The organism is Halalkalibacter sp. HAAS-P014, from assembly GCF_056619965.1.
In genome coordinates, this window is record NZ_JBWQTV010000030.1 from 1 (window position 1) to 52,613 (window position 52,613).

Here is a 52,613-nt window from a genome sequence, read left to right on the forward strand (position 1 = left end):
CGCGTTCATTCTATTACCCGGTATTAGCACCGATTTCTCGATGTTATCCCAGTCTACAGGGCAGGTTGCCCACGTGTTACTCACCCGTCCGCCGCTAACCTCATAAGAGCAAGCTCTTAATCGGTTCGCTCGACTTGCATGTATTAGGCACGCCGCCAGCGTTCGTCCTGAGCCAGGATCAAACTCTCCATGAAAATGGTAAGCTGATTAGCTCAATTTGCATCACACTAGCAATGCAATAATAATTCGGATGAAATTTTCCCTATTGGGTAAATTTCTTTGACGAGATTTTAATATCTCTTTAATTCGCTTGGCTTTTGTTCAGTTTTCAAAGAACTCAGTGTGTCGTTGTTAGCGACTTTAATATCATATCAAGCAGATATAAAAAAGTCAACAACTTTTTTTGCGTTTTTTCATCAAAAAGTTTTTCTTTTCGACAACGAGATTAAATTTACCACCCTTTTTTATAATAGTCAATAGTTTCGATAAAAATATTATAATTTCCCTCGTCTCGAAAAACATTAGTCGAAACCAAACAAAAACGAGTGTGACATCATATCACACTCGTTGAATATTCGTACACTTACTCTGATAAGAAAATAAAATAAGCAAGGAATACAAAGAACAAAACATACATAATCGGATGAACATCTTTTCCTTTTCCTTTAGCTAACATCGTTACTGGGTAGAAAATAAAACCCATCGCAATACCTGTAGCAATACTATACGTTAACGGCATTGCAACAACCGTCAAGAAAGCCGGCACCGCAATCTCCAATCTCTTCCAATCAATTAATCTTAATGAAGACGCCATTAAAATCCCTACAACAATTAATGCCGGCGCAGTAACTTCCGCCGTTACTACCGCAAGTAATGGAGAGAAGAATAACGCAAGCAAGAACAATCCTGCTGTTACAACAGAAGTGAACCCGGTACGCCCACCTGCCGCTACACCTGAAGCCGATTCAACATAAGCCGTTGTTGTTGACGTTCCAAGGATTGCACCAATCGAAGAAGTACTAGAGTCCGCCAACAAAGCTTTACCAGCGCGAGGTAGTTTATTATCTTTTACAAATCCAGCTTGATTCGCAACAGCATAAAGCGTTCCAGCTGTGTCAAAAAAGTCAACAAATAAGAAAGTCAACACAACAATCAATAACTGTACTGTAAATACAGAAGACCAGTCTAGCGCAAACGCTTGGCCAAACGTAGGAGCCAAACTTGGAATTGCACCAACAATTTGCTCCGGCCTTCCAATAACACCCGTTACCATCCCTGCTACAGCTGTAATCACCATTCCATAGAAGATTCCACCTTTAAAGCCACGCACCATTAAGATAACCGTTACTACAACACCAAACACAGCAAGAAGCGTTGTCGGGGCATGCAAATCACCTAAAGCAACAGCTGTCGCCTCATAAGCTACAACAATACCAGCACCTTTCAACCCAATAAACGCAATGAATAAACCAATACCGGCCGCTGCCGCATACTTCAGTTCAGATGGAATTGCGTTAATAATAACTTCACGGATTTTCAAGACGGTAATTAAGATAAAAATGATTCCAGATAGAAAAACTCCAAATAGAGCAACTTGCCAATCAATCCCCATTCCTAAAACAACAGAGTAAGCAAAGAATGCATTTAACCCCATCCCAGGAGCAAGAGCAATAGGATAATTGGCTACAACTCCCATAATTAATGTTCCCATCGCCGCAGCTAATGCCGTCGCTGTAAAGACAGCCCCAATATCCATCCCGGCATCAGCTAAGATCATTGGGTTAACGAATAAGATATAAGCCATCGCGAGAAAAGTTGTCAACCCCGCTACCGACTCTTTTCTATAAGTTGTTCCGTGTTCTTTAAAACCAAAATAACGATCCATGATGTTTCCCCCATTTTTTTGACTTACTTGTAATATAAACGAAAAAAAGCTTCCAATTCATCTCGTTTGGAAGCTTAACTAACAAAAAAATTCATGCTGGCCCTATTTCAACAAAGGAACAGATTGATTTTTTCGTAGTCAAGCTTTTGACGGAAGCTTGGTAGAGACTTGCAGGCCATATTCCCACAATTATACGAAAAGAGTACTTTAATATACTTCTTCTTCACAAAAAGAAGTGTACCAATCAATCTGTTTGCTGTCAATAAAAAACCGAACAATTTTTATCGATATAATAAAAATGTTCGGTTTTTTCTATTTATTCCCACTCAATCGTAGCTGGAGGCTTAGATGTTACATCATAGACAACACGGTTTACATGCTTCACTTCATTCACAATTCTCGTCGAGATAATTTCAAGGACATCCCACGGGATACGCGCCCAATCAGAAGTCATTCCGTCAATCGACGTCACCGCACGGATACCGACAGTATAATCATACGTTCTAGCATCCCCCATAACTCCTACACTACGCATGTTTGGTAGCGCAGTGAAGTATTGCCAAATTTCGCGATCAAGGCCTGCCTTTTTAATCTCTTCACGAAGAATCGCATCTGATTCACGAACAATCTCAAGTTTTTCATCTGTAATTTCACCAAGCACCCGAATACCTAGACCTGGACCTGGGAAAGGTTGGCGCCATACAATTTCGTCCGGAATTCCAAGTTCTGTACCAAGTTTACGTACCTCATCTTTAAATAGGGTGTTGAGCGGCTCAATTAATTCAAAACGCATATCTTCCGGAAGACCACCTACATTGTGGTGAGACTTAATTGTTTGAGCTGTGTCTGTTCCACTTTCAATAATATCCGTATAAAGTGTTCCTTGAGCAAGGAAATCCATATCTGTTAATTGACCTGCTTCTTCGTCAAATACGTAAATAAACTCATTTCCGATAATTTTACGCTTTTGTTCAGGATCAGAAACTCCTTGCAACTTCCCAAGGAATCGCTCTTGCGCATCAATTTTAATCACTTTCATATTAAAGCCTTCACTAAATGTTTCCATGACACTTTCTGCTTCGCCTTTACGTAGCAAACCATGATCAATAAACATACACGTTAATTGATCGCCAATCGCTTTATGGATTAAAACCGCGACAACTGAAGAGTCAACGCCTCCACTCAACGCACAAAGAACTTGCTTGTTTCCTACTTGCTCACGAATCTTCTCGATTTCAACCTCAACGAAGTTCTCCATTGACCAGTCACCTTTACATCCACAAACCTCAAAAGCAAAGTTTTTCAACATTTCATTTCCAAATTCAGAATGACGAACTTCAGGGTGGAACTGAACACCATAGAAATTACGTTCTTCATTACTCATTGCTGCTACCGGAGTGGACGGATTAAATGCATCCACAACAAAACCTTCTGGCGGAGCAACAATTAGATCACCATGACTCATCCAAGTCGATTGTTCAATCGGTAATCCTTTGAAAATTTTTGATTGGTTTTCAACCTTTATCGTCGCCTTCCCGTATTCACGGTGATCCGCTGCGTCTACTTTCCCACCGAAGTGTTGGGTCATTAACTGCATCCCGTAACAAATTCCTAAAACCGGAATACCTAGATCAAAGATCGCTGGGTCACACTTCGGAGCCCCTTCAACATAGGCACTATTCGGCCCACCAGAGAAAATAATCCCTTTTGGATTCATCGCTTTTATTTCTTCAGCTGTTAGCTTATTGGAATGCAACTCACTGTACACACCTAAATCACGAATACGTCTTGCAATTAATTGATTATATTGTCCACCAAAGTCAAGTACAACGATCATTTCTTGGTTCAATTCAGTCATGCTTTCCCACCCTTTTTTGATTTCTTCGTATGCCTTCTAAATAAAAAACTAGAATTATACCTACTTGTCCTATGTTACAAGAAGGCAGAATTCTAGCAATTCATTCTGCCTTCATAGTCAGATTGTTTACGGTAATCCGGTAGAAACTCTTAGGCCATATTCCTAAGGATATACGAAGGTCATATCTTTATACACTTTTTAAATACTGATTCATTTTATCAGTGTGCTAATAGCGGGTCAAGAATCGATTTTCCGAACAAACTCAATCCAATTCGGCTTTTGTTTCGTCCAACTAGCAGTAGTTGGATGACCACCATACATAATCTGTTCGTACTCAACCGTCAACCTCATCATTTCTGTTGACTCGAACTCACTATCCATTCTCTTCGCATATTCCCTAAGTGTTTCACCGTCTTTACGTTCTCGCCCCATATATTTCAACAGCCAAAGTAAGCGATCGTAAGCTTGCAAAAAGGCAGCTTCATCATTTCTTTGGCTAAACCTGTGTAATGTATAGTATTTGACAATCCGTTTGTTTTTAACAACGAATACAAGCAAGAATAAAGCAATCGCACTAACTAGAAGCCATGAACCACTAGGGATATTCCACTCCCTTAAAATACCTTCTGATGCATCAGATTGTTCATCTTCTTCCTCAAGATTTGCAAAAACATCTTCAGACTCAGGTTCATTGCCACCTTCTAATCCAGCATCTTCTTCTCTCTCTTCATTTTCCCATTCAGGTTCAGCAAAGTCATAGGTGTTATCAAAACCACGAGTTGGTTCAAAAGGAACCCAGCCTACTTCTGGGAAATAGACCTCGACCCATGAATGAGCATTTCCATTTGTCACTTTATAAACATCACGCGAATCATCTAACGTATCAACAACTTCCCCTTGTGTAAATCCCTTCACCCATCTTGCAGGAATATCGAGTGACCTTAATAGGACAACCATTGATGTGGAGAAATTATCACAATAACCTCGCTTTGTTTCAAATAAAAACTGATCTACATAATCCTGCCCTTCATCCGGTATGGGAACATCTTGTGTCTCATAGCGAAAATCAGCACGACTAAAATAGGACTCAATTGCCTTTGCTTTGTCAAAGCGATTGTATTTATCAGCTGCAATATCCATAGCCAAATCATGAACACGCGAAGGAAGGTTTTCTGGAAGCTGAGTATAATAGTCATGAATGTCCTGGGGATCCTCATCCCTTGACAACCTCAGTCCTTCAACATCATAACTAAGATGTACATACTCATAATCATAGCGTTTAAGATTACTAGATTGACCATTTTGATAAGTGCTTGCTTTCCCCGTGTATCCATCTACAAATAACTCTACATTCATTATTCGATTATCAAGTAAGAGCTCGCCCGGGTAAAAAACATGATCATAAGTTAAAGACTCCTCAGCAAAAACAACTTCAGCACTTAATGTTTGTGAATCAGCTACACCTAACCCTTGTTCGTTATACATAAAATCTTTTCTTGATGCCGGAGTGGTTGTTTCCCATCCTTTACCAGTATAAAAGTCTTTTGTTTCACCACGCCAATAGTGCTCCTCAACTGCAGCTGCATAAAAGACCGGTGTGTCATCATCTACAAATCCACCACCTAATTGCTCATCACTGTCTCCATAACCTATACGCTGGGTCGCTTCACCCGAACCATTATCATCCATCCCTACTGCTGACCTAACAAACGGGACTGGGTCTTGCCACTGAGGCTCCGGCTTGGGCGATAATATCCCTAATATTCCACCGACTCCTATCAATAACACCAATAACACCGCAAGCCTTACAGGTAAAAATTTCGGCACCGAATAAGTAACCTGTTGTTCCATCATCCGATACATCGTCACTAGACCTAGTAAGAAAAAACCTATGATAAAGATTCGGATAATCGCAAATGTCGCATCATAAATAGTAAATGTATCAATGACGGCAATATAAATAATAGTGAATACTAGGAAAAACAGAATTCTTCTAGCTTGGATAGTCCAATAAAATAATAAATAGCTCATGATCGAAAGCAACACAAAAAAAAGAAAACTACGAAACATGTCGGTCAGTGCATACCAACCACCTTCTATCATTAACTCAATATTATTCTTAATATCTACTATCAGATAAAGAAACCAATCGAAAGTCAAAAAGGGCCCATCAAAAAAAACTAAGTAAAGTCCATAACAGATAATCATTGATTTTATTAACATGGAAAGGATAACCGGTACTTGCAAAAAAGTAATAAAGAAAAAAACAGCAGTTATAAAAACAAACACATAAATATATCCGGTATCAGTAATATACGGGAGAGGTAGAAGCCATTCTATTAAAAGCAAAAAGCTTAAGCCGTAAAGAAGAAAATCCCTTCCTGCTTTAACTTGCTTTTTTTCTAATCGCATAACTTACCCTCCCCTTTCATGTTCTAAAAAAACAATAATTCCCATGCTCTCTAATTTTTTCAAAAGACTTCGATCTTCTTCTTTCACAGTAGTCAAACATACTGTAACGTATATTCCTTGTCCTAAAAGCGTTTTACAAATATCAATTAATTGTTGTGTAACTGCCATGCATACATAGTAAACATTCATCCCTTTCCAATTCTGATACATTTGATGCACAATTGGTGTTGGTTGGGAACTTGGCATTACACACGCAAATACTTTCAACCCCTCTGAAATAGATCGTTCTGTCACATGAATGGCCAGCCAATCTGGATCCCTTACAGCTACAGTTACCCCATCCTCTCTCCTTGCAAGTTCAACCATTAAAGATGCCGCTAACTCAACTGTATATTCAAAGATCGGTTCAGAAGTACTTCTCATTGAAGGATCAAGTGCAATAACAACCCTTTCACCATGGTACGATTCAAATTCCTTTGTCATCAACTTCGAGGAACGCGCAGACTGCTTCCAATCAATTGAAGTTAAGCGATCGCCAGGGACATATTGACGTACACCGACGAGAGAACGCTCTTCCTCCAGAGATCTACGAAACCTATTCCCTCCAAGTTGTTTGGAGTTTCCACCAGCAGGTAGCGACCGGAGCTTACGGAAATGAGGATATACGAGGACCTTCGTACGACAATTCATCGTTTTAGATCGCTCAGATAAACCAAACAAATCGCCAAAAACAAGCGTTAGCTTCTCAAAAGAATGCGATCCTCTTCTCACATCAGTGACAGGGTAAGAAAAAACCAATCGCTTTTGAAAAGAAAAGAAAAAGAGGGCCCCTGATTTAGTATAGGTCCCTAACTGATCCGGAATCAGATCTTGCACACGAACATAGAAAAATGGTTGTAGCGCTCTTTTATGAATAACAACGGTTACCGTTAATTGTTCACCAGCCCTCAAAACGTTCTTGCTCAACTTACGCTCAACCTTGTGCACTTTAAAAGGATAAATCGCAACAAGAATAGTAGATAGGATAATAGTTAATACGCTATAAAAAAGAAACCAGCTGACAAAGCCACCTTGAAACATCGCATATGAGAAAGCAGCTGCTACAAATACCAGTAGGAGCAAATACTTAAAGTACGAACGAACATTACTTATTTCTTTTTTCACGAGCGTGTCACCCTATTATTTACTGGGATCTGAACGTAGCCAATAATTGAGTCAATGATTGATTCAGTCGTTTCATTAGACATTTTACTTTCAGCAGTTAATCTTAATCGGTGCGAAAGGACATACGGTGCCATGTATTTTACATCGTCGGGTAGAACATACTCTCTTCCTTGCATGAATGCATATGCTTGCGAAGATCTCATTAATGCGATCGTTCCACGAGGACTCACTCCTAGGTCAACAGCAGAATGCTTTCTTGTCTCATGAACAAGGTCGATCAAATACATTTTTACACCCTCACTAACAAGCACCTTCATAATCTCCTTTTGGATTTCTACTACCTCTGTCGTTGTCATTGTTGCTTCTATCTCAAGAAGAGGATCGTTATACTGAAGCCTACTTAGAACTTCAAGTTCTTCTAGTGCGGTCGGATACCCCAAATTTAGTTTTATAATAAAACGATCAAGTTGGGCTTCTGGTAATGGAAACGTTCCAGCATATTCAACCGGGTTTTGTGTAGCCATCACAAAAAACGGCCTTTCTAATTGAAGTGTCTCTCCGTCCACTGTTACACTTGCTTCTTCCAACGCTTCTAATAAGGCCGATTGTGTCTTCGGTGAAGTTCTGTTAATTTCATCAGCAAGAACGATATTGGCCATTATTGGTCCAGGCCTAAATTCGAACTGCTGCGAATGTTGATTGTAAATCGACACACCTGTCACATCCGAGGGCAAAAGGTCAGGTGTAAATTGAATACGTTTAAACTCAGCGCCAAGCGACCGGGCTATTGCTTTTACCATCATTGTTTTTCCAACACCAGGTACATCCTCTAACAAGACATGCCCTCCCGCAAAAAGCGCCACAAGACTTAATTCAATTTCTTGCCTTTTTCCGACAACGACCTTTTCTATATTGGTTATTACATTTTTAATACTCTCTAGCATCACTACCATAATTGCCTCCAATCTAAAACCATCCTAAATTCATGATACCATCTCACCTTTTAAAAAACGTTACAATTACATTACCAATTTTATGTTAAGGAATAAATGTTACATTGCTTGCATATATAAATAAAACCACAAAAATTGCAGTATATTTTCTAACACAAAAGGTAACAATAGCCCATACTTTATGTTAGGATACTTAAACCTAAGGAGGGATATAATGGGAGTAGGTTTGTTATTAATGATCATTGGTCTTTTCATTGGCTTTCTCACTTACGGTTATGTCGGTTTATTAATCGGATTTGCCTGTGCGATTGTTATCTCAATTATCGTAAATCAAATCATTTACAAACGAAAAATCACACAGTCAAAAGAGACCAATTTAACAAACGAATTGTCATAACACCACGCAATTGATTTTACTAAAACAACTTTTCAAAATTCCTCTTTCGTCCACTACTTTTTCTTATATGGCTCAATATTCCCCCCTTACTGTAGCATACTAACAGGAAAGGAGGGGTATTTCATGTATCGATTATATTCACACAATGATTTAGATGGTGTTGGTTGTGGTATCCTTGCTCGCTTAGCATTTGGTACCAATGTAGATATTCGCTACAACTCCGTTCAAGGGCTTGATTTTCAAATTGAACGTTTCTTGGAAAAGGACAGATTAGATGATGCATTGTTAATCACTGATCTGTCTGTACATAGCGAAAATGAAAAACGCATAGAGGACTTTGTCAGTAAGGGGGGCGATGCGACCTTACTTGATCACCACAAAACAGCTCTCCATTTAAATGACTATCGCTGGGGCTTTGTCACTGTTGAATATGAAGATGGTAGATTAGCTGCAGCGACTTCATTATTCTATGATTATTTAACTGACCAGGGCTTATTAGAACGTTCCTCTGCTATAGATGACTTTGTTGAGCTAGTACGCCTTTGGGATACTTGGGAATGGGAAAAAGACAACGTTCTCAAAGCAAAGCGACTAAATGATCTCTTTTTTATGATTTCCATCGATGAATTTGAGGAAAGAATGGTAAATCGCCTGCAAAGTCATGAAGTATTTACATTCGATGAATTTGAAGAAAAAATTCTTGATATGGAAGAAACGAAAATCGAACGTTACATTCGGAGGAAAAGGAGAGAACTCGTTCAAACTTTCATTCATGATTACTGTGTAGGGATTGTTCATGCTGAATCATATCATTCCGAGTTAGGAAATGAACTCGGAAAAGAGAGTCCACATCTTGATTACATCGCTATACTAAATTTAGGTGGAAAAAAGATCAGTTTTCGCACCATTCATGACCATATCGACGTGTCAGAGGTGGCCAATTATTTCGGTGGTGGAGGTCACGCGAAGGCTTCAGGTTGTTCGCTCACTAAAGAGGCTTATCAATTATATGTTGCCGAGCCATTTCCAATTGAAGCTTTGCGTATTGACGCCTTCAGAAACCAGCACAACGTTAAAGAAAGCACATCGGGTTCGCTTTATGCTGATAGCGAAGAAAATCGCTTTTTTATCTATCCAGTAAACGAAACAAAATGGATCGTTGAGAAGAATCAAACAGATACATCTACCTTTGCATCATTTCAAGAAGCAGAACGTCACATTAAACGAAACCACTTGGCATGGCTCGTACGCGATGAATTATTCGTGAGATTTTTAACAGAACAAGTTTTACACAAAAAGAAGTCATAATATGAAAGAGGCCACTGAAAAAGGTACGACTTTCACCTTTTCCAGTGGCCTCTAAGCCATGTATGGAGCCGCCGTATTCTTTTAAGCTTTTTGAACGAATTTTTCAAAAAGCGCACGGCGTGTGGAACCATGGCCTTCCTGACTCTAGCCGAGTGCCCTTGCCTTTAGGTCTATTATCTCTTCCTTACATCTTCAAAAGGTACGACTTTCACCTTTTTCAGTGGCCTCTATTATTTATTACGTAGAAGATTTAGATCAAATTCTGGGACTAACCTTTCATTCGCTGCTCTTCCAAGTAACGCCTCTATCGCCGCATAACCATCTTCCCCTAAATTTGCCGTAAATTCATTCACATACAGATTTATATGTGATTCAGCCACTTCAGGGGCTAATTCTTGAGCATGATTCATAATATATTGTTTTGAAGCTTCTCGATTTGCCCATGCATATTCAACAGAAGCTCTCGTCCATTTAGCAATCGCTTCAACATCAAGGGACTTGTGAGCGATAATCGCACCTAATGGGATAGGCAAGCCTGTATCTGACTCCCACCAGTTACCTAAGTCCGTCATCATATTCAAACCATATTCGTGATACGTAAAGCGAGCTTCATGAATCACAAGCCCCGCATCAATTTCTCCAGCTCGAACAGCTGGCATTATTTTATCAAATGGCATTACAACTATTTCACCAACACCACCTGGAACATTTTCGGCAGCCCATAATCGAAACAATAAATAAGCAGTCGAACGCTCACTTGGAACTGCTACTCTTTTACCCGAAATAGCTGCTGGGTGAGCTGTCAGTTCCTTTGTTAATACAAGTGGTCCACATCCTCTACCAAGTGCTCCACCACATGGAAGCAACGCATATTCGGACAATACCCAGGGCAGTGCAGCATACGAGATCTTTTGAATTTCAGGCCCTTTTCCTTCAGCTGCCCAATTGTTTGTAATATCAATATCGGCATAGGTCACATCAAGCTTCGGTGCACCAGGGATCAACCCATGCACCCACGCATGAAAGACAAAAGTATCATTTGGACAAGGAGAAAATGCAATTTTCACTTGAACACCTCCGGTAATATCGCACTCACTTTTTCTAATGTTACGAGCGCATCTTTTATACGCCAAGACTCGCGATCGCGCGGCCCTACTTTATTGGAAATCGATCTTATTTCAATGACATCCACTTCATTTTGCTTAGCAGCTTCAGCTACACCGAAGCCTTCCATCCCCTCAGCAACAGCGTGAGGAATTCGTTTCGCCATATCATCAGCTGTTTCTTGGGTACCAGTCACAGTTGATAAGGTTAAAATCGCCCCTTGGTGAACGGCTAATCCTACCTTTGATGCTTCATGAGAAATACGCTGAACTAGGTCTTCTTTGGCTCTAATCGTAGAAGAACCTAAATTCAACTCCTCTATCCCAAGGAATCCTTCATTGGACTCAGCACCAAGGTCAGCTGCGATGATCTCAGTAGAAATAACAAGTGAACCAATTTCTACTTTCCCTTCAAAACCACCTGCTATACCGGCATTGATAACAGTCTGATAATTCCCAAGTGCTAACGCTTTTGCTGCACTGGCTGCTGCTGCAGCTTGTCCTACCCCTGCAACAATTACCTCAAACTGCCTCGCTCCATCAAGACCACGTAAAATAGCCTCTTGCTCAGCAGGAACAGACGTAACAATAAGTACACATTCTTCCTTTTTATTTAAAGGACTTTGCAATTTATTACTCATATATATGCTCCCTTGCTCTAATCAAAGTTACTTTAGTTGATTGAATACTATTGTAATTTATAGCTGGCCACTTTGACCAGTTTAGCATATTGATGAAAGGTTATGATGACTTTGTCCAACTCGTATAAGCTACAAAAAAAGATGATTAGCAATAAGAACCACTACTAATCATCTTTCATCTTGGAACTTTTTTATATTACTCCAATTAAAATCGCAGCAATAATCAGTACGATACTAAATCCCCATACCCAGAAGAAAGAATAACGTATATGTTTCCCCATCTCAAGCCCAGCCAAACCAAGAGCTAGCCAAAGAGCTGGTGAGAACGGACTAACAAATGTACCAATAATATTTCCTATTACCATTGCATATGCTGCTGATGTTGATTCAACCCCATATCCAGAAACAATTTGTTCAACAACTGGAAGCAAAGCAAAGTAATAAGCATCTGTACTTAACACAAGCTCAAACGGAACCCCAAGGAAACCAATAATAAGGTGTAAATAAGGGACTACAAAAGCCGGTAAAAACATAACTAGATCGGTCGCTAATGACTGTAGCATCCCAGTTCCATCTAATATTCCAAGAAACGAACCCGCTGCAAGGATAATAGCTGCCATTAATAGCGCATTCGGAGCATGTGCCTTAATACGCTCCATTTGATCGTCTACTTTCGGATAATTAATGATTAAAGCAATGCTTAAACTAATCATAAAGACAAATCCAGCCGGAATGATTCCCCATACTAAGAAAGACACAACAATTAAAGATAATAATAAATTAACCCATAATAGCTTCGGACGTGCTAGCGATTCATCCTTTTTAGGAGCAGCATTTTCTGCTGGCATTTCAAGGGTAGCTGCTGCTTCTAATTCAGCACTCTCACTTTCAGTAAGTTTTGCAATTCGCCGTTTTTCACGCATTCCTAATATAACAGCCAAACCAATTAATAAAATCATTGCAATTATCTGTACCGGAATGAGAGGTCTCCATAACTCGGTCGGGTCGACCCCTAATATAGCAGCAGTACGTCCAATTGGCCCTCCCCATGGAACCATGTTAATAATACTAGCACTTAAACCAACTAATAGAAGAAGCAAGTATGGACTCATTTTTAACCGTTTATATAGAGGTAACAGCGCCGGAATGGTAATTAAAAATGTCGATGCTCCAGATCCATCGGCGTGGGCAATTGCAGCAATAATTACCGTACCAACTGTAACAGCAATAACATCCCCTCGCGATATTGCAATCATTTTATTAATAATAGGATCAAATAACCCCGCATCTTGCATGACTCCAAAAAAGAGAATAGCAAAAATAAACATGATAACAACGCTCATAACTCGGTCTATACCTTCACCGAATAAAATACCAATCTCCCCAAGACCAAATCCTGCTAATAAAGCACCGATGACCGGAACTAGTACAAGACCGATTATCGGAGTGATCCTTCCACTCAAAAGTAATATGACAATGATTAGTATCGTAGCGAATCCAATTATACTAAGCATTCATTTCTCCCCTTTCACTTAAATAAACGTTTGTTTAAAAAGAGGGATAAATGAAGCGAAACTGTTCACAATGTAAAACGCTTACATTTGGTAAAGAAACCAAATCCCTCTTTCAATATTTTCTGTATATATTGAAAATTAACATATACTGAAAGAGGGATGAAGCTTAAAAACATTAATAAAATATTGAGTATTAAATTATTTTTGTTCATTTTGTTCACAGCAAAAAGTACCGACGCTCAGGTCTCCCAACATCACCATATTTTTGCTCAGCTTTTACTTTCTTTATGGTTACCATATATTCCAAATAGCGTCTCGCCGTCGATCGACTTGCTCCAATTTCCGTGCTCACTTGGAGGGCTGTTAAGCCTTTTTCACCATTGCTCTTCATAATATCTTTTATCTTCTCTAATGTGATGCGATCAATTCCTTTAGGTAATTTCTCGTCTGCCTTTCTATCTTCTTCAGTTACCTTACTTACATTCAAGGTACTCAGACGATCAATTTCTTCTTGCTCTAATTTGTCTTTTGATAAAAAAGTGTGTCGCTGATAACGGAATCGATCAAGCGTCTGTTTAAAACGTGAAAAATCCACGGGCTTAACGATGTAATCAAATACTCCACCACGAAACGTCTCTTCAATAGTCGAAACCTCTTTAGCAGCTGTCATCATTATAATCTGAATCGTGGGATATCGTTTTCGTATTTCCCAAAATAACCCTAATCCCTCTACATCAGGAATATAAACATCTAATAGAATCAAATGAGGTAATTCCTCATTATTAAGATATTGTTCCGTCTCTTCTCCTGTTTTGACAGTTCCAATTACGACAAACCCTTCGACCTTCTCAACGAATTGCTTCGTAATTTCTGCAACCCTAAAATCATCCTCTACAATTAACACACTACATCTATCTTTCATTCAGCTCCTCCTTTCGATACACTCTTTTGGTATAGTTACAACAAAGCAAGCACCAGTTAATGTCCCTTCTTCTATAAAGATGTCTCCTCCTATTTCTGAAAGAACCTGCTTGGATAAGGCTAATCCAACTCCACGATTAAAACCTTCTTTAGTAGAAAAGCCATGTTCAAAGATATTCAAGCTTATTTCATCGGGTATCCCTTGTCCTGAATCTTCAATTTCAAACACGATGTCCTCACCAAGATCAGTAAAGAAAATAGAGACTACCTTTTCGTTACTCTTACTGTTCTTAGCTGCTTCAATAGCATTTTCTATTAGATTTCCTAATACCGTGACTAATGCATCACGTTTTTTATCTGATAGACGGTGAGTTAACTTACTATCTGGATGTATGAACAGCTTTACTCTTTGTTCATTCGCTTGATTCAATTTCCCTAACAAGATTGCATTAATCAGTGGGTCAGGTACTTTCTCGAATAAAAAGCGAATCCACTTTTGCTGGATATTGCTTTCCCTTCTTATAAATTCAACTGCCTCATCCTTCTTATCTAATTGAATCAATCCTAAAATGGTATACATTTTATTTGAGAATTCATGAGTTTGCGCCCTTAATGCATCAGCATATTGTTTAACTCGAGTTAGTTCCTTTGTTAATTTCTCAATTTCAGTTTTATTTCGAAATGTAGATACAGCACCAATTAGTGTCCCCTCATAGTAAATAGGAACTCTATTAACAAGTACAATGTGTTTACCTAATATCACTTCCCTGTCATATTGACTTTTTCCATTTTCAAGGACTTCATGCAGCTTAGAAGTTGGCAATATGTCTAATATAGGTTTGCCAATAAACTCTTCTGTTTTCTCTGCATTATCAAAAAGCAAGAGCATTGCTGCATTATTCACCATAGTGATACGACCACTATTATTAACAGCAATAATTCCTTCGTGTGTAGATTGTAAAATCGTTTCTTTTTGTAAGAGAAGATGCGAGATCTCCTCTGGTTCTAGCCCGAATAAAATCTTCTTAATATAACTAGCAATGACAATCGCACCTATTATCCCAAGTCCAACAATCGCTAGCAATACATACCAAATCTCTTTACTATAATTGTTTACAATACTTTCAACATCCTCATTTAAAAAACCGACAGAAACAACTCCGATTATCTCTCCTTGTTCAGATGTAACAGGAACTTTCCCCCGGATCGACTGCCCTAGTGAACCAACCGCCTTCGACACATATGATTCACCATCAACCAAAGCGCGATCATTATCTTCTCCAACCATTTTCTTGCCAATTTGATCTGGAATCGGATGAGCGTAACGGATCTCATCTCGATTTCCTACAACGATAAATTCTGCCCCCGTTGCCACTTGAATAGGCGTTACAATAGACTGAATAACCGTTGCAGGATCATCTAACTCAAATGCCTTTTGTAACTCTGGTATGCGAGCAACACTCTCTGCAACAATAAGGGCTCTTTCTCCTAGTTGCTCTTCTAGCGTATCCGATAAAAAGTAATGCAGAAACAAACTCATGATTGTAAAGATACATATAATTAATAGTCCAATTAACAAAATCATTTTGAGCTTAAGATTCATTTTAGACTTTGGTTTATTAAGATACTTTCTACTATCTTCGTTTTGAAACGAAATCATAACTATATCTCCTTTAAATTTTGCCTACTATATTCTAACACATTGAGTATTCGCTCTTATTTCAAGGCTATTCTCGTAAAGATTGTTGCTATTAGAAGTTTTTACTCGAAGTGAAATGAAGTGGAAGTCACTCGACTCCTGTGGGATTTAGAGGTAGGGGCGAGACCCCACAGGCGCAGCCGAGGAGGCTCGGCACCTCCTAGCGGGTGCGAGTTGACTGGAGCGAAATGGAACGAACATGTGAATACACGCAAGCCCAAAAACAACAAAGTATGCGAGTCAGTCTATTTCAGAGTAGTATCGCCCCTTCCTCTCATATAAGGAGAGTGTAGTTTGAGTGATAGTAAAACTTGGGCTTTCTCATTACTACATCAAGTAAGCAAGAAAAAGTAAGGTTGTAGGCACACAAAAAAAGCCATTTAAGGCTTTTTAAAGTCTATATCGTAATATTATATTTTCGAATTTTGTATAGTAAGCTTTGGCGAGATATCCCTAGCAACTCAGCTGCTTGAGCTTGATTTCCTCCTGCCTTTCCTAGCGCATCTTCAATCGCCTGTTGTTCATACGATTGGAGTTGTTCAGGCAATGGAGTATTACTCTCATTAACAGAAGGCGCTACAGACGAACTTTCTGTTTCCTTTTTATATGCTCGAATTTCTTTTGGGAAATCTTCCAACCTCAAAATAGCATCGACACTTAAAACAGCCGCTCTCGCCAGTGCATTTTGTAACTCACGAATGTTACCTGGCCACGGGTAATTTGCTAGGTGCTGTAAGAGCCCTTCCTCCAATTGATAGTCTCTTTTATGCTCTTCAACTAACTGTTGAAGTAATTGATGCGCTAATAATGGGAGATCTTCTTTTCTTTCGCGCAAAGCAGGCAGATTAATGCCAATGATATTTAATCGATAATAGAGGTCTTCTCGAAACTCACCATTTTGAACCATTTGCCATAGGTTTTTATTCGTTGCTGCTATTAATCGTATATCTACTTTTCGCTCTTGTGTACTACCAAGTGGCGTAAATGTTTTATCTTGAGTCACTTGTAAGAGCTTCGCTTGTAGCTCCATCGAGATTTCTCCGATCTCATCAAGGAATAGTGTTCCCTGATCAGCCACTTCAAACTTTCCCTTCTGTGATTGAGCAGCACCTGTAAAAGCCCCTTTTTGATAGCCAAACAATTCACTTTCAAGCAACTGACTCGGAATCGCAGCACAGTTCACTTGAACAAAAGGTTGCCCCTTGCGATTACTTTCTAGGTGAATCGCCTTAGCACATCGACTCTTTCCTGTGCCACTTTCCCCTTGCAAAAGTACAGTAATAGTTTGTTTTGAGACTCGTTCAACCAATTCAAATACTCGTTGCATTTTTTCGCTTTTTCCAACCATACCGTGCAGGTTATTCTTCTCTCTAAAAGCTTCTTTTAAATAACGGTTTTCATTATTTAAATTCAACCATTCAATTGCACGTTTAATCACAACTTTTAACTCATCTGCTTGAATCGGTTTTGATAAATAATCATACGCTCCCATTTTTATTGCTTGTACCGCATCTTCTACCTCTCCATATGCAGTACATAAAATAAAGCATACGGATTGTTCACGTTGATTATCTTCATTCCATTCTTCTAAAAGCTTGATCCCTGTTGTGTCCGGAAGTAATATATCCATTAATGCGATATCGATATACTCGCTAGCAAAAATTTTCTTTGCTGTTTCTCCATCCGGAGCCTCAAATATGTTGTACCCTTCTTTTTCTAAAGTCAGTTTCATTAACCTTCGTAACTTTTCATTATCTTCAACAATTAAAATGGTATAGTTCATTGTTTCACCTTCTCATCGCTAACCAATGGTAAATACACAAGTACAGTCGATCCAACATTGACCTGGCTTTCTACTTCAATTCGTCCTTGATGCTCATTAATAATATCATGAGTGATCGACAAACCTAAACCAGTGCCCTCATGCTTTGTTGAGAAAAACGGATGGAAGATTCGTTTTATTTTAGATTCATGGATGCCGATCCCATTATCCTCTATCGTTATTTCTACGTACTGCATCTTTTTGCTTACACATACTTGTAACAAGTTACCATTCCTTTTCTTCATCGCATCAATACTGTTTAATAAAATGTTTAGAAAGGCTTGTACCAACTGATCTCGATCTCCTAATACATACAATGCAGAATTCGGAACCGATAAGTCTAAGTTAATATTGTATAGTTTCAATTGATGGGACATTAGACGAACAATTTCTTCAATTAGATGTCCAATATTAATCATTTGTTCGTGATCTTTATGATGGCGACTCATCTTTAAGAAACGAGTTACAAGCTCATTTAATCTCCTCGATTCTTCCTGGATATCTGAAAGCGCCTCTTTAATCATCGCAGGGCCTGGCCCATTTAAGTTTCGTTCACTAGCTACTAATTCGAACTCGGCCTCAATCACATCTGACGCTAATCGAATCGTCCCTAATGGATTTTTTACTTCATGCGCAAGTCCTGCTGTCATTTGTCCGATGGCAGCTAAATGCTCGGATCTTTGCAGATGTTGTTCTAACTTTTTCACCTCGGTATAATCCCAAAATGTCGTTAGAACTCCAATAACTTTTTCATTCTCATCCATTAAGGGCGAACTTGCTGCTTTTAGTGTTAATTTTTTCCCCTCATCATCAATATACGAAATCTCTTCTTCTGTTTGTTCAAATTGCGCATGATCTTCTATAAATTTAGACACGTGCTTTCGCAAGCCTTTTGATGGTAGACGGTCATATCTTTTACTAATAAAATCCTTACGCTTGGATAAGAACAACTCTGAACCTGCACGATTAATTGAGGTTATCGTCCCTTCAGCATTTGTTGTAAAAACACCATACGGAAAAGACTCCAATATACTTTGTAAAAACCGTTCTTTCTTTTGAAGTGATTCAGCCATATGCTTCATTGCTAATGCTAGTGTTTGGATCTCATCTTTATCTTTTAATATATTTAATTGCCAACCTTCACCTTTTGCATATTTGGCTGTTTGCTTCGTTAACTCTTTCACTGGTTTAACCGTCCATCGTACACTCATAAAGAGCAAGCCTAATCCAGAAACTAAAAGAAATAACCAACCTATTGTCAACACTTTTATCAGCGAGTATACGGGGGCATAAGCTTGTTCCTTTGGTTGAAATGACATTGTATAGAGTGGCAAATGGTCAATAGGATAATAACCGACAATCGCCTCTTTATCAAAAAGACTACCTTTATAAAGACCCATTCGCCCCTTATCAAAGCCCGAGAAAACATCATACCTTGCTATCGATTGAAGAACATCAGCACGTTCCTGTGTATCAGAAAAAACATCTCCTTGATGTGTGATTAATAACGTTCTTCCTTCCATGCCAATCTTCGTATTTTGAATAAATTTATTTAAATAAGAAGGACTCACTCTAGCAATAAGAGATTCTTGTAACTCATCTCCAGTTTGTTGAACAGGAATAGCAATAAAAGTAGAAAGTGAGTCATGGGCAGCCCCTTTTTTACTCGTGATAAAGGCCGACTCTCTCCAACTCATTTCTTCAAACACTTCAAATTCTAGCTCTTCAATCATCCTATTGGTGCTTCTTCCAAGATTATTAACACGCCCATCATTTGTATAATAGGCTATATCTAAAAAAAAGGGATCCTGCAAATATTCCGTTTCCAAGCGTTCAAGCAAACGTTCAGAGTCATGGTCATCATGATAATTTTCAACGATTCTTTTTAAACTATCTTGTTTTGCCAAAAACAATTGTTGTGTTTGATTAGCTGTTGTTCTAGCCGCCTGTAACGTTTGCTCATCAGCTTGTTTTTGCAAAGCAGATTGCGACATTGCAATTGCTAAGATGAAGATAATTGTAATTGGAATAACAACAAGTAAAAGACCTAATACAGAAAATCGCTGCGTTAATCCTTTAGGAATCAAAATCTTCATGTTTCACTCCTTTTAGGTACTGCTTTATTAAGTTTACCATAACGTTGCACCACCTTCGCCAAAGTAAAGAGTGGAATCAAAAGGGTTGCCTTATACCTATCCCCCACACATAAGATATCCTATGCTATAGGAGTCCAACCAAGTAAAAGACAACCCTTTTGCTATTTATTATTAACTAGTAGCCCAGTGGCCAACCGTTTCTAACGCTGATTCATTAGGGAATTTTTCTTTAAATATCCGGTAATAAAGCAGCTCTTGTTTTGATCGAATGGATATTGTTTCTTCCTTAATCGCATTCTGAAGTTCAACATCACTTATTGCCTGATCAGCATAGTCCGAAAGAACATCTACAGCTCCACTTCCCTCGGAAAACTCTGCTTTCTTTCTCCATAAAATATGATCGGGCAACTCACCCTCGAAAGCTTTACGTAAAATGGCCTTTTCCATCTTTACTTTTGACGATCGTTTTAATTCTGCTGGGATTTTCAAAGCGTAATCAATTAACTCTAAATCAAGAAAGGGGACTCTTCCTTCTAATGAATGAGCCATGCTCATCCGATCTAACCGTTGAAGATTAATATTATGCAATGAATTAATGATGCGTACTAATTCTCTATTTAGCTCTGATGATTCTTTTAGATCTTGTAAGTAAGCATAACCTGAAAACAATTCATCTGCTCCCTCACCTGATAAAACTACCTTTACATGTTGTCGTGCTAGCTTCGAAACAAAATAACAAGGAATGGCACTACGAACTAAGGATGGGTCATAAGATTCAAGATGATAAATAACTTCAGGAAGTGCTTCTATTAATTCACTTTTCGTATATACATATTCATGATGACTCGTATTCAATGCTTTTGCGACATCTCTTGCAGCTTCAATGTCTGGGCTTCCTTCAATTCCAACACAGAATGAATTTAGAGGCGCTTTCCCTTGATAGTGCTTTGCTGTTATTGCGGCTATTAAGCTGCTATCTAGTCCTCCACTTAATAAAACTCCCAGAGGTACATCTGCCATAAGCCGCTTTTGTACAGCCATTTCCAACTTTTGTTTTAAGCCTTTTAGTATTTCCTTATCATAATCTCCATTTACAGAAAATAATTCTTGGGATCCTTCCACTTTTCGATAGCATACGAAACCTGTTTCAGGCGTATAATAATGCCCTGGTGGGAACTCTTTTGCCTCATCCGTAACAAAATAGATCGATTTAAGTTCAGAAGCAAAGATCATGTTTCCCAATGCATCCTCACCATAATAAAGAGGTTTAATTCCCAAGGTATCTCTCGCTGCAACAAAGGTGTTGTTTTTCACATCGGCAATCACAAAAGCAAACATTCCATCAAGCTGCTTAATCCCATCAACCCCTACCGATTCATACATTTTAAGGGCTACTTCACTATCTGATTTCGTTAAAAACTCTGTATCCTTTTTCAATTCTTCTTTTAATGCCTGATAATTGTAGATCTCTCCATTACATACGATGAACTTATTCTTTTGTACATTGGCAATTGGTTGGCGGCCTTCCTCTACCCCAACAATGGACAATCTTCGGTGACCAAAATGAAATTTGTTAATTTGCAGATGATCACCCTCATCTGGACCCCGATGTTCCATACTTTTTAAAATGTCATTCATTGTTTCTTTTTCGATTGGACCTGTTACGGCAATAATGCCACACATATAATAACCCACCTTATAATTGATTAGATTCACATTCATACTAAGCAAATAAAAAACCTGCATGTCACGATTAGTTCATATGGAAAATAAGGTTAATATTCCCAACTGAAATTGTTATAAAGCAGTGGAGCAAGCGAATCATCGCAGCTCCACCCCTTTTTAAAAATAGATCATTCTTCGATTAGACCGTTTTGAACAAGCCATTCTGTTGCTACTTCTGTTTCATTTTTTTGTTCAATATCTACTAAAAAGTTTAATTCTGTTACTGTTTCTGTATCGAGTAACTCAGCAACTGGTGCTAGTAGCTCCTCTAACTCTGGATACATTTCTAGTACTTCTCCTCGAACTGTTACAGCAGCATTGTAAGCTGGAAAGAAACCTAGGTCATCTTCTAAAGGAAGTAAGTCAAAACCTAAAATACGGCTGTCCGTTGAGAAACCCATTGCTACATCAACTTGTTCATCATTTAACGCTTGATACGTAAGACCAGAATCCATACGAACAACATTTGAACTACCAAATTCAAAGCCATACACTTCTTCAACACCTGCTAGACCGTCTGGACGAGACGCAAATTCAGCATTAGAGGCAAATGTTAAGTCACCTGGATTTTCATTAACATAGGAAGCAAGATCCGTAATAGTTGTAATCCCTAAATCAGAAGCGATCTCTTCTTTCATCATTAATGTATACGTATTATTTAAGTTCGCCATGTCTAACCATTCAATTTGATTTTCCTCTCGATCGATCTCTTTTACCGTTGTATAAGCTTCTTCAGATGAAGCAACTGGATCTTGGCCTAAATAGTTTACAAGGCCAGTTCCTGTGTATTCCCAATACAAATCAACTTGAGAGCTTTCTAAAGCTTGACGTAACACTTCACTTCCCATATTTGTTGCTTCTTCGACTTCATAACCTTGGTCTTTAAGGTAAATAGACGTGATTTTTGCTAATACGAATTGCTCCGTGAAATTTTTCCCTCCAATTACTAACTTACCTTTACTATCATCACTTGTTTCTTGATCCCCACCACATGCAGCAAGTACGAACATAACCATTGCTGCTACCATAAAAAGAATCGTTTTTTTCATAAATATTCCCTCCATATATGTTCTATTTTACTTAAGCTGCATCTACTGAATCTTTAGATCGTTGTAAACCCTTTGGGATTACAACCTTTTCAGATTGACGAAGCATAAAATCAACAAGAATAGCTAACAGCGTTACTGGGACAGCACCTGAAAGTAAATAATCATTGCTTCTCATTACAATCCCTGTAAAAATATAATCCCCTAGGCCGCCTCCACCCACTAAGTAAGCTAGTGCAGCCGTACCAATGTTCATGACAACTGCTGTTCTAATACCTGCCATAATAGGATACATAGCATTTGGCAATTCGACTTTTAATAACGTTTGACTTGGTGTTAAGCCCATTCCTTTTGCTGCATCTTTTAATGCTGGTTCTACTGAGTTAATTCCTGCCACTGTATTTCGTAAAATCGGTAACACTGAAAAAGCAAAAAGAGCAAAAACAGCTGAATTAAAACCGATTCCTAAATACGTCATCACGATCGCTAGTATGGCAATACTTGGAATTGTCTGTCCTAAACTCGCCGTATTTAAAATAATCCACTCAAATTTTTTAAAGCGTGGCCTTGTCACCAATATCCCTAAAGGAATGGATACGACAATCGCTAAAAGAGACGAGACAAAAACCATCAGAATATGTTGCCGTAAAAGATGTAGAAATTCACCTGGCCGATCAAAAATAAGTTGGAAATGTCCAGCTTGGAAGGCCCAAATGAAAAACCATATAATCAGGAAAAGAAATGTTAATTTGAACAGCTTTGTAAAAAGTTGCTGCTTCTTCATCTTTTCACTCCTTTCTACTTAAGCTGTTTGAGAATTTACTTGCAAATAAGTTTGAATGTCTGAAATCGAAAGAGCTCCAATCGGTTTGTCATTTCGATCAACAACGATTAGCTCATCACCATTACCATCGAGCAACATTGCTAATACTTCACGTAAGTTTGTATCAATTGCAATACGTGGTTTTGCTACTTTTCCACTTATTGGTTTTAATTTATTTTCGTTTACTAAATCAGCAATCGTATATAGACTTAAGCTTTTAATCGAACGGTCTTCACCAACAAATTGTTCGACAAACTCATTCTTTGGTGTAGACAAAATTTCTGCTGGGCTACCATACTGCATAACCTTTCCATCCTTAAAAATGGCTACACGATCGCCCATTTTAATTGCTTCATCAATATCATGTGATACAAAAAGGATCGTTTTTTGTACTTCCTTTTGAATTTGTAGAAATTCATTTTGAATATGAGTTCTAATAATGGGATCTAGCGCGCCAAATGGTTCGTCCATCAACATAACAGGTGGGTCAGCTGCCATTGCACGTGCGATTCCGACGCGTTGTTGTTGTCCACCTGAGAGCTCATGTGGGTAACGTTTTCTGTACTCGTCTGGAGCTAGTCCAACAAGGTCCATCAAATAGTTGAAACGATCACGTGTTTTTTTTCTGTCCCAACCAATAAGTTTTGGAACAATCCCAACATTTTCTTCAATGTTCATATTTGGAAAAAGACCATTACTTTGAATGACATATCCGATCTTTCTTCTTAATTCAATTTCATTAAGAGAAGAAGTGTTAGTTCCATTTATTGAAATCGTTCCTTCTGTAATCGGCACAAGTCGATTTACCATACGTAATAAAGTTGTCTTACCACAACCAGATGGACCTAAAAATACTGCTATATTCCCCTCTGGAACAGTAAAACTAACATCATCAACAGCCTTTACATTGCCGTCATATATTTTGGTTACATTAGAAAATTCAATCATCCTATTCCCTCCTGCAGTTTAAAATTAAGCCCCTTTTGCCGTTAACTTTCGTTGAATCAAGCCTAGTATTGTATCAGCGATAATCGATAATAACGACACACCAATTGCACCAACGATTACCATGTCACGGTTAGAACGGGAAATTCCTTGATCAATAAGAACACCTAATCCTCCAGCGCCAATAAAAGCTGCAATCGCTCCAATCCCAATACATAACACTACAGCTGTTCGTATCCCCGCCATAATAACCGGTAATGCAATAGGAATTTCGACTTTGCTTAATCGTTGCCACGTTGTCATACCAATCCCTTTGGCAGCATCCCTCATATTCGGGTCTACGTTATTAATCGCAACATAAGTATTACGGATAATCGGAAGTTGCGAGTATAGGACCAAAGCAATTAATGCTGGTAGAAAACCGATGCCCTGATTAAAGATTGCTAGAATCGGGATCATTAACCCGAATAAGGCAATACTTGGGATGGTCATAATAATAGAACAAATTTGTAAGATTACTTCTGCTAATGCTTTATTTGTTGTTAGATAGATACCTGTAGGGACACCAATCAATAGTGCGATCACAATGGCTAAACTAACAAGCTGAAAGTGTTGAACCGTTAATTCAATAATAGTTGACCAATTATTCGTCGTATATTGAAATACACTTTGCAACTTATCCACCTCCTCATTTATTAAAATAGTTACTAGATAGTATAAAAACGTTTCTTACAAACTTTCCAATGCAATTCCTATGCCAGTTTTTATTTTCATCATAAAAAAGCTCGTCAAATAGCGAAAAATGTCGTAAAGTACAACATCTCGAAGGTCATATAAAGGTAATGATTTCCTATTAATAGATAACAATAATTGCCCTCCTCTTATCTGCCCATAAAGCAATTTTGTAAAATTTTTTTTACATCAATTAAAATATTTTTACATATTTCTTAACCTTCATAAACAACACATAAAAAAACACCGGATTCCCGGTGCTTATAGTAAATTCCCTTACCATATTTCTTTTTGACCTTCACTGTGAAAATATTCCATCGATGCCGTGAAAAACAAATACAACCCTGCTATTCCAAACTTCAATATTTCCTTATCTGACAGAAACCGTATAACTCCATTAACGTCATCAACCGGTCTGTAACTTTCTAAGATAAAGGCAAATGTCTGTAGGGTATGTGGATTCTTTACATTACTCACATATCTTCTAGATAATCCTTCATGCATTTCATTCGTGCGTTGATCCCATTTTTCAACTGGCCTATTAGCATATAAAGAAAGTGAATCGGCTATGAAGTCTCTAAGTTTTATGGAATCTTGGTGCACGTTGCCAACAATTAAATCAAGATAGTTCTGTCCTCCATCTTTTCTTGGGGCCATTAAGTGACAATCCATATATGCGAATGGTTGAATACGTTCGATAACCTTTTTTATATTCTGTGACTCTGCTTGAGTAAAATCAAAAAAGTCTCTGTTCAAATTAACGCGATTAGAATTATTTCTTCCTCTTAGCCTAGCAAATGGCTTCGTCCGATCATACCCCCAAGGATTTCCTACAGGGATATAGGCGATGTGAAAATTAGCTAGCAACTTATCCCTAAATTCTTTATCTGGGAAGGTATCATCCCTAATCTGTTCCATAAAACTTAAACTATATTGAGTTGACTGCCATTCTGATCCATGTAAACTCGCTAGTACCATAATGGACGGCTTGCTTTTATCTCCTAGCTCGATTAAGTGCATATCATATGTATCACTAGCATCTTTTCCAATAATAGAAACCTCTTGAAATTGTGCTACCCTCTCTTCAACCTTACGATAAGACTGGTAATGAACAGAACCATGAAACTCATAGGGGATCGTCATTTTTTCCGGTAGCACTCTCTCCTTTCTGTTATGTTTACTACCACTTATTTTCAAAATTTCACTATAGAGTTTTTTCCACATTCAAAACACCTCGCTTTGACATAAATTCGTCCCACCCTCCCAAATGACATAGTCAACCTCTTTATAAATGACATACTATGTAAAATGAATAATAAGGAGGGAAATTCATTGAATATCGTGAGTACATCTAACGATCAATATTCTCAGCACTTAGGAGTGATGCTATACTCCTTGTTTGAGAACACAAAAAGGAGAGAACTCCTTAATATTTTTATTATTGATGGCGGTATATCAGCAGTCAATAAACAAAAGCTTAACAAGGTTACAGGCAAGTTCAACAAAGACATCACATTTCTCACACCAGATAACGCCCTTCTTAAGGAACTGCCAACAGAATCAACCATTGGCTACATCACAAAAGAAACCTATTATAGAATTATTCTACCTAAATTATTAGATAAAAGTATAAAAAAAGTTTTGTATCTTGACTGTGACTTGATAGTGAAGGAAGACATCACCGAACTATGGAATACCGATATCAAAGACCATGTTCTAGCCGGGGTCGATGAGTCCTGCCTTTTTGACTCGATAAAAAGAAAGAGATTAGAAGAAGAGTTAGGCCTACCAAGAAGATCCCCTTATTTTAACGCGGGCGTATTATTACTGAATATAGAGAAATGGAGAGAAACTAGAGCGTCCAGTCGAATCATTGAATATGTAAAAGAACATCCAAAACTAACATTTATGGATCAAGATGCACTGAATGCAGTTCTTCATAAAGAGTGGCTCCAACTTGACTACAAGTGGAATTACACCAGATACCACTGGAAAAAAATATTAGTTGCTAAGCCTGCAATTATACATTTCTGTGGACGGAAAAAGCCATGGAACTCAGAAATTCGTTTCAAAGAAGACTATTTTAAATATCTAAATTTATCCATGTGGAAAGCGGAAGAAGAACGATTACAGCCTAAAGTTTCTGTAATTGTACCTGTCTATAACACTCAAAAATATTTGAAGAGATGTTTAGATTCATTATTGAATCAAACCTTTAAAGATATTGAAATAATCATAATCAACGATGGATCTACTGATGATTCTCAAAAGATCATTAATCAGTATCATGAGAAATACCCTAACAAAGTCGTTCCATTCATTAAGGAAAATGAAGGACTAGGTATTGCACGTAATATGGGCATCAAAAAAGCAAGAGGTGATTATTTAGGTTTCGTTGATTCTGATGATTGGGTCGAACATGAAATGTTTGAGAAATTGTACAAAATGGCTAGTCGTGGGCATGATTTTGTTATTTGTGATTTAGTTGAGATCAAAAAGAAGTATAGTGGCCCTAGAGGGAAAGGACGGAAAAGACGAAAAGTGCGCGAGGTACGTAAGGTAAAAAGGGGTTTTACAGGAAGTTCTTTCAGCCATCGTCAAGCCGTTTTACATTCTACTAATGCTGCATTTGCTTGTAATAAACTAATCAAAAAAAGTTTATTTGATTTCAGTGTATTTACCGATAAGTGGTATGAGGACCTCGGCACCATCCCTTTATTGTTAACAAACGCTAGTTCACCTGCCTACGTCGAGGAACCATTCTACTATTATAAAAGGCGGCCTAACTCAATTACTAGCAGCAACGACAGCAAAACTCTCGGCGTTCTCCACTCATGGAAAAGGTTGCTTACACAAGCAAATCCAAAATACCAACAAGAGATCGTATTTTCTGTAGCAAACAGCATTTCATCGTTTCTAATCTATAAACCTAAATTTGCAGCTCAATTCATTTCATTTGCTAAAGAACACCAAAATATTATTAAGAATAATATTTACTACAAAGAAGCTATTCAACAGGGTATACTCAAGGACTTGTTTAACTAAATAATGTAAATAAAGAATAACTAATTATAGGAAAGGCTTTGCGACAGTTTAGAAAAACTGATAAAAAAGCCTTTCTCTATTATTTGCAAAACATAATAGGTACAAACTCTTTATTCATAGTTACATATAATCATGTGAAGCATTCAAATAATTGCATTGCAGGTATATCCTTACTAAGTTATCTTGTTGTTCATCCTACTTTTTAAACATTCTTTTATATGTGTTGTATAAACAACACATCGCATGAACTATTGGTATCGATCGTTTTTAATAGAAACTATAATAAAAATAATAAATTGAGGGAGCTGGTTTTAATCCTAACAAAATTGGAGGTAGTAACTTGAAACAAACAAAATTGTGGACGAAAGACTTTATTATCATGTCTTCCACGTCTTTTTTCATTTCATTAGTCTATTTCTTACTAATGACAACATTAGCTGTTTATGCCATTCAACAATTTAGTGCTTCAGAAAGTATGGCTGGTCTTGCAGCTAGTATTTTCGTTATTGGAGCCGTTTTTTCTCGTCTTTTTACGGGTAGATATATTGAAACAATTGGACGTAAAAAGGTGCTTTTTGTAGGGCTTTTTTTATTTTTGATAGCAACCTTGCTCTATTTTACCGTAACAAATATGTATCTGTTATTGTTGGTTCGCTTCATTCACGGAGCTGCATTCGGAATATCAACAACCGCTTTAGCAACCATTGTAATGGATATCATCCCCAAGGAACGTCGCGGAGAAGGAACTAGTTACTTTTCACTGAATATTACCTTAGCAACATCGATTGGTCCATTCCTTGGCCTATATATTAACCAACATGCAGACTTCTCAATGATCTTTATCGTATGTACCATTCTTTCTATTATCAGCGTTATTATTTCATTATTTTCAAAAATCCCACGGTCAATGATGACAGATGACCAGCGCAATTCCCTAAAAGGGTTTAAATTATCAAATTTCTTTGAGAAAAAAGCCGTCCCTATTTCATTAATGATTACTATTATGGCGTTTGTTTATTCAGGAATCTTGTCTTTTATTACTACCTATGCAACTGAAATTAATTTAATAGAAGCTGTAAGTTTCTTTTTTCTTGTCTATTCAATCGTTCTCTTAATCTCGAGACCATTCACTGGCAAATTATTAGATAAAAAAGGAGATAACTATGTTATCTATCCAGCCATCATTTCATTTTCAATTGGTCTATTGATTCTTAGTCAATCTTACAATAGCCTCACCCTTCTCTTAGCAAGTGTGTTCATCGCACTCGGATTTGGAACGATGCAATCTTGCTTTCAAGCCATCGCCATAAAAGAGTCGCCACAGCACCGGGTCGGACTCGCGACTTCCACTTTTCTTATTTGTATGGATTTAGGAGTTGGAATCGGCCCTTTTCTATTAGGTGCCATCATTCCGATGTTCGGCTTCCGTGGATTGTATCTAACATTAGCCATTGTGGTTTTCTTATGTATCTTTTTATACTATTCTCTGCATGGGAAAAAAGCTGCAGATCAAAAAATGTATTCAAAAGCGAGTTAGGAACATTACAATTAATATATCGCGACAGCACTCTTCTATAATGAGGCGTCCATCATGCATGGGAGCCTCATTTTTATTACTACCTTAGAAGCTCAATAAAGAAAAAAGCCTCTCAAAAAGTGCACTGAATCCACAAGAAGCAACCCAAAAATCCTGACGTTACTCCACATAAAGTTTAGCGGAAATAAATTTAAAATGACCTAAGATAGTTAATTGCCGCCTCAGCATATACCTCAGCAGATTCTACTAAATTCTCCACTGATACCCTCTCATCATACCCATGGATAGTGTGTTGCAGCCCTGGACCATAAAGGACGGTATCAATGCCATTGCGTCGGAAATGACTGGCATCACTTGAAGCAAGCAAGAGTACGCTGAAGACGGGTTCTTCCATTCCGAAGACACGCTGGATTCCCCGTTCTGTTGCTCGCACAATTGGACGATGCTCTAAGGTCCAGTTTGGGTCATTGTAGGGTACCATTGGCTCTACAACCACACCTGGGGCTACAGCACTGACAAGATTCCTAGCAACATCAAGTACAAACTCAGGTTTCATACCAAATGGAATTCGGGTATCGACTTTAATGATACATTTGTCTGCGATGACGTTCACATTTGTTCCACCCTGGATTACACCAGGATTGTAAGAGGGACGATAAAGTAACTGTGATAGTAAGGGATTTCCTAGACGCTGAGATAGGAACCACTCAGTATTGTACAGAAGTTGACCAAGCTCTGCCGGAGGCGTTGCCTGGAGCTCCAATAGCTTTGCTAGCGCTTCGACCGCAGCAGCTCCTCTTCGCACAGCAGATATTCCAGAAAGTGGATGTTGGCTGCCATGCCCAGCCTCACCTGGTATGGTCACCTGCATCCATCCCTTGGTCTTCTCACCGGCATTCGGATGATAAGGGTGCGTTGGTTCACCAATCAGACAAGCATCACCCTTAATCAACCCTTTATCCAGGAGCGAGGACACCTCAATGCCACCAGTCTCTTCATCCGGAGAGGCAATAACTCCTAGGCTACCTTTCAAATTAAGAGTGGGGGCTAATTCCTGAAGTAGTCCTGCCACAAAAATCTGTGATGCTAAGCCTCCTTTCATATCGGAGGCTCCCCGCCCCAACAGCATACCTGACCTAACTTCTCCTGAGAAAGGTTCAAAGGTCCAACGTGAACGATCACCTGCAGGTACGACATCTGTATGTCCACAAAATAGGAGGCGTGGACCATGTGTCCTGTTTAAGGGAGCATCACAGACCACGGTGACCAGCCCATTTTCCTTGCGGCGATGCTCGGTAACGAAGAACCCTTTTGCTGCTAAGTAGTGGCTAATATAGCGTCCGATTTCCACTGACCACTTCTTAAACTCTGGCGATGGATTTACAGATGGAATTCGAATAAATGAGGCAGCAAGTTCAACTAATTCTTGTTTCCTTGACCTTATCAGTTGCCGGACCATTCTGTTACTCATATAAATACATCCCTCCATGTTCAGCATTCGTCGTTGTATCTCTATACTATTCTATGTGCTGTTCCTAGAACATATCTCTTGGGGGACTTAATTGTAAAATTATTCCACAGAAAATATAAAACAAAGTTGGAAAGAGGGGCGTCAAAATAGGAGGGAAAGAGCCCTTATAGTGGCTGTGACTGGTAGAAAGATCGTGGAAGAGGAACTCTTCATTTTTTTTGTGCATCACAGTGAAAAAGTTGCTGCAGATGGAAGGATGGATCAAGGATGGACGTCATGATTAGTGGAATCATTTTGTTAATGTTATCCATTCTGTAGTTGCCTTTAAATTCCTGTTTCTAAAAACTGGTTACAAAAAGGGATATAGGGAAAAATAATAGAAAAGGAGGGATAAGAATGAGTAATCAAGAACACAGTCATCACGTTCACGAGAACCATCCTCACAAGCACAGTAGTGCTTGTGGTCATACGAAAATACGTCACAATGACCATATTGATTATGTCCATAATGGGCATTTGCATCACGAACATAATGGCCATTGGGATGAATGTAACATTCCCGTTAGTGATAAGAATCCTGATGGATGTAATGAAATTAGCTGCGGCTGTGACCACTCAAATGATTGTGGTCACGAATTAGTACCACATGGTGATCATATGGACTATTTAGTAAATGGACGATTACACCATGTTCACGGAGATCATTGTGATGATCATGGCCCCGTGGAACTTGTACAATAATCAATAGAGTGAAAAAGGTGGTTCTCAAAAGACTTTTTGCCTTTGAGACCACCTTTTCTTATCATATTCTTAAATAGGTTTAAAAATAAATTAAGAATAGATACAAAAAAATGAAAAAAGAAGCCTCTCAAAAGTTCAGTGAACTTTTGAGAAGCCTCCGTTAATTAACCTCAATGTTAGCAAAATGTTAGCATTTCACTCTCACCTTACCAACAAACCCAATAATACCAAGGGTTCGAGGGGCGGATTACATCATGCCGCCCATTCCACCCATACCGCCCATGCCGCCCATGTCAGGCATGCCTGCGCCACCAGCATTTTCTTCTGGTTGGTCAGCGATAACAGCTTCAGTAGTTAGGAACATAGCTGATACACTTGCTGCGTGTTGAAGCGCAGAACGTGTAACTTTTGTTGGGTCAACAATACCAGATGCAACCATGTCTACCCACTCGCCAGTAGCAGCGTTGTATCCTTGGCCTACGTTTTCACCTTTAAGACGCTCAACGATAACAGATCCTTCAAGACCTGCATTGTGTGCGATTTGGCGAACTGGCTCTTCAAGAGCACGTAGTACGATGTTAACACCAGTAGCTTCGTCACCGTCAGCTTGAACTGCTTCAACTGCTTTGATTACATTTACAAGTGCCGTACCACCACCAGCTACAATACCTTCTTCAACTGCAGCACGAGTTGAATTTAATGCATCTTCAATGCGTAGTTTACGCTCTTTTAGTTCGGTTTCAGTTGCAGCACCAACTTTAAGAACTGCTACACCACCTGCAAGTTTAGCAAGACGCTCTTGTAGCTTTTCTTTATCAAACTCAGAAGTTGTTTCTTCAAGTTGAGCTTTAATTTGGTTAACACGTGCAGCGATTTGATCAGCAGCACCTGCACCTTCAACGATTGTCGTGTTCTCTTTTGTTACAACAACTTTTCCAGCGCGTCCTAGTTGATCAATTGTTGCAGACTTAAGGTCAAGACCTAGGTCCTCAGTGATCACTTCTCCACCTGTTAATGTTGCAATATCTTCAAGCATTGCTTTACGACGGTCACCAAATCCAGGAGCTTTAACAGCTACTGCGTTAAATGTACCACGTAATTTGTTCACTACAAGTGTCGCTAGCGCTTCACCTTCAACATCTTCAGCGATGATAAGGATTGGCTTACCTTGTTGCACAACTTGCTCAAGAACAGGAAGAACTTCTTGAATGTTTGCAATCTTCTTGTCAGTGATAAGAACGTATGGGTTATCAAGAACTGCTTCCATCTTATCAGAGTCTGTTACCATGTATGGAGATGCATATCCACGATCGAATTGCATACCTTCAACTACTTCTAGCTCAGTAGAGAAACCTTTTGACTCTTCAATAGTGATAACGCCGTCGTTTCCAACACGGTCCATTGCTTCAGCGATGATAGAACCAACTTCGTCATCAGCAGAAGAAATAGCAGCAACTTGTGCAATTGACTCTTTTCCTTCGATTGGCTTAGAAATGTTCTTAAGCTCTTCAACTGCAGCTACAGTAGCTTTTTCAATTCCTTTACGGATTACCATCGGATTCGCACCAGATGTAACATTTTTAAGACCTTCACGGATCATAGCTTGTGCAAGAACTGTTGCAGTTGTTGTTCCGTCCCCTGCAATATCATTTGTTTTGCTAGCTACTTCAGCAACAAGCTTAGCACCCATGTTTTCGAATGCATCTTCAAGCTCGATTTCTTTTGCAATCGTTACACCATCATTAGTAATTAATGGAGAACCGAATTTTTTCTCAAGAACCACGTTACGTCCTTTTGGTCCAAGCGTTACTTTCACAGCGTTTGCAAGTGCATCAACACCACGCAGCATAGCGCGACGAGCGTCTTCACTAAACTTAATATCTTTTGCCATGATAATACCTCCTAAAAGTTATTTTATATGTAGAGACTAAGCTCTTTCGTTATTAGCCGATAATTGCAAGAATATCGCTTTCACGTAAAATTAAATATTCTTTTCCTTCGTATTTCACTTCAGTACCAGCATACTTTGAAAAGATGATAGCATCTCCTTCGCTTACTTCAAGAGCAACGCGCTCACCGTTGTCAGTCACACGACCAGTACCAACAGCTACCACTTTTCCTTCTTGAGGCTTTTCCTTCGCAGAATCTGGTAATACAATTCCGCTAGCAGTTTTTTCCTCTGACTCAACTAGTTCAATTACAACACGATCACCTAATGGCTTTAACAAGGAAAACACCCTCCTTCAAGACCTTTAATTTAATTTTATTATTAGCACTCAAGTGCGTCGAGTGCTAACACAATTATTATAATAATCATAACTGGGTTTATTTGCAAGCTTTTTGCAAAAAAAAATTGTTAAATTTCCACTCGTTTTCTTTACAAAAGTTTATAACCATCGTGTAAGAAACCCTACATAATCAATACTATAGTTACATAATGTAGTAAAAGGTCAAGCCATAAGAGAAACAAACCTTCTTTATCTTATCCAATATAAACCATCCTAATTCACAGTACTTCAATATTGCATCAAGGCTTTCCTTCAGCTTTTATGTAATACATATGGTAAAATATGAAGATGCATTTTGAGAATTTTTAACAAAGGAGTATTGCACATTGAATAAACGCTATTGGTGGATTCTAATTACATATGTACTAATGCAATTTTCCGCAGTTCCTGGTGTCTTGCTATTACGCGAACTTGGCATACCACGAGAACAAATTCCTGGAGTATGGACTTTATTTAGTTTCAGCATGGGCTTGATCATTATCTTGCTTCTGCTACGTCCCGATATGAGAGAGCGACATCTTAGAAAAGATCGCTCCACAAGAGGGGAAGCCATTCGGTGGTCCATTATAGGGGTATTTTTAGTATTTGCTGCTCAATACGCAGCTGCCTTAATTAATATGTTTGTCTTTGGAGTTGAACCGGGTTCCGAAAATACAGAGGTTATTGTGAATTATGCAAAAGCTTTTCCTGCTATGATTATTGTGGTTTCTATAATAGGCCCAATCCTTGAGGAAATAGTTTTTCGTTTAGTTATTTTCGGTGCACTGTACAAGCGCTTTAACTTCTGGATTGCCGGCTTTGTTAGTTCCTTTATTTTCGCTGCGATCCATATGGATTTTGAGAATTTACTGATCTATACAGCCTTAGGCTTTGTATTTGCCTTTTTATACGTTAAAACGAATCGTATTCTCGTTCCAATTGTGGCACATGTAGCCATTAACCTGTTTGTTTCTATTGTTAATGTATTATTAGCTGATCGCCTTGAAGATTGGATTGAACAGTTAGAGCAGCTTGAACAAACAACATCATTTATCATTGGAGGATTATTATGAAAGCATCTCCCATGTTTATGGCACTCCTCTACTTTTCCATCGGTGTGTTACTAATCTTTTTTGCCATTCAAAATGTTAGCAATGCTGGTTGGAACTTTTGGAGTTATTTAATTGTTTCATTTGCTGCAGTCGATTTCATGATTGCTTACCGCTTTTATCGCTTGCGTAAAGTAATTAAACAACTTCAGCAACAAAATAAGAAGAAGAAAGACTAGTAATACACTGAAACTATATTGATCTAAACGAAAAGGGGATGTGCCAAGAAGGTCTGAACTTGACCTTTTGACACATCCCCTACTTTCACGATCTATCCCTCAAAATTTAAGCCACTTTTTTTAATTTTGCTTCAAAACGTGGTTCTTTGCTTCTCATTTTACTACTAATAGCATTTTTCAAATATGGTAATACCCAACGATCTCCACCGTAGCGTCCTGCATTTGCACCTGCTACTAAAATGAACATCGAAATCATGATCATCCAAGGATTTGTCGAAATTGTTCCTGCAAACAAGAATGACATGTTCATCACGACACCGAAGAATGCTGCTGCTGAAGTTAGTACACCTAAAATGAGTCCTAATCCTACCAATACTTCTCCCCACGCTACAACTACACTAAATAAATCTGCATTCGGAATAGCGAAGGTTTCCAAGAATGTTACGTAGTTCGGATAAACAAGCGCTTCTCCATTCACTACTGGATTTGCTACTGATCCTTGTAAATATCCACCTGCATTAAAATCTCCTGTTACTTTGCCCCAGCCTGCTGTTAACCAAGCCCAACCTAAGTAAACACGTAAGAATAACCATAAACCAGCTATATATTTGTTTTCTCTGAAAAATTGTCCAATCATTATAGAAATCCTCCTTTTAGTATTGCTCAACTCTTCACAAATACTTGTGAATGTTTTCACAACCTTGTTATAACCATAGTATAAAACATCAAAACAGGCTTGACTACCCCACTTGGCTAGTTGTCAAACTTTGTTCACTATTTCACAAACGGTAACTAAAAAAGAGTGTTGCCATTGTTGGCAATCACTCTTTGCTCGCTTCTTCTCGTTCTCTCTCTAACCGTTTAACTTTTCGATACGTTAAGTAAGAGACCCAAATACTAAATTCATACAGCAGTAATAACGGCAGGGTCACCATTAAATGAGATAAAATCTCTGGTGGTGTTATAAAACCAGCGATTACAAGTAAGATAAAATAAGCAAATTTCCTAAATTCGGTTAATAAAGCCGGAGTTAAAATTCCTAACCGTGTAAAAAACATCATGATCACTGGCAGTTGAAACAACAATCCAAACGGAATTGTTACTTGAAATAAAAATTGAAAGTACTCATTTATACCATATTGTTCGGTAATCCCTAATCGTTCAGATAAATTCCCCATAAACTGTACGATAAATGGGAATAGCACAAAATACGCAAAAGATAGCCCCGTTAACAGCAAAATAAAAGCAAACGGAATATAGGCAAGTGTTGCTTTTCTTTCTTTCTCATGGAGTCCGGGACTAACAAAAGCCCAGAGTTGATATAAAATGATCGGAAAAGTAATAATAAGTGCACTCGCAAACGCAAATGTCATAAAGACCCGTATCGGATCTGTCATTTTAAATGCATTCATCGGTAAATCTTGAGCTGTAGGTGTGCTTTGTAAGTAAGTGATTAATGGTGTAGCTAAAAAAAAGCCGGCAATAAGAGCCACAATGAAGAAGACTAAAGTTATCATAATTCTTCGTCTAAGCTCCACTATGTGGTCCATTACCGACATGTCTCGTTGTTCCATTTATAGCCCCTTCCTACTTAGGCTTTATCGTTATCTTTTTTCTTATTTTCATCTTCATCTGCTAAGCCTTTTGTTGCATTCTTAAACTCACGTAATGTATTTCCAGCAGCTTTTCCTAACTCTGGTAACTTCTTTGGACCAAAAATTAATAAAGCAACGATCGCAATTAATGCGATACTACCTGCGCCTAAACCACCCATGGGTAGCACCTCCTTGTCCTAATTACTATTATAGAGCGTGTTAAAAAAGATAGCAATGACTCCTTATGGTTGGAAATTTGTACATGCTATCTAAGGTACTTCTAGTAGGCTAAAACTTGTCCCATTTTAATAACCTTTTATACCGGGTAATGCTTTAAAAAATACACTAATGCTTGTAATTCAACTGAAAGGTCAATATGGTGGACGCGTACCGAATCTGGTACATCAAGTCTTGCTGGAGTAAAATTTAAAATGCCTTTTATCCCTGATTCTACTAACTGATCAGCAATCTTTTGTGCTGCAGCTTGTGGTACAGTTAAAATAGCAACGGTTACCTCAGGGTCCAGGACCTGTTTTAAGTCTTTTAGATGGTGGATGGTTACTCCACCTACTTCCTCACCTATTTTAGTCTCATCCACATCAAAAGCCTTCACAATGTGTGTATTATTATTCTTTGAGAAATTATATTGTAAAAATGCAGTTCCTAAATTTCCAACACCAACTAGAATAACCTTCGTTAACTCATCATGATCAAGTGTTTTTCGAAAAAAGGAAAGCAAATAATTCACATTGTAGCCATATCCTTTTTTTCCAAGCGCACCAAAATATGAAAAATCACGTCTAATTGTTGCTGAGTCGACTTTTACGGCCTCACTTAATTCTGTTGATGATACTCTTTGTTTTCCCGAGGCAGAGAGATTCTCCAAGAACCGATAATAGAGTGGTAATCGCTTTGCTGTTGCCTGTGGAATCTTGGTTTGATCAATTTTCATCTATTGCCTCCCTCCTATTATCCTTTGTATGGCTTTAAGAATAACGTTATTGTACACTATTTCACACAGTTTGTAATCGTTTTACAAAACTGTTCATTAAGTTGTTGAGAAATCTATTCTACGATACACTAAAGGGAATAAGCAAAAGATTTATTTTTCCTATTTTTACTTGAAGCTATATATACTGAAATGTCATCTAGTCTAAATAAAGCAATACAGAATTAACTTTAGTTAGTTAGGAATGAAAATCATGATTATTTTACAATGTATAAATATTTCTAAAGCATTTGGGGTTGACCCCATCTTAACAAATATTAAGCTTGATATCCAAACAGGAGAGCGCGTGGCCTTGGTTGGTCGAAATGGTGCGGGAAAATCAACCCTCTTAAAAATCATTGCTGGTCAAATTTCTCATGACAGTGGGCAAGTTATGATGCCAAAAGGAATGAATCTAGGTTATCTAGCACAAAACACAGGTCTTGAGTCTGAATTATCGATCTGGGAAGAGATGTTAACCGTATTTGCTCCACTTCGGAAAATGGAGCAACAAATCCGAGATATGGAAATGCAGATGTCCGACCCAGATTTACTTCAAAACAATCAAAAATATGAAAAGCTTTTAAAAGAGTACGATCAACTTCAACTTTTGTTCAAAGATAAGGGTGGGTACCAATACGAAGCTGATATTCGTGGTGTGCTCTCTGGAATGAACTTCGCAGATTTTGATTACGATACAAAAATTGCAACGTTAAGTGGCGGCCAAAAAACAAGACTTGCTTTGGCAAAGCTATTGTTAACTAAACCGGACCTCCTTATTCTCGATGAGCCTACTAACCATCTTGATATCGCAACGCTTACGTGGCTTGAGCAATACCTAATCGGTTATAAAGGGGCAATTTTAATCGTTTCCCATGATCGTTACTTTCTCGATAAAATCGTTACTTCGGTTGTAGAGATTTCAAGAGCGAAGTCAACGAAATATCCAGGCAATTATAGTGCCTACCTAGATGAAAAAGCGAAACGTTATGAATTAGAATTAAAACAATATGAAAAGCAGCAAGATGAAGTAGCAAAATTAGAAGATTTTATTCAACGAAATATTGCAAGAGCATCGACAACGAAGCGAGCACAAAGCCGGAGAAAACAACTGGATCGCATGACATTACTTGATCGTCCAGCAGGGTCAGAAAAGTCAGCTTCCTTCTCTTTCATGATCGAACGACAAAGTGGTAAAGAAGTTCTCCGAGCGACTGATCTTCATGTTGCTTATGGAGAGGAGACGATTTTTAAAAACGTAACCTTCGATCTTGACCGTGAAGAAAGTGTTGCGTTAATTGGTCCAAATGGTGCAGGAAAATCAACGTTATTAAAAGCATTGATGAACGACATCCCTCTTACAGACGGGACGATTCGTTTTGGCAGCAATGTAACAGTCGGCTATTACGATCAAGAACAAGCAAATTTAAAATCGAACAAGCTTGTTCTCCATGAGCTTTGGGATGACCACTCACTTTTGCCTGAGAAAGAAATTCGCACGGTGCTTGGAAACTTTCTTTTCAGTGGCGATGATGTGTTAAAGCCAGTCTCTACTTTAAGTGGGGGTGAAAAGGCTCGACTAGCGCTCGCTAAGCTAATGATGAAAAAAGCAAATCTTCTCATTCTTGATGAGCCTACTAACCATTTAGATCTTGAAGCAAAAGAAATATTAGAAAACGCCTTAATTGACTATCCAGGAACATTGTTATTTGTATCCCATGATCGCTACTTTTTAAACAGGATTGCAACGAGAATGGCTGAGCTAGAAGATGGGCAAATCACCAATTATCTTGGTGACTATGATTATTATATTGAAAAGAAAGAAGAAATGGCTGAGCGTGAATTGTTGAACCAGCAAGAAAATGCTACATCAAGTCAATCCACTAGTACTTCAGAAGGAATACAATCAGACAAACGTTCCTATGAGCTCGATAAAGAGGCCAAGAAAGCCGAACGACAACGTCTGCGAAGAATTGAGGAAATAGAAAATAAAATCGATTCTCTCGAAACTGCACTAGCTGAAAAAGATGAAGCACTTTGCGACCCTGCTATTTATTCAGATCATGAAAAAGCTCAAACACTGCAACTAGAAATCGATGAAACACAAGCCACCATTGAAGCACTCATGGAAGAATGGGAACAGTTACAGGAATAAAACAAAAGGGGGTCAGACACCGCTTTACTTCGATAAAGCAGTGTCTGACCCCTTTTGGTAGTAATGTGCCGATACGACACAGAACATCGATGTAGCTGCTGCAACCACTCCTGAATCATTTAATAGCAATAAAGCAAATGATGCAACTACTCCTGTTTGCAAAAATAGTTGCTTATCTAAGCCTTCGAGTTGAAGCCTTTTGCGCCACAAGATAATTGCTCCGAGTAAATAACTCGTTACAAAAAGTTGCGTCCAGTTCGAATGTCGAAAGATCTTAACATTCATTGCTAGCTTTCGCTGTATCGTATCAAAAATATAGCGAATGTCGCCACTTAATAACCGTTCAAACGCCATGCCGATATGAGTTGGTTCTCCAGCTAATTGGAGTACATATAAAAAGATAAACAACACACCGATTGCCCCTATAAAAAGTAGAAGTAGAACTTTCCAAGACCATTTCTCAAAAATAAGACGATACAAGAAGAACGAAAAGGCAAGCCCTGCCGACAACGTCGCCCCGGCATTCGTGCCTAATGTATTTTTCCCCAATACGACAACCACAAGCAAAAACATCAAAAATACACAAACCACCGAAATCCATTTCCGTTGATTCTCTATTAACGGACTCAATACCATAATAGCTGAGATCAAGTATACTCCAGCAAATTCATTCCCAATCCCGTAATATCTAGCCCCAATAATTGGGTCATACCCTAAATAAGAACGTTGCATTAACTGGGATCCCAATAGAACATCCACCGTTATCAGAAAGAAGGTGGATACTCCAATCCAAAAAATTGGCTTCTTGCTTCCCTTTTCTATAAGATATCCACATAATAAGGAACTTGCAATCAGTAAGAGTACAAACCCACTTACTCCAATTGATTTCACAACCCCAGATAGCGCTAGAAACCAAACTGGTGACCAGAGAGCTGACAGCAATATCAGTCTTGTGATGTATCGCCATGTTTGCCTCTTGTTCGAACCAAAAAACCCATAAATAGCAGCTCCAATTAGCGCAACAACAAGGCATGTAATATAGATTGAAAGAACGCTTGCTCGACTTTTGTAAATTAAAACGACCTCATCAACCGCATGGAAAAAAGAGAGTTTATCCACAACGCCAATATCTTCTTGTATGATTACATTGCCGGGAAATCTATCAGCCTGCAAATTAAAGGCTGACAAAAAGGTCGGAACTAGATCAAGGCTGCTCATAATATATTTTTGTCTTGTTGTACTTGATGTGAGGAATCCTCCTGGTTTCTCTCCCCAATAAAAGACAGGAGCTAATTGTTGTTTTTGATCGTATGCTTGTTTGTGCATCATAGGAGAAACAAGCCAGAGCTCTTTCACCTCAACACGAGCTCTTTCAATGAAAGAACTTAACTGTTGTAATTGGTGAGCTTTTTCATTTTCAAAATGAGAATCCTCCATATAATGCATTTGATCATAGAGCCGGTAGAAATCTCCCCATTCTATTACGAGAAATCGTCTTCCACTTTCCCCACCTGTTGATAGTTTGTTAATAAGAAATTCAGAATCCATCTCAAGGCCCTTAGGAGAGGCAGCGCTGCTTTTCACTGCTCGATTTATTTGTCCATTGACATAGCCATTTTGATCTACTGCTAGCAAAGAGCCATAACGAATCCTTTCTTCTAATAGATCACTATGACCATACACTTCTCGTCCAATTCCTGCCTCTTTTAACATTTCTCCAAAATCACCGATATTCCCACGATGAGTCCCTTGCTCATTTTTATTGTTCAATCTGTGAAAATCAGGGTGTACCAAACCACTCACTTGTTCTTTTCCAGTTAACTGTTGCAACCATTCACTTGCTTGAAATCCGTTTATTTGCTCATCAGACTCATAACTATTCCACCCTTGTACACCAACTGCCTTTACCCCGGCTCCCATTGTGACCATATTATTAAGGTATGAATAAGGTCCATCCGGCCGTATATTCATTGCTCCAATTGCAGCATCCTGCCACAGGGTAGTCTCTCCCGTTTTGTGGATAAGCCAATCTGCTTCAGTCATAGACAGTCCAGGTACTAATATTACAAGTATTTCAGTACCATCCCTATCTGTTTCAGCATAGCTATCAACCGGAGATATCAAAATTAAACCAATTACACATACAAAAAGAATGCTTCTCGACATCGCCCTCAAACCTTTTTGGCTAATATTCTGAAATATCCACACTATCCACATAGTTATCAACAATAAAAGTCCCTATTTACTAGTACTCTATGTATTTGTACACATTATCCACTAAGTTATCCACATATAAGTTAATAACATTTTTTTTCGCGTTAGACCTAGGCATTTTATATTTACCCACAATGTTAACAATGTTGTGGATAACAGTTGTTAACAACTAATTTTTACGAATTACGACAAAAATCAATAATAAAATATAGCGATTCTTCCTTATTCGAATACAAAACTCTACAAAATCATTCAAAACTTTAGGTCTAAAACGTACAGTTAGTTAATATACTTAATGACTTATTCACAACACGAAAAGTGACATTAAAAGTACTTCCTTATCCAATTTCGACAAAAAACCACTTATTGATAGCATTTGCTCCAATAAGTGGTTTTAAACATAATTCATCACTGTTGTTCCAAATCTAATCCTGGGTTTCCATTTAAATCATATGACGAAAACTTTTTGTTTTTCAATTTTACACTAGCAGCTGCCCCAATCATCGCCGCATTGTCTGTACATAGTGACAATGGTGGTATTAAAACCTCAACAGATGAGGTGGAGAATTCATCCTCTAATGCTTTTCGCAACCCTTTATTTGCTGCCACTCCTCCAGCTAGAAGCAATTGTGAGACCTCATATTGCCCAACTGCACGTTTTGTCTTCCCGACTAACACTTCAATCACACTTGCTTGAAAACTCGCTGCAACATCTTCCATTTTCACTTCTTCACCACGTTGCTTAAGATTATGCAATTTATTTATAACCGAAGATTTCAATCCACTAAAACTAAAATCAAATGAATCTGCTTCCAACCAGGAACGAGGAAAATCAATCGTTTCGTTTCCTTCTAACGCTAATCGGTCAATATGTGGACCACCTGGATAAGGCAAGCCAAGTGTTCTCGCTACTTTATCATAGGCTTCACCAACTGCATCATCCCTCGTCTCACCTATGATCTGAAAATCACCATCTTCCTTCATATACACGAGTTCTGTGTGACCTCCAGAAACAACTAAAGTTACTAAAGGGAAGGAGATCGGCTGAACAAGTCGATTAGCATAAATATGGCCTGCGATATGATGAACACCAATCAATGGAATATCATGCGCAAAAGCAATCGCTTTTGCTGCGTTAACACCGATTAATAATGCACCAACCAAACCAGGTCCCTCAGTTACAGCAACTGCACTTAAGTCAACAAATGACACACCTGCTTCTTCCATTGCCTGCTCAATGATAATAGTAATTTGCTCAACATGATGACGCGATGCCACCTCTGGTACTACACCACCAAATCGTTTATGACTTTCAATTTGAGATGAAACAACATTGCTCAAAATCGTTGTTCCATTTTCAATAACAGCTGCCGATGTTTCATCACAACTTGTCTCTATTGCTAAAATTAATTCCTTTTCACTCATTTATACTCACCCACATCACTAAAGCATCTTCTAAATTGTCGGTATAATAATTTTTTCTTATGCCACCTTCAACAAATCCCATTTTCCGATACAGTCCTTGTGCAACGACATTGGACACTCGCACCTCTAAAGAAAGCTTCACTACACCCATATTTTTTAAAAAAGTCATTACATATTGCAACAAACGATCTCCGTGACCTTTCCCTCTATGATTTGAATGGATCGCAATGTTGGTCACTTGAGCCTCATCCATCACAATCCATAATCCACAGTATCCGATAATCTCACCATTTAGTTCATAGACAAGGTATTGAGCAAAATGATTTGAGGTAAGCTCATTTAGGAATATAGCTTGATCCCAAGGGGTCGGGAAGGCATCACGTTCGACTGCCATAACTGCTTCTAAATCATCAATTGACATAAAACGTATTGTTTCTTTCTCTTGCTCAATCATTTTTGCTCGCCCTTTTCTTTCTGGGCCTTTTGCCAGTTCGCTTCTGCCTCTGCAAGCTGTATATAATTCGGTACGAAAGAATGAACCGAGTTATCCTCAGACAACGCCTGTCCTAATCGTGCTAATTCTGCCGGTCGAGGTAAATGCATTGATCCCGTGGCAAAACGCGCCAACTCACCGAGCCGTTCACGAATTAAGATATGATGCAATTCAGCATCTTGCCCGATAAATAGCACTGGTTTTTCGAACTCTCCTAAATAATCAAGCCAGTCTGTTAACATAACCAACTGGTCATCCTTCACTTCACTCACGTTAAATTCAACCGCCTCATAATGTCCTGTATATACTTGGCCACGCCTAGCATCCATTAGAGGCGAAACAATCCCTTGAAAGAAACGACCAGATTGCGCCATCACTGCAATGCTCGATACCCCAATCACTGGTATTCCCAAAGACCAAGCTAACGTTTTTGCTGTTGTTACACCAATACGCACCCCTGTATAGGAGCCTGGTCCCTTTGCAACAACCACTTTCGTTAACTCATTTGGTTTTACACCTACTTCTTTCATAAGTTGATCAATTGCAGGCATAAGCCTAATCGAATGATTTTTCTTAATATTTGTTGTTATCTCACCTAACGTTTTATCACCATCTGTAACAGCTACCCCCATTACAAATGAGGATGTATCTATTGCCAATGTTTTACTCATCACGTAACTCCTTCAATAATTCCAAAGAACGAATCCCTGTTGATTGAACCGTAATTTCCCTAGTCAACTCATCTTTATGGAACAAAGAAATTACCAGTCGATCCTCCGGTAGCTGACTTGTTATCATGCTTGGCCATTCAATGACAGAAACCCCATCTCCATAAAAGTATTCCTCAAGACCTAAGTCCTCCATTTCATCTTCCATCCGGTAAACGTCCATATGATATAAAGGCAGTCGACCGTTGTATTCCTTTATAATAGTAAACGTCGGACTGTTGACTACACGCTTCACACCAAGCCCTTTTGCAAATCCTTTTGTAAAACTCGTCTTTCCAGCCCCCAGATCACCTTCAAGAGTAATCACATCTCCAGGTTCTACAATTGTTGCTAACCGTTCTGCTAGTAGCATCGTCTCTTCCGGGGATTCCGTTATGAGGTTCCATTTTTCCACTGCATTCACCCACGCTTTTGAAAATGATTATATCCGTTCTTCTCTAACTTTTGACGTTGATTGCCTTCTAGTAAAAATACACCAGGCTCTCCTTCTTCAACAGATCCAATAATATGAAAACCCAAACCTTTGTGATGAAATTTCACTGCTAAATCAGTAACATCTTCTGTTGGCACCGTTCCAATCAAGACAAAGTCCTCTCCTCCAAAGAGAGCAAAGTCAAGCTGTTTCTGACGAGAATAAGAACTCATCGCAGGATGAAGAGGAAGTTTCTCTGCATCAATAACGACTCTTGCTTTACTCGCTTCGGCTAACTCATTTGCTTCACTAGCAACACCATCACTAATATCATTCAGGGAAATCCGTTTTCCTGAAGCCAGTAAAATCCTTCCCTCTTCAACATGAGGAAATGGCTCCTGATGAGCACTTACCAGGTCTTGTTCCTGTTTTGAAAGGCTCGCATCTAAACCTTTTTCAAACAATAAGTCTAAACCAGCTGCTGACTTGCCTACACAGCCGGTTACAAATAAAACATCACCAGCTTTAGCCTGATCGCGATATAGCGCCATGCCACGTTCGACCATACCAATTGCTGTAACGGTTAAGACAAGAGTATCCTTTGTAGAAACGGTATCGCCACCGATCAAATCCATTTGGTAAGCACTCGCTATTTCACTCATCCCTTTATAAATTTGGGCTAACTCCATTTCAGTCCAAGCAGAAGGGATCGAGATGGAGACGAGATAATACATCGGAATAGCTCCCATCGCAGCAAGGTCGCTTACATTAATCGCTAATCCCTTTTTTCCAACTTGATAAGGAGTTAGGGTGTCACGCCGAAAATGCACTCCCTCGACCATTGTATCGACACAGACAACCTGATCCATCACTTCTGACCCAGAATACACAGCCGCATCATCACCCACTCCTCGAACGAGTGTGGGCTGATATGTTTTTTTAGGAGAAATTCTAGAAATAAACGCAAACTCATCTTCCATTTTAACCGACCCTCTCCAATAGAATCATTTCTTTACAAAAAAACCTTAGGATTTCTTCCCACCTAAGGAACGTCTCTTCTAGTTTATCCGATTTTTCATAAAATGCCCAATGGATTACAGAAGAAAGAATGGAAAAATGCTATTTCCTTCTATATAAATAACCAAAAAGTTAAAGATCGCCTACTTATGAAGATGATTCGACTATAAATTCACATCAAAAAAGCCGAAACAAATTTGTTTCGGCTTTTTTCGGTATTGCGGGGGACGGATTTGAACCGCCGACCTTCGGGTTATGAGCCCGACGAGCTACCAGACTGCTCCACCCCGCGTCGCTATGAAGTAACAGACGTTGCTTTTGCAAAGATGTCGTCTTTTCCTCTTCTCGTAACGCTTTGATGTATATGCGTCAAGACATGTCGATGGTTATTCGACGATGTTTCGCTGCATGCTCCACCCCGCGTCGCTATGAAGTAACACGATGTTCGCTTTTCCTCTACAACATGTAGTCTAGCCAAAGCGAAAACATTTTATACAAAGAAATTAGCCCGGCAACGTCCTACTCTCACAGGGGGAAGCCCCCAACTACCATCGGCGCTGAAGAGCTTAACGACCGTGTTCGGCATGGGAACGGGTGTGACCTCTTCGCTATCGCCACCAGACTATTTTCTCTAACAAAATATATCTTATCATTCTTGCCTTATAAATGCAAGTTTTTTTATTAATAAATTCTTTCTTAATACAAAAGTACACAGGAGTATATTAGGAAAGTTCATCATATACTCCTGTTAAACCTCTTATTTAGCAGCTTTTTCAATCGCTTGTGTAAATGCCTCAATAATGTCTTTTTCATCTTCAATTCCAACGGAGATCCGAACCAGTTGAGTACCTATTCCAAGTTCTTGTCTCAACTTATCTGGAACTGTACGGTGAGATGTGCGCAAAGGATAGGACACTGTTGTTTCGACACCTGCTAATGTTGGAGCAATTTTCACCCAGCCAAGTGAACGAAAAAACTCTTCAACATTAATATGATCAGCCAAATCGACACTAACCATCGCTCCATTACCTTTTTCAGAGACAAATTTAGGGTAAAACACTTGAGTTACTCCCTCATGTGCTTCAAGAGCCTCTGCTAGCATTTTTGCATTGTGGCTTTGTCTTTCCATACGAACACTTAATGTTTTCAATCCACGGCAAGCTAGCCACGCTTCAAAAGGACTTAAGTTACAACCTATCGTAATAACTTTCCCTTTTGCTGTATCAATTAAAGATTGTTCCCCAACAAGAACACCTGCCGATACATCACTATGGCCCCCGATATATTTTGTCGCGCTATGTACAACTAAGTCAGCACCTAGTGTAGCCGGTTGTAATAAAAAGGGTGTCGCGAATGTATTATCAATCATTGTTTTAACACCTTTTTCTTGGGCTAACGCAATCACTGCTTTTAAATCCTCAACACGAAGAAGTGGATTTGTTACTGATTCTGTATAGATTAATACAGTTTTATCTGTGAAAGCTTCTTTTACAACATTATAATCTTGAAATGATACAAAGCTAACCTCAATCCCAAAATTCGGAAGCTCTTGGGCAAATAATTGATAAGTTCCTCCATATAAATCATCTGAAGCAAGAATATGGTCTCCAGGACTTGCCACAGCAAGTACTCCAGCTAAAATAGCTGACATCCCTGAAGAGGTTGCTACGCCGTCATCTGTCTGCTCAAGCAGAGCAATCCCTTTACCCAAGTCATCAGTATTGGGATTGCCATATCTAGAGTATAAATACTCTTTCTCGCCTTTAAAAAAGCTTTCCATGTCATCTAAATCCGTAAAAACGAAAGCAGATGTTTGATAAATGGGTTTTGCTTTACTTGTATTTCTAGCAGGTTCTTTTGTTTGAAAATGTACAGTCTTTGTATTAAAGTTTGTTTCGTTCATTCTTTTCATCCCCTAATAATCATTACAAATCCGAAAATAAACATAAATATTGAACCAATAATCGATAAACTTATGTAGGAACCAAGTTGTTTCCATGCTTTCTTCTGATAAAGTTGAATCGATTCTGTGCTAAAAGTCGAAAAAGTAGTAAAAGCACCAAAAAAGCCTATTCCTACTATTAAAAATAATGGATCTTCGTATGCACCAAGTGGGATCATTCCGTAATAGGATCCATAAAAGACACCTAAACCTAAAGCCCCTAGTAGATTGACTATGAGCATAGCGATCGGAAATGGCGGGGTAGGAAATCGTTTCATGATCGCTAATCCTAGTAAATATCGACAGATGGCTCCTGCCCCTCCACCAATACTAACAAGCAGAAGATTCATCCTTGTACCTCCTCTTGTTTTAGCATGCGCTCTCCTAGTTTCTTTCCAAGGACATAGCCAGCTAAAGCGCCTATTAGGCCTCCAATTACAGATACGGTAATATACATTGCACTACTCCACCATGTATGCTCAAGAAACAAAAACACACTATCACTTGCAAGTGTTGACATTGTTGTAAATCCACCACATAAACCAACGCCAAGGCCTGCTTTTACCCATTCCCGTGGAACTTTATACACGAACCAACCTGTTAAGAAACCAAGTAAAAGACTTCCACCGATGTTCTCAATGAGAGTCCCTAACGGATAACCAGTTGCTAAAGTATATAAATTCAGATAATAGCGAAGACTCGTTCCGACTGCTGCACCGACTGCAATCGCTCCTACATTTTTCAAAATACTCTGATTCAAAGTAATACTCCTTAATTCGTACGAATAGTTTGATTTTATCTCACTAATTGAGGTCTCGCAAGTTCCTCTCGATGATTCAGGTCAGTTTTTCTTAGTTGTTTAAATTGTTTTGCTCGTTTGCCTAGCAATCTACTTAGAACAATTGACATGGCCTTGCATATGTTATAGGGTAGAGGATGTGAAAAAAGTGAATACCTCGTTAGGTGAGGCTCCTGTGCTGGAGATACGCTGCTGCCCAAAAATGTCTAAAGACGCCAATGGGTCAACAGGAACTATCGAAATAAGGTGGTTCTTAATGTAGCTGGCTACGTCCTATGCCGCACAGTGCTAAAGCTCTACGAATAGAGGCTGTTACTTCTCATAAAAGAAGGATTATTTGTGTTATTTCAAGACACCTCGCATTCGTCAGAGGTGTCTTTTTTCTATCATAAGAATCAATCTAGTAAATTTGTATTTGTTAAGGAGGTGTATGTATGGATAAGAGTCCTGAGCCCGAACCCAATAGGCATAACTTAATTAAACGTTTATTTAATCCACATGCACCTCACTGCCTGTGGTAACTCATCTAAGAGGGAGGGGTATAACATGGTCAGACTTAACAACGATACTAGAGAAGAATATGCTAAACACTTACTAGATTTAATGAATAATGGAGAGATCGATCAACTCCGAGAAGATTTTTTACAACTCCACCCAGCTGACCAAGCTGACTTTCATTTAACACTTGAGAAAGAACAACGACAGAGCTTTTACCAAATTATCAGCCCCGAAGAAATGGCTAATATTTTCCAAGCTCTTGAGCTAGAGGTACAAAAAGAGATACTTGTCGAATTAGATGAAAACTATGCTGCAGAAATGATCAATCACCTTTATGCTGATGATGCAGCCGAGTTTCTCTCTGAATTAGATAATGCTGAGGCTGAGGCTATTTTAAAAGCTATGAATTTAGAAGATGCAAACGATGTAAAAGAATTAATGGCCTATCCACCTAAAACAGCAGGGGCAATCATGACAAAAGAGTTTATTTCTTTAACCTCTACCCATACAGCACAACAAGTTATTGAACAATTACGGTCTGAGGCACCTAACGCAGAAACGATCTACTACCTCTATGTTGTCAATGAGCGTAAGCAACTTGTGGGTGTTGTATCATTAAGAGACTTACTAACAGCTCAATCAAATGAAATTGTGGAAAATTTGATGAGTACACGAGTAGTTTCTGTTCTCTCTAATACAGATCAAGAAGAAGTCGCTAAACTTATCAAAAAGTATAACTTTTTAGCGGCACCTGTTATCAACTCAGATGAAATTCTTCTAGGTATTGTTACTGTTGATGATGTAATCGATGTATTAGAATACGAGGCGACAGAAGACTTAGGAGAGTTCTCTGCTGCGCGTGGAGCAACCGATGTAAATGTATCAGCCTTTACCGCTGCAAAATTACGTGCACCTTGGATTGTCTTACTCATGTTCTTTGGTTTACTAACAGCCGGCGTCATTGAACAATTTGAAGAAACTCTCAACCAAATCATATTACTTGCTGCTTTTATCCCATTATTGATGGGTTCAGCTGGAAATGCCGGTACACAATCACTTGCTGTAGTTGTCCGTGGACTTGCACTGGGTACTCTTGAAAGAAAAGGCCTATTTCGTACCCTGTTAAAAGAGTTTAGTACCGGAATGATGATTGGATTAATATGCGCCTTAACTTTATTAATCATCATCCCTATTTTTTATGGAAGTTGGATGGTGGCAATCATTGTTGGAATATCAATCTTTTGCTCATTAAGTGTTGCAACAATTGTTGGCGCTATCGTGCCTCTCATTATTAATAAACTAAAAATTGACCCTGCCTTTGCATCCGGTCCTTTCATTACAACAGTAAATGATATTTTAGGTCTTCTAATCTACTTTTCAATTGCAACTAGTTTACTTCATTATCTATAGGACTGTAGAACCAAAAGAGTTACTCATTGCACACATGCTGTGAGTAACTCTTTTTTTAAATTCCCTAATATCTCAACTCGTTTCCTTCCTTTAAATTCGCTATAATGGGAATAGTTCTTTTAGATAGGAAGATATTATGGAAATCGTTAAACATATAATATTTGAATATGGTTATGTAGGGATATTTTTAGCACTCGTTGGAGGGATTATCGGCCTTCCTGTGCCAGATGAAGTATTACTTGTGACCATTGGCTACTACGCGTACCTTGGGAGAGTCGACCTCTATACTGCATTAATCAGTTCATACTTTGGATCCATTATCGGTATCACTATTAGCTATATTCTTGGGGCGAAACTAGGTCTGCCGTTTCTATTAAAGTATGGTGAGAAATTTTATTTAACAAAATCTAGAATAACAAAAGCCCAGTATTTGTTTGCCAAGCATGGTGCATGGCTATTATTACTAGGATATTTCATTCCGGGGATTCGCCACATTACCGGTTATTTAGCCGGAATCTCTCGTTTGAATTTACGAACCTTTATGCTTTACTCCTATATTGGCGCATTATTTTGGGTGGTTTTATTTGTTTTATCAGGATACGAACTCGGATTAAAATGGTACTTTATTAAACAATCGTTTGAAACATATAAATTTATTATTTACTTTGCTATATCAGCTATTATTGCAGTCATATCTATAATATATTTTTTAAAAGTTATATCTAGAAGATGAACCAATTTTCTGCTTCTAAGGTTTCTTCACCAATCATCAGGAAAGTTTCGAGGGTTCTGTCAAAGGTTACATACTCAAACGCCTGTGTCGTTAAATTGGTGGTACGACAATAACCTCGTCCTTTACGGGACGAGGTTATTTCTAGTTCTTGAAGGTGGTCTTTTCACTGTATTCAACAATGTTCACAAGTTCTATTCAAACTACATAATATAAGTGAATCATTTAAAGGAGGAGCAAAGTTATGTATTCATACTACGGTTATCGACCATATCCTGTAAGACCCTATGTATATCCACCACCCTTTTGGTTTTATCCCCCTTATTGGGGACTTCCACCGGTTCCCCCATTCTGGCCACCTCCATTTCCAATTATTCTTTGAAAAAGAAGCTGTATCAAAAGACGAAAATAGGGATGGTACGACTCGATTAACTTCTCCCCGATTGGAGAAACTCACACCTCTCAAGGCTTAATAAATGTAGTAACTCCACTCATTGCTTCTGAGGTGTCCCAAAAGTGAAATTTCTAGCTTTTAGGACACCTCCTTTTTTTATGTTAAAAGTAAATTATTGCGAAGAGAAAGACTTCTTCTAAGTGGCAAGTTTCATTTCACAAAAGCTCTCACAATGCAAACGTCTCTTCCAAATTTATATATATTAAAAAAGCATTCCATAATAATGGAATGCTTTTTTAGGAGCCTGGCAACGTCCTACTCTCACAGGGGGAAGCCCCCAACTACCATCGGCGCAAAAGAGCTTAACGACCGTGTTCGGCATGGGAACGGGTGTGACCTCTTCGCTATCGCCACCAGACT

Annotated in this window: 45 protein-coding genes, 1 tRNA gene, 3 rRNA genes and 3 riboswitches; of the genes, 10 read left to right on the plus strand and 39 right to left on the minus strand. The window is 38.6% G+C overall.

Annotated elements, in window-relative coordinates; all coding sequences use genetic code 11:
- The 6 genes from AC1FXZ_RS20725 to AC1FXZ_RS20750 all read right to left on the minus strand — a co-directional run.
- Nucleotides 1-194: ribosomal RNA gene (locus AC1FXZ_RS20725) — 16S ribosomal RNA — on the minus strand; the annotation flags it as partial.
- Between the two features lie 389 nt (nucleotides 195-583).
- Entirely contained in the window at nucleotides 584-1,885 is a 1,302-nt protein-coding gene (locus AC1FXZ_RS20730; RefSeq protein WP_480057217.1) for an NCS2 family permease, read from the minus strand.
- 115 nt (nucleotides 1,886-2,000) lie between these two features.
- Nucleotides 2,001-2,102: riboswitch (purine riboswitch) on the minus strand.
- 99 nt (nucleotides 2,103-2,201) lie between these two features.
- On the minus strand, nucleotides 2,202-3,743 hold the full coding sequence (guaA, locus tag AC1FXZ_RS20735; protein WP_480057219.1) for a glutamine-hydrolyzing GMP synthase: 1,542 nt from the start codon (nucleotides 3,741-3,743) through the stop codon (nucleotides 2,202-2,204).
- A gap of 94 nt (nucleotides 3,744-3,837) precedes the next feature.
- Nucleotides 3,838-3,939, minus strand: a riboswitch (purine riboswitch).
- A gap of 41 nt (nucleotides 3,940-3,980) precedes the next feature.
- Nucleotides 3,981-6,155, minus strand: coding sequence for a DUF4129 domain-containing transglutaminase family protein (locus AC1FXZ_RS20740; protein WP_480057221.1), 2,175 nt, complete (start codon nucleotides 6,153-6,155; stop codon nucleotides 3,981-3,983).
- Between the two features lie 3 nt (nucleotides 6,156-6,158).
- Nucleotides 6,159-7,319: a DUF58 domain-containing protein gene (locus AC1FXZ_RS20745; protein ID WP_480057223.1), complete on the minus strand. Its 1,161-nt coding sequence runs from the start codon at nucleotides 7,317-7,319 to the stop codon at nucleotides 6,159-6,161.
- Nucleotides 7,316-8,272, minus strand: a complete 957-nt coding sequence (locus AC1FXZ_RS20750; RefSeq protein WP_480057225.1) for an AAA family ATPase — start codon at nucleotides 8,270-8,272, stop codon at nucleotides 7,316-7,318. Before AC1FXZ_RS20750 ends, AC1FXZ_RS20745 begins: the two co-directional genes overlap by 4 nt.
- 214 nt (nucleotides 8,273-8,486) lie before the next feature.
- Here AC1FXZ_RS20750 and AC1FXZ_RS20755 point away from each other — a divergent pair, with 214 nt between their 5' ends.
- Both AC1FXZ_RS20755 and AC1FXZ_RS20760 read left to right on the plus strand, forming a co-directional pair.
- Nucleotides 8,487-8,669, plus strand: a complete 183-nt coding sequence (locus AC1FXZ_RS20755; RefSeq protein WP_480057227.1) for a hypothetical protein — start codon at nucleotides 8,487-8,489, stop codon at nucleotides 8,667-8,669.
- A 123-nt stretch (nucleotides 8,670-8,792) separates the two neighbouring features.
- Nucleotides 8,793-9,977: a DHH family phosphoesterase gene (locus tag AC1FXZ_RS20760; RefSeq protein WP_480057229.1), complete on the plus strand. Its 1,185-nt coding sequence runs from the start codon at nucleotides 8,793-8,795 to the stop codon at nucleotides 9,975-9,977.
- 230 nt (nucleotides 9,978-10,207) lie between these two features.
- Here the strand turns inward: AC1FXZ_RS20760 and AC1FXZ_RS20765 are convergent, their stop codons facing one another.
- From AC1FXZ_RS20765 to AC1FXZ_RS20830, 14 genes are all read right to left on the minus strand, one after another.
- Entirely contained in the window at nucleotides 10,208-11,044 is an 837-nt protein-coding gene (locus AC1FXZ_RS20765) for a 1,4-dihydroxy-6-naphtoate synthase (RefSeq protein WP_480057231.1), read from the minus strand.
- The gene (locus tag AC1FXZ_RS20770) at nucleotides 11,041-11,721 is read right to left on the minus strand and encodes a futalosine hydrolase (RefSeq protein ID WP_480057233.1); all 681 of its coding nucleotides are present in this window, start codon (nucleotides 11,719-11,721) and stop codon (nucleotides 11,041-11,043) included. Before AC1FXZ_RS20770 ends, AC1FXZ_RS20765 begins: the two co-directional genes overlap by 4 nt.
- A 191-nt stretch (nucleotides 11,722-11,912) precedes the next feature.
- A complete protein-coding gene (locus AC1FXZ_RS20775) occupies nucleotides 11,913-13,235 on the minus strand; it encodes a CitMHS family transporter (RefSeq protein ID WP_480057235.1) in 1,323 nt (440 codons plus the stop codon).
- 217 nt (nucleotides 13,236-13,452) lie between these two features.
- Complete coding sequence (locus tag AC1FXZ_RS20780; protein ID WP_480057237.1) at nucleotides 13,453-14,157, minus strand: response regulator; 705 nt, start codon at nucleotides 14,155-14,157, stop codon at nucleotides 13,453-13,455.
- Nucleotides 14,158-15,816 carry an ATP-binding protein gene (locus AC1FXZ_RS20785; protein WP_480057239.1) on the minus strand — a complete coding sequence of 553 codons (1,659 nt, stop codon included), beginning with the start codon at nucleotides 15,814-15,816 and terminating at the stop codon, nucleotides 14,158-14,160. It abuts the gene before it with no gap.
- A 436-nt stretch (nucleotides 15,817-16,252) separates the two neighbouring features.
- Nucleotides 16,253-17,638, minus strand: a complete 1,386-nt coding sequence (locus AC1FXZ_RS20790; RefSeq protein WP_480057241.1) for a sigma-54-dependent transcriptional regulator — start codon at nucleotides 17,636-17,638, stop codon at nucleotides 16,253-16,255.
- Nucleotides 17,635-19,773: an ATP-binding protein gene (locus AC1FXZ_RS20795; RefSeq protein WP_480057243.1), complete on the minus strand. Its 2,139-nt coding sequence runs from the start codon at nucleotides 19,771-19,773 to the stop codon at nucleotides 17,635-17,637. The genes AC1FXZ_RS20790 and AC1FXZ_RS20795 overlap by 4 nt, the downstream gene beginning before the upstream one ends.
- A gap of 171 nt (nucleotides 19,774-19,944) precedes the next feature.
- On the minus strand, nucleotides 19,945-21,456 hold the full coding sequence (gene asnB, locus AC1FXZ_RS20800; protein ID WP_480057245.1) for an asparagine synthase B: 1,512 nt from the start codon (nucleotides 21,454-21,456) through the stop codon (nucleotides 19,945-19,947).
- Between the two features lie 170 nt (nucleotides 21,457-21,626).
- Nucleotides 21,627-22,547 (minus strand): ABC transporter substrate-binding protein, encoded by a 921-nt coding sequence (locus AC1FXZ_RS20805; protein ID WP_480057247.1) that lies wholly within the window; start codon nucleotides 22,545-22,547, stop codon nucleotides 21,627-21,629.
- Between the two features lie 31 nt (nucleotides 22,548-22,578).
- Nucleotides 22,579-23,328, minus strand: coding sequence for an ABC transporter permease (locus tag AC1FXZ_RS20810; protein WP_480057249.1), 750 nt, complete (start codon nucleotides 23,326-23,328; stop codon nucleotides 22,579-22,581).
- A gap of 18 nt (nucleotides 23,329-23,346) precedes the next feature.
- Nucleotides 23,347-24,315, minus strand: coding sequence for an ABC transporter ATP-binding protein (locus tag AC1FXZ_RS20815; protein WP_480057251.1), 969 nt, complete (start codon nucleotides 24,313-24,315; stop codon nucleotides 23,347-23,349).
- A 24-nt stretch (nucleotides 24,316-24,339) separates the two neighbouring features.
- Complete coding sequence (locus tag AC1FXZ_RS20820) at nucleotides 24,340-24,987, minus strand: ABC transporter permease (protein WP_480057253.1); 648 nt, start codon at nucleotides 24,985-24,987, stop codon at nucleotides 24,340-24,342.
- 54 nt (nucleotides 24,988-25,041) lie between these two features.
- Nucleotides 25,042-25,179, minus strand: a complete 138-nt coding sequence (locus AC1FXZ_RS20825) for a hypothetical protein (protein WP_480057255.1) — start codon at nucleotides 25,177-25,179, stop codon at nucleotides 25,042-25,044.
- Nucleotides 25,180-25,320: 141 nt separating this feature from the next.
- Entirely contained in the window at nucleotides 25,321-26,268 is a 948-nt protein-coding gene (locus AC1FXZ_RS20830; protein WP_480057257.1) for a M14 family zinc carboxypeptidase, read from the minus strand.
- 84 nt (nucleotides 26,269-26,352) lie between these two features.
- Here AC1FXZ_RS20830 and AC1FXZ_RS20835 point away from each other — a divergent pair, with 84 nt between their 5' ends.
- Both AC1FXZ_RS20835 and AC1FXZ_RS20840 read left to right on the plus strand, forming a co-directional pair.
- Nucleotides 26,353-28,089 carry a glycosyltransferase gene (locus AC1FXZ_RS20835; RefSeq protein ID WP_480057259.1) on the plus strand — a complete coding sequence of 579 codons (1,737 nt, stop codon included), beginning with the start codon at nucleotides 26,353-26,355 and terminating at the stop codon, nucleotides 28,087-28,089.
- A gap of 340 nt (nucleotides 28,090-28,429) precedes the next feature.
- A complete protein-coding gene (locus AC1FXZ_RS20840; protein WP_480057261.1) occupies nucleotides 28,430-29,626 on the plus strand; it encodes an MFS transporter in 1,197 nt (398 codons plus the stop codon).
- A gap of 190 nt (nucleotides 29,627-29,816) precedes the next feature.
- On the opposite strand, the gene AC1FXZ_RS20845 is transcribed toward AC1FXZ_RS20840, so the two are convergent.
- On the minus strand, nucleotides 29,817-31,124 hold the full coding sequence (locus AC1FXZ_RS20845) for a M20 family metallopeptidase (protein ID WP_480057263.1): 1,308 nt from the start codon (nucleotides 31,122-31,124) through the stop codon (nucleotides 29,817-29,819).
- Between the two features lie 369 nt (nucleotides 31,125-31,493).
- Here AC1FXZ_RS20845 and AC1FXZ_RS20850 point away from each other — a divergent pair, with 369 nt between their 5' ends.
- The gene (locus AC1FXZ_RS20850; RefSeq protein WP_480057265.1) at nucleotides 31,494-31,838 is read left to right on the plus strand and encodes a hypothetical protein; all 345 of its coding nucleotides are present in this window, start codon (nucleotides 31,494-31,496) and stop codon (nucleotides 31,836-31,838) included.
- A gap of 247 nt (nucleotides 31,839-32,085) precedes the next feature.
- Here AC1FXZ_RS20850 and groL read toward each other — a convergent pair whose 3' ends face one another.
- The gene (groL, locus tag AC1FXZ_RS20855) at nucleotides 32,086-33,729 is read right to left on the minus strand and encodes a chaperonin GroEL (RefSeq protein ID WP_480057267.1); all 1,644 of its coding nucleotides are present in this window, start codon (nucleotides 33,727-33,729) and stop codon (nucleotides 32,086-32,088) included.
- 52 nt (nucleotides 33,730-33,781) lie between these two features.
- On the minus strand, nucleotides 33,782-34,066 hold the full coding sequence (groES, locus tag AC1FXZ_RS20860; RefSeq protein WP_480057269.1) for a co-chaperone GroES: 285 nt from the start codon (nucleotides 34,064-34,066) through the stop codon (nucleotides 33,782-33,784).
- Nucleotides 34,067-34,452: 386 nt separating this feature from the next.
- Here groES and AC1FXZ_RS20865 point away from each other — a divergent pair, with 386 nt between their 5' ends.
- Both AC1FXZ_RS20865 and AC1FXZ_RS20870 read left to right on the plus strand, forming a co-directional pair.
- The gene (locus AC1FXZ_RS20865) at nucleotides 34,453-35,178 is read left to right on the plus strand and encodes a CPBP family intramembrane glutamic endopeptidase (RefSeq protein WP_480057271.1); all 726 of its coding nucleotides are present in this window, start codon (nucleotides 34,453-34,455) and stop codon (nucleotides 35,176-35,178) included.
- Nucleotides 35,175-35,393, plus strand: coding sequence for a YdiK family protein (locus AC1FXZ_RS20870; RefSeq protein ID WP_480057273.1), 219 nt, complete (start codon nucleotides 35,175-35,177; stop codon nucleotides 35,391-35,393). The genes AC1FXZ_RS20865 and AC1FXZ_RS20870 overlap by 4 nt, the downstream gene beginning before the upstream one ends.
- Before the next feature lie 106 nt (nucleotides 35,394-35,499).
- On the opposite strand, the gene AC1FXZ_RS20875 is transcribed toward AC1FXZ_RS20870, so the two are convergent.
- The 4 genes from AC1FXZ_RS20875 to AC1FXZ_RS20890 form a co-directional block, all read right to left on the minus strand.
- Complete coding sequence (locus AC1FXZ_RS20875; protein ID WP_480057275.1) at nucleotides 35,500-36,030, minus strand: DoxX family protein; 531 nt, start codon at nucleotides 36,028-36,030, stop codon at nucleotides 35,500-35,502.
- A gap of 184 nt (nucleotides 36,031-36,214) precedes the next feature.
- Nucleotides 36,215-36,967 (minus strand): twin-arginine translocase subunit TatC, encoded by a 753-nt coding sequence (tatC, locus tag AC1FXZ_RS20880; RefSeq protein ID WP_480057277.1) that lies wholly within the window; start codon nucleotides 36,965-36,967, stop codon nucleotides 36,215-36,217.
- A 17-nt stretch (nucleotides 36,968-36,984) separates the two neighbouring features.
- Complete coding sequence (locus tag AC1FXZ_RS20885) at nucleotides 36,985-37,167, minus strand: twin-arginine translocase TatA/TatE family subunit (RefSeq protein ID WP_250097716.1); 183 nt, start codon at nucleotides 37,165-37,167, stop codon at nucleotides 36,985-36,987.
- Between the two features lie 137 nt (nucleotides 37,168-37,304).
- The gene (locus tag AC1FXZ_RS20890; RefSeq protein WP_480057279.1) at nucleotides 37,305-37,940 is read right to left on the minus strand and encodes a redox-sensing transcriptional repressor Rex; all 636 of its coding nucleotides are present in this window, start codon (nucleotides 37,938-37,940) and stop codon (nucleotides 37,305-37,307) included.
- A 250-nt stretch (nucleotides 37,941-38,190) separates the two neighbouring features.
- On the opposite strand from AC1FXZ_RS20890, the gene AC1FXZ_RS20895 reads away from it, so the two are divergent.
- Nucleotides 38,191-40,131 carry an ABC-F family ATP-binding cassette domain-containing protein gene (locus AC1FXZ_RS20895; protein WP_480057281.1) on the plus strand — a complete coding sequence of 647 codons (1,941 nt, stop codon included), beginning with the start codon at nucleotides 38,191-38,193 and terminating at the stop codon, nucleotides 40,129-40,131.
- A gap of 24 nt (nucleotides 40,132-40,155) precedes the next feature.
- Here AC1FXZ_RS20895 and AC1FXZ_RS20900 read toward each other — a convergent pair whose 3' ends face one another.
- The 11 genes from AC1FXZ_RS20900 to AC1FXZ_RS20950 all read right to left on the minus strand — a co-directional run bounded on the left by AC1FXZ_RS20900 (nucleotide 40,156) and on the right by AC1FXZ_RS20950 (nucleotide 49,122).
- Nucleotides 40,156-42,297: a hypothetical protein gene (locus AC1FXZ_RS20900; RefSeq protein ID WP_480057283.1), complete on the minus strand. Its 2,142-nt coding sequence runs from the start codon at nucleotides 42,295-42,297 to the stop codon at nucleotides 40,156-40,158.
- A gap of 456 nt (nucleotides 42,298-42,753) precedes the next feature.
- Complete coding sequence (gene tsaD, locus AC1FXZ_RS20905) at nucleotides 42,754-43,770, minus strand: tRNA (adenosine(37)-N6)-threonylcarbamoyltransferase complex transferase subunit TsaD (RefSeq protein WP_480057285.1); 1,017 nt, start codon at nucleotides 43,768-43,770, stop codon at nucleotides 42,754-42,756.
- Nucleotides 43,763-44,224: a ribosomal protein S18-alanine N-acetyltransferase gene (rimI, locus tag AC1FXZ_RS20910; protein ID WP_480057287.1), complete on the minus strand. Its 462-nt coding sequence runs from the start codon at nucleotides 44,222-44,224 to the stop codon at nucleotides 43,763-43,765. Before rimI ends, tsaD begins: the two co-directional genes overlap by 8 nt.
- On the minus strand, nucleotides 44,221-44,934 hold the full coding sequence (tsaB, locus tag AC1FXZ_RS20915; protein WP_480057289.1) for a tRNA (adenosine(37)-N6)-threonylcarbamoyltransferase complex dimerization subunit type 1 TsaB: 714 nt from the start codon (nucleotides 44,932-44,934) through the stop codon (nucleotides 44,221-44,223). The genes rimI and tsaB overlap by 4 nt, the downstream gene beginning before the upstream one ends.
- Entirely contained in the window at nucleotides 44,927-45,385 is a 459-nt protein-coding gene (tsaE, locus tag AC1FXZ_RS20920; protein WP_480057291.1) for a tRNA (adenosine(37)-N6)-threonylcarbamoyltransferase complex ATPase subunit type 1 TsaE, read from the minus strand. The genes tsaB and tsaE overlap by 8 nt, the downstream gene beginning before the upstream one ends.
- A 5-nt stretch (nucleotides 45,386-45,390) precedes the next feature.
- Complete coding sequence (gene thiL / locus AC1FXZ_RS20925) at nucleotides 45,391-46,383, minus strand: thiamine-phosphate kinase (protein WP_480057293.1); 993 nt, start codon at nucleotides 46,381-46,383, stop codon at nucleotides 45,391-45,393.
- 255 nt (nucleotides 46,384-46,638) lie between these two features.
- A tRNA-Met gene (locus AC1FXZ_RS20930) sits at nucleotides 46,639-46,712 on the minus strand.
- A 214-nt stretch (nucleotides 46,713-46,926) separates the two neighbouring features.
- A 5S ribosomal RNA gene (gene rrf, locus AC1FXZ_RS20935) occupies nucleotides 46,927-47,042 on the minus strand.
- Nucleotides 47,043-47,177: 135 nt separating this feature from the next.
- Entirely contained in the window at nucleotides 47,178-48,323 is a 1,146-nt protein-coding gene (locus AC1FXZ_RS20940; RefSeq protein ID WP_480057295.1) for a trans-sulfuration enzyme family protein, read from the minus strand.
- A gap of 5 nt (nucleotides 48,324-48,328) precedes the next feature.
- On the minus strand, nucleotides 48,329-48,712 hold the full coding sequence (gene crcB / locus AC1FXZ_RS20945) for a fluoride efflux transporter CrcB (protein WP_480057297.1): 384 nt from the start codon (nucleotides 48,710-48,712) through the stop codon (nucleotides 48,329-48,331).
- A complete protein-coding gene (locus AC1FXZ_RS20950) occupies nucleotides 48,709-49,122 on the minus strand; it encodes a fluoride efflux transporter FluC (protein ID WP_480057299.1) in 414 nt (137 codons plus the stop codon). The genes crcB and AC1FXZ_RS20950 overlap by 4 nt, the downstream gene beginning before the upstream one ends.
- Nucleotides 49,123-49,310: 188 nt before the next feature.
- Nucleotides 49,311-49,476: riboswitch (M-box (ykoK) riboswitch) on the plus strand.
- A gap of 231 nt (nucleotides 49,477-49,707) precedes the next feature.
- Here AC1FXZ_RS20950 and mgtE point away from each other — a divergent pair.
- Nucleotides 49,708-51,069, plus strand: a complete 1,362-nt coding sequence (gene mgtE, locus AC1FXZ_RS20955) for a magnesium transporter (protein WP_480057301.1) — start codon at nucleotides 49,708-49,710, stop codon at nucleotides 51,067-51,069.
- Nucleotides 51,070-51,205: 136 nt separating this feature from the next.
- Complete coding sequence (locus AC1FXZ_RS20960) at nucleotides 51,206-51,802, plus strand: DedA family protein (RefSeq protein ID WP_480057303.1); 597 nt, start codon at nucleotides 51,206-51,208, stop codon at nucleotides 51,800-51,802.
- A 693-nt stretch (nucleotides 51,803-52,495) separates the two neighbouring features.
- On the opposite strand, the gene rrf (AC1FXZ_RS20965) is transcribed toward AC1FXZ_RS20960, so the two are convergent.
- Nucleotides 52,496-52,611: ribosomal RNA gene (gene rrf / locus AC1FXZ_RS20965) — 5S ribosomal RNA — on the minus strand.
- Between the last annotated feature and the right edge of the window lie 2 nt (nucleotides 52,612-52,613).

Bases quoted from the DNA above. Each gene is read 5' to 3' on its own strand.
- AC1FXZ_RS20730 (WP_480057217.1), bottom strand. From the start codon at position 1,885: ATGGATCGTTATTTTGGTTTTAAAGAACACGGAACAACTTATAGAAAA.
- guaA (WP_480057219.1), bottom strand. From the start codon at position 3,743: ATGACTGAATTGAACCAAGAAATGATCGTTGTACTTGACTTTGGTGGA.
- AC1FXZ_RS20740 (WP_480057221.1), bottom strand. From the start codon at position 6,155: ATGCGATTAGAAAAAAAGCAAGTTAAAGCAGGAAGGGATTTTCTTCTT.
- AC1FXZ_RS20750 (WP_480057225.1), bottom strand. From the start codon at position 8,272: ATGGTAGTGATGCTAGAGAGTATTAAAAATGTAATAACCAATATAGAA.
- AC1FXZ_RS20755 (WP_480057227.1), top strand. From the start codon at position 8,487: ATGGGAGTAGGTTTGTTATTAATGATCATTGGTCTTTTCATTGGCTTT.
- AC1FXZ_RS20760 (WP_480057229.1), top strand. From the start codon at position 8,793: ATGTATCGATTATATTCACACAATGATTTAGATGGTGTTGGTTGTGGT.
- AC1FXZ_RS20770 (WP_480057233.1), bottom strand. From the start codon at position 11,721: ATGAGTAATAAATTGCAAAGTCCTTTAAATAAAAAGGAAGAATGTGTA.
- AC1FXZ_RS20775 (WP_480057235.1), bottom strand. From the start codon at position 13,235: ATGCTTAGTATAATTGGATTCGCTACGATACTAATCATTGTCATATTA.
- AC1FXZ_RS20780 (WP_480057237.1), bottom strand. From the start codon at position 14,157: ATGAAAGATAGATGTAGTGTGTTAATTGTAGAGGATGATTTTAGGGTT.
- AC1FXZ_RS20785 (WP_480057239.1), bottom strand. From the start codon at position 15,816: ATGATTTCGTTTCAAAACGAAGATAGTAGAAAGTATCTTAATAAACCA.
- AC1FXZ_RS20790 (WP_480057241.1), bottom strand. From the start codon at position 17,638: ATGAACTATACCATTTTAATTGTTGAAGATAATGAAAAGTTACGAAGG.
- AC1FXZ_RS20795 (WP_480057243.1), bottom strand. From the start codon at position 19,773: ATGAAGATTTTGATTCCTAAAGGATTAACGCAGCGATTTTCTGTATTA.
- asnB (WP_480057245.1), bottom strand. From the start codon at position 21,456: ATGTGTGGCATTATTGCCGTAACAGGTCCAATCGAAAAAGAAACAATG.
- AC1FXZ_RS20805 (WP_480057247.1), bottom strand. From the start codon at position 22,547: ATGAAAAAAACGATTCTTTTTATGGTAGCAGCAATGGTTATGTTCGTA.
- AC1FXZ_RS20810 (WP_480057249.1), bottom strand. From the start codon at position 23,328: ATGAAGAAGCAGCAACTTTTTACAAAGCTGTTCAAATTAACATTTCTT.
- AC1FXZ_RS20815 (WP_480057251.1), bottom strand. From the start codon at position 24,315: ATGATTGAATTTTCTAATGTAACCAAAATATATGACGGCAATGTAAAG.
- AC1FXZ_RS20830 (WP_480057257.1), bottom strand. From the start codon at position 26,268: ATGTGGAAAAAACTCTATAGTGAAATTTTGAAAATAAGTGGTAGTAAA.
- AC1FXZ_RS20835 (WP_480057259.1), top strand. From the start codon at position 26,353: ATGAATAATAAGGAGGGAAATTCATTGAATATCGTGAGTACATCTAAC.
- AC1FXZ_RS20845 (WP_480057263.1), bottom strand. From the start codon at position 31,124: ATGCTGAACATGGAGGGATGTATTTATATGAGTAACAGAATGGTCCGG.
- AC1FXZ_RS20850 (WP_480057265.1), top strand. From the start codon at position 31,494: ATGAGTAATCAAGAACACAGTCATCACGTTCACGAGAACCATCCTCAC.
- groL (WP_480057267.1), bottom strand. From the start codon at position 33,729: ATGGCAAAAGATATTAAGTTTAGTGAAGACGCTCGTCGCGCTATGCTG.
- AC1FXZ_RS20870 (WP_480057273.1), top strand. From the start codon at position 35,175: ATGAAAGCATCTCCCATGTTTATGGCACTCCTCTACTTTTCCATCGGT.
- AC1FXZ_RS20875 (WP_480057275.1), bottom strand. From the start codon at position 36,030: ATGATTGGACAATTTTTCAGAGAAAACAAATATATAGCTGGTTTATGG.
- tatC (WP_480057277.1), bottom strand. From the start codon at position 36,967: ATGGAACAACGAGACATGTCGGTAATGGACCACATAGTGGAGCTTAGA.
- AC1FXZ_RS20885 (WP_250097716.1), bottom strand. From the start codon at position 37,167: ATGGGTGGTTTAGGCGCAGGTAGTATCGCATTAATTGCGATCGTTGCT.
- AC1FXZ_RS20890 (WP_480057279.1), bottom strand. From the start codon at position 37,940: ATGAAAATTGATCAAACCAAGATTCCACAGGCAACAGCAAAGCGATTA.
- AC1FXZ_RS20895 (WP_480057281.1), top strand. From the start codon at position 38,191: ATGATTATTTTACAATGTATAAATATTTCTAAAGCATTTGGGGTTGAC.
- AC1FXZ_RS20900 (WP_480057283.1), bottom strand. From the start codon at position 42,297: ATGTCGAGAAGCATTCTTTTTGTATGTGTAATTGGTTTAATTTTGATA.
- tsaD (WP_480057285.1), bottom strand. From the start codon at position 43,770: ATGAGTGAAAAGGAATTAATTTTAGCAATAGAGACAAGTTGTGATGAA.
- rimI (WP_480057287.1), bottom strand. From the start codon at position 44,224: ATGATTGAGCAAGAGAAAGAAACAATACGTTTTATGTCAATTGATGAT.
- tsaB (WP_480057289.1), bottom strand. From the start codon at position 44,934: ATGAGTAAAACATTGGCAATAGATACATCCTCATTTGTAATGGGGGTA.
- thiL (WP_480057293.1), bottom strand. From the start codon at position 46,383: ATGGAAGATGAGTTTGCGTTTATTTCTAGAATTTCTCCTAAAAAAACA.
- AC1FXZ_RS20940 (WP_480057295.1), bottom strand. From the start codon at position 48,323: ATGAACGAAACAAACTTTAATACAAAGACTGTACATTTTCAAACAAAA.
- crcB (WP_480057297.1), bottom strand. From the start codon at position 48,712: ATGAATCTTCTGCTTGTTAGTATTGGTGGAGGGGCAGGAGCCATCTGT.
- mgtE (WP_480057301.1), top strand. From the start codon at position 49,708: ATGGTCAGACTTAACAACGATACTAGAGAAGAATATGCTAAACACTTA.
- AC1FXZ_RS20960 (WP_480057303.1), top strand. From the start codon at position 51,206: ATGGAAATCGTTAAACATATAATATTTGAATATGGTTATGTAGGGATA.